This window comes from Virgibacillus aidingensis, assembly GCF_010994035.1.
Taxonomy (GTDB): domain Bacteria; phylum Bacillota; class Bacilli; order Bacillales; family Amphibacillaceae; genus Virgibacillus_N.
Window position 1 is genome coordinate 1 of record NZ_WIXN01000018.1, and the last position, 57,671, is coordinate 57,671.

Genomic DNA, 57,671 nt, shown 5'->3' on the forward strand with positions numbered 1-57,671 from the left:
TGCAACAAATTGCACCTTGATAACTAAATACTTATTTAATTTTTAATTGACATACTACCGCAGGTCTTCTGCAAGGTAAAACAATCCGCCATTTATTACCTCATAGGAAACCTTCGGGTGATACCTCTCAGTAATCTCCTTTTTTTCTTTCTCCATTTGCTGGCGTTCTTCCTCTGTTTCCGTTTCATAAAAATGTTCCAGAAGGGCAAGTTCTTCATCCAGGAGTTTAAATGATTCTTTTGCCCATTCATGGGTTTGATTTTCAATATATTGATCAATGACAGCTTCAATTCTTTTATATCCGCTTTTTAATCTTATTAAAGGGGAAATGGTGTAGCAATAATCGGGTATGACCGGCCGCAAAGTAAATTTTTTCAAAATGTCCATCATTTCCACCTTCATCATACCATTTACCAGATGCAGCCCGATTGAAAAAAGTTCATCCCGCTTATGCTGGCCCTGATAGCTTATTTTTAAATTAACTACAAGCCAGGGATATAAAGCAGTATTTGCAGAAGTATGAACGGTTTGGAATAATTTCGTATATTTTTCATTCGTACGCAAATGATCTATGATTTGCTGCAGTCTTGGACTGCCAAAGTGAATCCATTCGGCTTTTTGTTCATTTTGAGCAGGATTGGTATTTAAAGTTAATTGAATCGGTTCTCCTACCTGTCCCATTTTCTTAATATAATGCCAGTAAAATGGCCGGTTCATCAAAGCCTTATCCATCTCTTCCGTTAACTTGATTTTGAGCACTCCGCTGCTATTTGAGATAACTTCACAATGATGGGCGGCAAAATAGTTGTGTAAAAAAGTATTTAAATCATTAATTGCCATATTGTTCATGCTCCTTTGCCCCATCGTAGTGATGCTGAATAATAGAGGAGAGATTATCCAATTTGATCCTCGCTTCCCCAACAGATACAGAATCGTCAAAAATTGTTTGGATTTCCTTTTCCATATCGTCGATTTCCAGTTCAGCCAAAATATCATCCAGCTGGCCGATCACTTGTTCAAATAAATTTATTTTCTCATACAACAGGGACATAATATGTTCTTCTACTGTGCCTTTAATAGCGAAATTATAAATTTGAACATCTTTTTCCTGGCCGTACCTGTGAATGCGTCCAATTCTTTGCTCCAATCTCATCGGATTCCACGGGAGATCATAGTTGATCATATGGTTGCAAAATTGCAGGTTTATTCCTTCACCGCCTGCTTCTGTGGCAATAAGCACCTGGGCATGATTTTGAAACAGTTGTCTCATCCAGTCTTTTTTGCCTTTTTTAAAGCCGCCTCTGAATGGCACGGATGAAATACCATGCTGCTGCAGATACCATTGCAAGTAGAGCTGTGTGGCTCTGTATTCCGTAAAAATGATTACTTTTTCATCACCAATATTTTTGATCAATTCTACTGTTTTTTCAGCCTTGGTGTGATGGGGGAGCTGCTCAATCTGGTTTGTAATGGCAGTGAGATGATCGTTTTCTCCTGACTGTTCAGCTGATTTTTTTAATGATAAGTAACAGGCTTCCCTTGATGAGCATAATTCTCTTAAATAAGTGATCTTTGAAAAAGCGGAAAAGGATTGTATATTGTTTTCCAATTGTGAGTATACTTTTTTTTCTTCATCGGAAAAATCCATCCAGACAGTTTCAATATTTCGTTTTATGTCACTGAAATTAGTATCTTTACGGGTATTTCGAACCATTACCTTTTGAACAAGCTGTTTTAAATAGGCATCTTCCTTTATTTTATTCCGATGGTTCCCATATTTTTGGATAAAAGAATCGTAGTTTCCCAAGTGTCCGGGCTTTAAAATGGAAACCAGGTTAAATATTTCAATCAGTTTATTTTGCACTGGTGTAGCCGTAAGCAGCAGGCAATACTTTTTCTTGAGGGAACGGACAAATTGATAATTTTTTGTTTTGTGGTTCTTCAATTTATGTGCTTCATCGATAATTATAAAATCATAGTCAATATCTAAAATCTTTTCCCTGTGCGGAGAACGTTTTGCCGTGTCAATGGAAGAGATCATAATATCGACTTGTTCCCACGCATAATTTTTGCGGTGCGCAATAGCTGGAATGAAAAATTTTTCATTTAATTCCTTTTCCCATTGATTTACCAGGGACGCCGGCACGAGAATCAGTATTTTTTTTGCGAGACCGCGTACCATGTATTCCTTTAATATTAACCCGGCCTCAATGGTTTTTCCGAGTCCCACCTCATCTGCAAGTATGGCCCGGCCGTTCATCTGGTCAATGACCTGGTTTGCACAGTTTAACTGATGTTCCATAATATCCAGGTGAGGCAAATAATCAAGCGAGCGCAATCCGTTAAATTTGCTGCTCATTGTTGTTAATTCAGCTTCGTAGGACATGTGGAACAGCTCCCAAGGAGAAAGTTTCCCGCCTTTATCCAGATGAAACTGCAGCTGCTCAATAAAATCCGTATCCTTGTGAAGATGAATAGAATGCATAGTCAACTTCCTTTTTTAAGTAATATATATCTCTACTTTCCGTTTCTTTTCTGTGGTATAATAGCCGTAATAAAACGGATCTTTCACGATAACGGTTATTAGTATGACCATTTAGCGCATTTTTATTAATAAAAGCGAATGATTGCAAGGGGAGAGATTACTGTATTATTCAGCAGTAACGCCGAAGGAGCAAGCAGAAATGTGAATCTCTCAGGCAAAAAGACTCTTGCGGGACGCACCTCTGGAGAGTGTTTACATAAGTAAACCACCCACGAAGCAAATACCCTGGGAAAATTCAATTTTGGGACGGGTATGAAACTTTCTGGTTTAAGGACAGAGATTTCATTGTAATAGTGAAATTTCTGTTTTTTTTATGGCAGTGAAGATAGTGTAAAACTTTATTCACTGCATAAGTGCAACTAAGGTTGCTTCCGGGAGGCTTGGTGACAACCAGGTTTTCCGAGACTGATATTTAAATTGGAAAGGAGCTTAAAAAGATGAGTGATTTAAAGCGTACCCCCATATTTCCGGAATATGAAAAATTAGGTGGCAAGACCATTGATTTCGGAGGCTGGGAGTTGCCTGTTCAATTTTCCGGGATTAAAGAAGAACATCATGCGACAAGAAATCAAGCAGGTCTTTTTGATGTTTCCCATATGGGGGAAATCACAGTGAAAGGCCCCAAAAGTCTTGAGTTCCTGCAGAAGATGGTAACCCAGGATGTTTCAAAATCAACACCGAATCGTGCACAATACACCTTTATGTGCTATGAAAATGGGGGAACGGTGGATGACTTTCTGATTTACATGATGGGCGAGAACGATTATTTATTAGTGGTCAATGCTGCAAACACGGAAAAGGATTATGAATGGCTTCTCCGGCATAATGACTACAAAGCAGATGAGGTAGAAATTAAAAACGTTTCGGCAGACTATGCTCAGCTTGCACTTCAGGGACCAAAAGCAGAAGAAATTTTGCAAACGTTAACAGAGACGGATTTAAGCAGCATCCGGTTTTTCCGTTTTGATCAGGAAGTTTTTCTTGGTGCATTAAAAGTGCCTGCTTTGGTTTCCCGTACAGGCTATACCGGTGAAGACGGATTTGAAATTTATATAGAGAAAGAATTTGGCAGAGAGCTTTGGCAAATGATCCTGGAAGCAGGAAAGAGCAGAGAATTAAAACCAGTAGGCTTAGGTGCCCGTGATACACTGCGTTTTGAAGCCAACCTGCCATTATACGGCCAAGAGATTTCAGAAGACATTTCCCCCGTGGAAGCCGGAATGGCTTTTGCCGTGAAAGTGAAAAAAGATGAAAATTTTATTGGTAAAAAAGTCTTGAAAAAACAAATGGATAACGGTCCGGATAGAAAATTGGCAGGTATTGAAATGATTGATAAAGGGATTCCGAGAACCGGCTATGAAATACGGGATGGGGATAAGCAAATTGGTTTTGTTACTTCAGGAACACAATCACCGACACTGGAAAAAAATATTGGACTCATACTTGTAGATGCAGCCTACGCTGTACCGGGAACAGAATTGACTGTAAATGTAAGGAAAAGAAATCTAAAGGCAAAAGTTATTGAAACACCATTTCTAAAAAATAAATAACAGGGGATCCGGGAGGTATTAAAATGGAATTTCGTTATTTGCCGATGACTGAAACCGATAAAAAAGAAATGCTGGACAAAATCGGTGTATCATCTTCAGACGAACTATTTTCTGATATTCCGAAAGAAGTAAGATTGGAAAGGGAATTAAACCTTAAAAAACCAGCCAGTGAATACGAATTGAAAAAAGAACTGACGGAAATGGCGGGCAAAAATGCAAATTCAACAGAATATCGTTCATTTTTGGGTGCAGGGGTGTATGATCATTATATTCCATCAGTCGTTGACCATGTCATTTCCAGACAGGAATTCTATACTGCGTACACACCTTATCAGCCGGAAATTACACAAGGTGAACTCCAGGCTATGTTTGAATTCCAGACCATGATTTCCGAGTTAACTGCAATGCCTATAGTCAATTCATCTTTATATGATGGCGGAACAGCTGTAGTGGAAGCTGTATACTTGAGTGCCGCCCAGACAAAACGAAAAAAAGTGCTTGTTTCAGCTGCTTTGCACCCTGAATACCGCCAGCTTGTTAAAACGGCCGCAAACGGCAAGAAGCTGGAAATCGTAGAGATTGGTTACAAAGATGGTGTTACGGATATAGAGCACCTGGAAAAAGAACTGGACGAAGATACAGCTGCCGTTTTAGTTCAATATCCTAACTTCTTCGGTCAGATTGAGCCGCTGGAAAAAATTAATAAGCTGATTAAGCAGCAAAAGAAAACAATGTTTATTGCTTCCAGCAACCCGCTTTCACTTGGTTATTTAACGCCTCCGGGTGAATTTGGGGCTGATATTGTTGTTGGCGACACACAAGTATTTGGTATTCCGGCACAATTTGGCGGACCGCATTGCGGTTACTTTGCAACGACACAAAAGTTAATGCGTAAAGTACCGGGACGTTTTGTTGGTCAGACAGTGGATAAAGATGGCCAGCGGGGCTTCGTATTGGCATTGCAGACAAGAGAACAGCATATCAGACGTGAAAAAGCAACATCGAATATCACATCAAACCAGGCGTTAAACGCCGTGGCAAGTTCAGCTGCAATGAGTGCGCTCGGCAGGAATGGTGTGAAAGAAATGGCTAAATTAAATATGCAAAAGGCTAGATACACAAAGCTAAAGTTAGAAGAAGCAAACTTGCCGGCTGTATTTAATGGCCCTTTTTTCAATGAATTTGTCATTAAACTTTCCAGGCCTGCAGATGTTGTAAATGAAGCGTTATTCGAAAAAGGCTTTATCGGTGGGTTTGATCTCGGTAAAGTATATCCGGAATTAGAAAACCATATGCTGATAGCTACAACTGAAATCCGCTCCAAAGAAGAAATCGATGCTTTCGCAAAAGAAATGGGGGATATCAATGGCTAAAGAAAACTTTCCATTAATTTTTGAACGAAGCAAAGAAGGCAGATCGAGCTATAACCTGCCAGCACTTGATGTTCCTGAAGTCAATCTTGAAGAAGAAATTGAGGACGCATATATACGTAAAGTAGATGCAGCCCTTCCTGAGGTGGATGAATTAGAATTAATGCGTCATTATACAGGATTATCCAACCGTAACTTCGGAATACTTTCCGGATTTTATCCACTTGGTTCCTGTACGATGAAATATAATCCGGTCATAAATGAAGATATTGCAAGACTGCCCGGTTTTAGCCATATACATCCATATCAGGATCCGAAAACAGTTCAGGGTGCGCTTGAGTTAATGTATGATTTGCAGGTACATCTTGAAGAAATTACAGGGATGCACGAAATTACATTACAGCCGGCTGCCGGCTCACAAGGTGAGTGGACTTCACTCATGATGATTAAAGCATTCCACGAAGCAAATGGCGACCACCACCGGGACGAAGTAATTGTGCCTGATTCCGCACACGGTACAAATCCGGCATCAGCAGCCGTCGCAGGATTTAAGGTTGTTGAAGTAAAGTCAAATGAAAAAGGTTTAGTAGATGTGGAGGATTTAAAACGCGTAGTAAATGAAAATACTGCAGCACTGATGTTAACAAATCCAAACACATTAGGTTTATTTGAAACGGAAATCGTCGAAATGGCAGAGATTGTTCATGGTGTGGGCGGTAAATTATTCTATGACGGGGCCAACTTAAACGCTATTATGGGCTATAGCCGACCGGGAGATATGGGTTTTGATGCAGTACACCTGAACCTTCATAAAACATTTACCGGTCCGCACGGCGGCGGAGGTCCAGGCTCCGGTCCAATCGGAGTATCAAAAGAGCTAGCACCATTTCTGCCAAAACCGGTTGTACGGAAAAATGATGGTGAGTATGATTTTGACTATGATCTTCCACAATCCATTGGTATGGTGAAAGGTTACTACGGAAACTTTGGAATTAATGTGCGGGCATATACGTACATTCGTACAATGGGTGCGGAAGGATTGAAAAAGGTTAGTGAATATGCAGTACTAAATGCAAATTATATGATGCGCAGCCTTGAAAACGAATATGAACTTCCATTTACACAACATTGCAAGCATGAGTTTGTTCTATCTGGCAATAAACAAAAGAAACTTGGTGTGAAGACACTTAATATTGCTAAACGTTTATTGGATTTGGGAATTCATCCGCCGACTGTTTATTTTCCATTAATTGTGGAAGAGGCAATGATGGTCGAGCCTACGGAAACAGAATCGAAAGAAACACTGGACCATTTCATTGATGCCATGCTTCAAATTGCCGATGAAGCGAAGAACAATCCGGAAATTGTTCAGGAAGCTCCACATCACACAGCTGTAAAACGCCTGGACGAAGCTACTGCATCCCGCAAGCCGGTTTTACGCGCTCAAAAAGTAGAATAACCTGAACAAATTCAATGAAAACATGAAAAAACTCCTGAGCTATGAAGCCCAGGAGTTTTTTAAAAGCTATTTTTTTTAACTTTAATTTTCCCTGTCCATCCTTTAAATCCGCCTTTCAAGGTGCTTATATCTTCATAGCCCTTTTTGCGCAGGAGCTGTGCTGCTCTGGCGGATCTGGAGCCTCTTTGGCAGTATAAAAAGACCGGCTTGTCTTTCCTCAATTCAACCAGACGCTGTTTCATCTGTGTTACAGGAATATTCCTTGCCCCAAGAATATGCCCTTTATCGAATTCCTGCGGCTCGCGGACATCAATTAATTGCGCCTTCCTGTATCCTTCCCGAAACTGATCCTCTGTTAAAACCTTTAAATAATTCTTTTGTCTATAATAGCGAAACACCATAAATGCTATAAAAATAACAAGTGCTAATACAATAATTTCCATACATTTCCCCCATTTATTAAACAGCCTACATTTCCATTATAGGATGAAGCCTATTATTTTTCAAAACTTTTATCTATGTGCTACAATTATTCTCTGCGTGTCCCATATTTTTCGCGGAAAAATTAAAATACATTAAGATGCAATTAGTTAATAAATGGATTTGTCCACCATCCATATTCTTGAAAAAAATCTTTTTTATAATTAAAAAAGTTCCTTAGCTTTATTTATCATCGTTTTACATACAATATCTTAAAATTTCTTTTTTGACAGAGACAACAAAATTTGCTTTAAACACCATATATTGTGTTCGTTATAAAAAATAATTCAATATATTGTTTTAAAGTGTGCTATTGTGGTAATGTATTACTAAACAATTAAAACAATAATTAAAGACAAATAACCAATAAAGGAGAGTGCATATGTCGACGATTGTTGAAACGAACAAGCGTATTAATGTACAAGCATTGAATCAGGATATTGCGCAGTTTCCCCAGGTATATCCGATAACCGATGATATGAAACTGAGCCACAGCGGTGTATCCCGTCTTGTCATGCTTGATCGGTATGCCTTTAAGGATACGGAGAAGAAAACGCTCAAAGAAGGGGACTTTGTTGTATTAACTGTGAAAGCAGACCCGAAATTCCCCGCCAGAGGGCTCGGCTACGTAAAGTCAATTGACTGGTTTAATAAAGAAGCGGAAATACTGGTGGACAGTGAATATACATCCGTTTTGGATCAGGATGAGGAAGTTAAAACAGGGATTGTAAAGCGCAAACTTGATGTCATTGACAAACCGCTTGAAATTTATTATGAGCAAATTGCAAAAAGAAATGCACATGGGCTCTCCGCTGTAGAAACCACAAAAGAAAAACAGCAGAAATGGTTCAGGAAATTCAATGACGAACTCAGCAATATGAACTTTATCCCGGCCGGCCGGGTGCTGTACGGTGCCGGGGCCGATACGGAAGTGACCTATTTTAATTGTTACGTCATGCCTTATATCAAGGATTCCCGCGAGGGTATTTCCGATCACAGGAAAAAAGTAATGGAAATTATGTCAAGAGGCGGGGGAGTCGGAACAAATGGATCTACACTTCGGCCCCGGAATACACTGGCCAGAGGGGTAAACGGCAAATCTTCAGGGTCAGTCTCATGGCTTGATGATATTGCAAAGCTCACGCATTTGGTGGAGCAGGGCGGATCAAGACGCGGGGCACAGATGATCATGCTGGTCGATTCTCACCCGGATATCATTGAGTTCATCATTTCAAAAATGCAAAACCCGAGAATTCTGCGGTTTTTGATTGAGAACACGGAAGATGAACAAATAAAACAACTGGCAAAAGAAAAACTGAAATTTACGCCACTAACGGATACAGAAGCCGATCTTTATCAGGGTGTTGTCAATTACAGAAATATGCCCGGCACCGGCGGTTTTACAAACGCAGCCTTACAAGAGGCTGAAAACAAATTGCGAACAGGCGGTACCTATTCCGTAAATAACCCGGAGTTTCTGACAGGAGCAAATATCTCCGTCTGTTTAACAAAGGAATTTATGGAAGCAGTGGAGAATGATGATTACTACGATCTTCGGTTCCCCGATGTAGAGAATTATACGGAAGAAGAAATGGAAGCATATAATGAAAAATGGCATGAAGTTGGCGATGTGAGAAAATGGGAGGAAATGGGTTACGGTGTACGTGTATACCGCCGTATAAAAGCAAAAGACCTGTGGAATCTGATTAATATTTGTGCAACATACTCCGCAGAGCCTGGTATTTTCTTTATTGATAATGCTAACGACATGACAAATGCCAAAGCTTATGGGGATCAGGTGGTAGCAACTAATCCGTGTGGTAGAGCAGCATAGTTTGCCTCACGTTAAAAATTGCGGGATAAAGCGGGAAGGCTGAAATGCTAATCCGAACCGAAGGCTGGACGTAAAAATCCAGTCAGGGGCAACGCATAGATGGTGAACCTCTTAAAGAGAATATAATCCATCCACGAGACCGCAACATTACACATTAAATTGAAAATTGGCCCAGTCATTTTTGAAATAGAATTAATGAATAGAGGGTCTAAAAAGGAATTAATAAAGAAGCTCCCTTGAATATGTGTATGCTCAATACAAAAGTAATTTTGTTTAAGATTGCGGAAGAAAAGAATGATTAAAAATGTGTGTAATGAAAAGATATGCTGAACTTGCACGAATAACAAGTGTAAGAACTAAAGGATAAAAAGCCTTTAGGATAACAAAATTGGAACAGCCTCTGGCACCATATTCCGTCTGTAATTTGGCTGCAGTAAACCTGGCTGAGATGGCAGATAAAAAGACAAAACAGGTGAATACAGAGAAATTAAAGCAGACAGTGAAAACCGGGGTGCGCATGCAGGATAATGTGATTGATGCTACGCCTTACTTCCTTGAAGAAAATAAAAAACAGGCACTTGGAGAAAGACGCATTGGACTTGGAGTAATGGGACTGCACGACTTATTAATCTATTGTGAAACAAAGTACGGCTCACAAGAAGGAAATAAGCTGGTTGATCAAATCTTTGAAACGATTGCAACTACTGCCTACAGGGAATCCATTGAGTTGGCAAAAGAAAAGGGAAGCTTCCCATTCCTGGTTGGCAATACAGAAGAAGAAACCAAAGAATTGCGTGAAGCATTCATTAATACCGGATATATGAAAAAAATGCCGGAAGATATCAGACAAGGTATAAGAGAATATGGAATCCGAAACTCCCATCTGTTAACTGTTGCTCCCACCGGAAGCACTGGGACAATGGTCGGAGTAAGCACAGGACTTGAACCATATTTCTCCTTTTCTTATTACAGAAGCGGCCGGCTTGGCAAATTTATTGAAGTAAAAGCAGATATTGTACAGGAATACTTGGATAATAATCCGGATGCAGACCCAAATAATCTGCCGGATTGGTTTGTGGCTGCAATGGAACTTCCGCCTGAAGCGCATGCAGATACTCAGAATGTTATTCAGCGCTGGGTGGACAGTTCGATATCCAAGACAGTAAATGCACCTAAAGGTTATTCCGTGGAACAAGTGGAAAATGTTTATCAGCGTCTCTATAAGGGGGGAGCCAAAGGCGGAACCGTTTACGTGGATGGCAGCCGTGACACACAGGTACTGACTCTGAAAGCGGAAGAAAACTCCTTCGGGGAACAAACAGAACTGTTTGAAGAATCGGAGTCACCCAAAGTTGTATTAATGGACACAATACAGGAATTGGAAAAAACAGATGTAACAATTGGCTCGGAGATTGGCGACACCTGCCCTGTCTGCAGAGAAGGAAGCATAGAAGATATTGGTGGATGCAACACCTGTACAAATTGCAATGCCCAGCTGAAATGCGGACTATAATAATCTGAAAAGAGGTTATCCCTGCTAACTTTCAACCTGAACAAATGAGGTTTGAGGTCGGGATACCTCTTTTCTTTATGAGATTAACTTTTTGATTACTGATGTGATTATTATATTTCTCTATGATGACCATCAGCGGTGAAAAGGTACAGCAATTACTTGTTTATAAGTATTTTTTGAGTTATGCTCAAAATAGAAACAATGTTGCGCTTGTTAAAAATTATTGAAATGAGGAGATGCTATGCCAACGCCAAGCATGGAAGATTACATAGAGCAAATATACAATTTAATAGAATCAAAAGGATATGCCAGAGTATCCGACATTGCAGAAGCACTTCAGGTGCATCCTTCTTCGGTAACAAAGATGGTGCAAAAGCTGGACAAGGATAACTACCTAAATTATGAAAAATACAGAGGCTTCATTCTGACTGCAAAAGGAAATAAAATAGGGAAACGGCTTGTCTTTCGGCATGATCTGCTTGAAGAATTCCTTGAAATCATTGGTGTTGAGGATGAAAATATTTATGAAGATGTGGAGGGGATAGAACACCATTTAAGCTGGAATTCCATTGACCGCATCGGAGATCTTGTAAATTATTTTAAAGAAGACAATGAAAGAGTCGAGCTTTTAAGAAAGATACAACGGGATAACGATAAATAAAAAACACTGGAAAACCCGAAAAAAATCATATTTTTTATAAAGTCTGTTCTAAATTATTCTTCTTAAGCTTACAAATAGTAAAAAGCCAACAAGGAGAGTAACAGATGAAAATTGATGGGGTTTTTTCGGGTGGAGGGGTAAAAGCATATGCTTTTATAGGATCACTGGAGAGCATTGAAAATAATAATCTGCAGTTTGCACGTGTTGCAGGTACTTCTGCAGGTGCCATTATAGCGGCTTTAATAGCAGCTGGCTATCCATCTAAAGAAATAAAAAACCTTCTTGATGATATAGATCTGCAGCAATTTGCAGATCCTCCTAAAATTACAAAGCTGCTGCCATTCAGTAAATGGTTTTTTCTATACTTTCAGCTGGGAATAAATCGGGGCAACAAACTGGAAAAATGGTTATATAATCAGCTGGCCAAAAAGAACGTATTTACGTTTAATGACTTAAAACCTGAATATTTGAAAGTGGTAGTAAGTGATCTTTCCTTAGGTAAACTGGTTATTATCCCTGACGATTTAGATCGAGTATACGGCATCAGCGGCAAATATTTTCCTGTTGCAAAAGCCGTGAGAATGAGTGCAGGTTTTCCCTATTTTTTCATGCCGAAAAAGCTGCCGGGAAAAAATACAAATAAAAAAAGCATTATTGTGGATGGGGGATTATTAAGTAACTTTCCGCTTTGGATTTTTGATAAAGGTACTTATAAAAGGGACAGACCAATTTTGGGAGTAAAATTAACCACCTCCATGGAGGGCCAGCAGCCCCAGCAAATTAAAAACGCACTTCATATGTTCCAGGCACTCTTTTCCACGATGAAAAAAGCACATGATACGAGGTATATATCCACTTCCGACAAGCAAAATATCATATTTATTCCAGTGGAGGACATCGGAACAACAGATTTTACAATTAATAAGGCAGCCAAAGATAATTTAATTGAAACAGGAATCAGTTTTACGGATTCATTTCTGAATAGCTGGCCAAAATAGATGGATTAACCGTCCATTTTTGCAGGCAAATTATATTAAAAGACCGGGCTTACAAAGATGCCCGGTCTTTTGGATTTGATTTATTTCCATCTATTACCCGAAGGTGAGAAGCACGCTTATGAAGCTTCTTTTTGGATTGCAATGGCTGTGTTTTTTTGTTTTTTGCCATAACAGAACGGCTTGGATTTTGGCTTTTATATTTTGCTTTTGATTGTTTCACCGCCTGTTTATATTTCTTTGCGTCGTTGGAAGGAGATTTTTTTCTAATAAATACGAAGTAGATAACCCCGAAAATCGCCAGACCGAAGGCGAGCATAACAAGAATATTTGTCAGAAAGCCTATTGTATTCGTGAATAGCTGTGAAACTAAACCAATTGCAGCTAAACCAATAATGACATAAACCAAAGTAGCTATTTTATTGCTGGACATGAAAAAACCCCTCCTTTCTTTTATAACATCATTGCGGAATTTTCATGTAAACTCATCTTTTTATAAAGTAAAACCAGGCGTCTCAGCATCTATATTTTATATTCCACTTGTTATGATTTTTATACCCAGTTTTTATAAACTCAGACGCCTTTTCTCTTATATTAATGATTCCCATTTTCATATTAAAATATGCAGGTAACAACTATTTTATATATAGTATCAAATAATATTTAGTTTAGAAAACTTCCAGCTCATGAATATTATAAATATTATAGCATAGGAAATGACTTTGCGGCTGATTGTTTTAGCAATTAATGGTCATACTATAATTTGGAGGTGACCATTTTGAAAGAAGAGAACCAACTCGAACAAAATAAGCGTGAAGAACCGCTATCATTAATAGCCAGAGCAATGATTACCGGGTTTACCGGAGGAGTCATCGCCAGTATTGCAGGCTTCGTGATGAATTATTTTAATTTTACCGAGATTTCCCCTAAATCTTTTGTACTGAAGTCATGGGTCCGTGCTTCCTGGGTTGATGGATGGCTCGGTACAGCAATATCAATATTGATCATTGGACTTTTATCATTGCTGATTGCTTTGATTTATTATATCGCGCTGAGAAAACTGTATACGATGTGGATGGGGGTTGTTTTTGGGATCATTCTCTGGGGACTTATATTTTTCGTATTACAGCCACTCTTTCCCAACATTCCGGCTTTTGTCGATCTCGAAGTAAATACTTTAGTATCCACCGCATGTCTTTTTATCTTGTATGGTACTTTTATTGGTTATTCCATCGCATACGATTATCACGATACGAAAGAAAAAGAACAGAAAGAGAAGGAACAGGGGTAATGGGAGCCATTCTGTAAATATCCTCTTCGAATACTTACTTTATCGTTATCCAAATGAAATGGTTTATGATACACTAAAATCGGCGTATTGATTTGGAAAATGGGAAGGAATGATTTAATGAAGAGATTGGATAAAGTAAGATATGCTCTGGAAGAGAACGGGCTGGATGCAATCTTAATAACGAGTTCTGTCAACAGGCGATATGTTACCGGTTTTACGGGAACAGCCGGAGCCGTCCTGATTACAAAGGGCGATGCCCGTTTTATTACAGATTTTCGTTATACAGAGCAAGCTGCCGAACAGGCAACAGAATTTCAGGTTGTGGAGCATAAACAATTAATAGAGCAGGAGATAAAAGATCAATTAAAAGACTTGAACGTAAAGCGGCTTGGCTTTGAAAAAGATCATGTAAGCTACAGCCAGTATGAAAACTACAAAAAAGTGCTCGATGTAGAGTTAGTTCCTGTCAGCGGGGTAATAGAAGAACTTCGATTAATTAAAGATGATCAGGAACTGGAATTGATGAAAATGGCTGCAAAAATTGCAGATGACGCTTTTGAGCATATTCAATCATTTATTAAACCCGGGGTAAAAGAAATAGAGATTTCAAATGAACTGGAATTTTTCATGAGAAAACAAGGAGCAACCTCTTCGAGCTTTGATATGATCATTGCTTCCGGTCTTCGTTCAGCACTTCCGCATGGTGTCGCTTCTGAGAAAGAAATTCAGCCGGGTGAACTCGTAACCATGGATTATGGAGCATTGTACCACGGATATTGTTCAGATATAACCAGAACAGTGGCGGTAGGGGAAATAGATGAAAAGCTAAAAAACATTTATGATACTGTGCTGGAAGCGCAGAGGCGCGGAGTGGACGGCATTCGTCCCGGAATCACTGGGAAAGAAGCAGATGCACTGACAAGAGATTATATCAAAGATAAAGGCTATGGCGATTATTATGGGCATTCCACCGGTCATGGTCTGGGCATGGAAGTACATGAGGGGCCTTCATTGTCTTTTCGTTCGGAAAAGAAATTGGAACCTGGCATGGTTGTAACAGTGGAGCCAGGTATATACATTCCTGATATTGGCGGCTGCAGAATTGAAGATGATGTCGTTGTTACGGAAACGGGAAATGAACGGCTTACGTTTTCATCAAAAGAACTGGTCTACGTTTAATTTTGAATAGAGAGGAGTATGCATATGATTTCAGTAAACGACTTTAAAACAGGCCTGACAATTGAAGTGGACAATGACATTTGGCAGGTCATGGAGTTTCAGCATGTCAAACCAGGTAAAGGAGCTGCCTTTGTACGCTCTAAGCTGCGCAATTTAAGAAACGGGAATATACAGGAGAAAACGTTTCGTGCCGGTGAAAAAGTTGGTAAAGCACATATTGAGAATAAAACAATGCAATATTTGTATTCATCCGGTAATTCACATGCTTTTATGGATACGAACACATACGAACAAATTGAATTGGCTACAGAACAAATTGAAAATGAACTAAATTTCATGAAGGAAAATATGGAAGTTGCCATTATTGTTTATGAAGGAGAAGTTCTGGGAGTAGATTTGCCAAAGAACGTAGAGTTAGAAGTTACAGAAACCGAGCCGGGAATTAAAGGGGATACAGCAAGCGGGGGGTCAAAACCGGCTACGCTGGAAACCGGGCTGACTGTACAGGTTCCATTTTTTATTAATAAAGGAGATATACTAGTCATCAGTACTTCGGAAGGGAAGTATGTTTCCAGAGCTTAATAATTTATATAATAAAGAGCAGTCCTTGCAGAAGGGCTGTTTTTTTATGGTATAGAAAGGAAAAATCTATAAGCAGTGGAAAAGTGAGTTGTTTTATTTATCCTCGTCCAGCTCAAGCAGATGCCAAATAATTGTGGGGGGGCAGGCATTCAGCGCAGTTTGTACACCGAAGACTGTCAATTGCACTTTTTGTTCTTACCTCTTAATACATAAGTTTAGAAAGTCATAATTTTTTTTGGACAACATACATTTACTAGTAAGTATCTATTTAAGAGAGGACAGGTTATGGAAGCAATTGTATGGTTATTCCCGGAGTCAATAAAAAATGCAATACAAGAAAAACTAAACACCGGCTGGGATCAGCTTCAGGAGATAAGAATGCGCCTCGAGCAGCCTATCGAACTTATCTATAATGACAGGAATGAGTGGCTTAATTTATTCAAACCGGATAAAAATGACTTTATCTTTATCATCAATCAATTAAGTGAACACTCCCTCTATCGGCTTGAGAATGAACTAAGGGAAGGATACATCACGATCGAAGGCGGGCATCGGGTTGGTTTAGCGGGAAAAGTGACAACAGAAAACGGGAATGTAAAAGCAGTCCAATATATTACATTTCTAAACATTCGGATCGCAAAAGAAAAGGTAGGAGCTGCGGAACCAATAATCCCTTACATATATAGCCGGGGATATGTAAACACACTTTTTATCGGCCCTCCGCAAACAGGAAAAACAACGCTTATAAGGGACATAACGAGGATAGTTTCATCAGGCCGGAAGGGAGTCCCGTCCAAAAAAGTTGGCGTTATCGATGAACGATCCGAGATAGCCGCATCCATAAAAGGGGTGCCACAGCATAATTTAGGCCCCAGAACAGATGTGCTGGATGCATGTCCGAAAGCAGAAGGGATGATGATGATGATTCGCTCCATGTCTCCCGATATGCTTGTGGTAGATGAAATAGGCGGCAAAAAAGATGTGGATGCTTTGATGGAGGCAGTAAATGCTGGTGTAACCGTGATATGTACCATACATGGCGGATCCATGGATGAGCTTAAAAAGCGCCCGGCATTACGGCAGGTATTTGAGCAAAGAATTTTTAAAAGGTTTATTTTATTGAATAGAACCCGGAAACCGGGGAGTATTCATCGTATTTACGATGAGAATGAAAAAATATTGAGATCGGGGTGCTTGCCTGATGCAGTGGATTGGCGCACTTCTTTTCATAGGGACAACCACTTGGATAGGATTTGAATGGAGTCATCGTTTGACGACGAGACCGAAACATATTAGACAATTAAAAAATGCGTTGCAAATATTGGAGGCTGAAATTGTTTACAGTCATTTGCCTTTGCAGGATGCTTTTCTCAACATAAGCAATCAAATCCCGGAACCGCTCAAGTCTTTTTTTAAATCGCTTTTTATTACCATGAAAAAAGAGCGAATCAGCCTGCATGAAATATGGGATAAACAAGTTGTCCAGCTAATGGGGAATTCTTCTTTGGGCGATAATGAAGCAGAAATACTGAAACAATTTGGACGAACACTGGGCCAGCATGATGTGCATCAGCAGCAGAAACATATTCAGCTGGCTGTGCATCATCTGGACAGGGAGCTGGAAAATGCCAGAGATAACCAGTTTAAGTACAGCAAAATGGCAAAAAGTTTAGGAATATTGTGTGGATTATTTATTGTTCTATTGCTTATCTAATCAAGTTAAAAAAATATAGAAATTTTCATCACTGGTATATGTGCAAGGGTCTTGGATTCATTATGGAACAAGTCTTTCGCCATAAACTTGGATGTCAGCCTTAAGGGCATCCAAGAAGGCAATTTACGCTTTTAAGAATCCCCTTTTAGCGACAAGCCAGGTTTTCTTACAGGAAAGGAGCTTACCCTACATGTTTAACGATGCTTCTATATTATTTCAGATCGCTGGTATCGGAATTATCGTGGCGCTCATTCATACGATATTAAAACAAATGGGAAAAGAGGAAATTGCCCAGTTTGCAACATTAATTGGATTTATTATTGTGCTTGTCGTCGTGATTAATAGCCTTTCTGATTTATTCCAGCAGATTAGATCTGTTTTTCTATTCCAAGGGTAATGCACATGGAAATCTTACAAATTGTTACTTTGGGAATCATAGCCAGTATCCTGTATATCGTTACGAAAGCGTTAAATAGCTCTTTTGCATTTTATATCATCATTATCATGGCAGTTATCATATTTTTATCCATTATCCAGCAGATAGGTGCTATTTTTCAACTGATTGAGACGTTGGGTCAAAGAGCAAATGTGGAAGGCATGTACATGAAAACAATCTTACAGATCATCGGCATTGCTTATATTGCAGACCTGGGATCAAGCATTGTAAAAGATGCCGGATTGTCCTCGGTTGCTGCGAAAATAGAACTGGCAGGTAAAATACTTATTTTAGTTCTGGCTGTGCCGATTATTACTGCGGTCATTGAGGCAATTCTCAGTTTTCTGCCGGCATAAATTTCTATTCATAGAGCGGAGATATGTGAATAACAGAAAGGGGAAATTACGGTGAATGAAATTTAAAGGTTTAAGATTAATTGTTTTATTCATTTTTCTAATATCTCTTTTTGGACAAACACATATTGTCTTCGCTGAAGAAAATTCCATTGATGGGAGCGATTTGGAAGAAGAATTATTGGAAGAAATTCATTTGGATGATGTACAGCATTATTGGCAGGAACTAGTCAGTGAATACGGGGGATACCTTCCTGAAATTGAAAGAGACAGCGTGTATGAGCTGATTAAATCAAACGGCAGCTTTTCTTTGGAAAATATGGTTCTAGGTTTATTGGAATTTATTTTTCATGAATTGATCTTAAACGGAAAATTGCTTGGCACTTTGTTAATGCTGACTTTATTTTCCGTTGTCCTGCAAACGATGCACCATGCTTTGGAAAGAAGCGCAGTTAGCAAGATTGCTTATTTCGTTGTATATATTGTCCTGATTTTTATCGCGTTAAACAGCTTTTATTTAGCTGCAAGCTATGCAAGGGAAGCGATCGAGACAATGAGTAGTTTTATGATCGCCCTTTTACCGCTCATACTTGGTCTTATGGCATCTTTTGGAACTGCCGTTTCCGTCTCTTTTTTTCATCCCATTATTATTTTTTTAGTAAATATGAGCGGAATTCTGGTATCAACGATTATATTGCCATTGCTGTTTATCTCGGCTTTGATGCTGATTGTCAGCAGTCTCAGTGAAAATTATAAAATCACGCAGCTGGCAGACTTATTTAAATCCGTGAGCCTGGCGGTGCTCGGGGTATTTCTGACTATTTTCCTTGGTGTCACATCTGTTCAGGGAGCAGCGAGCGCGGTACAGGATGGAATCGCAATGAAAACAGCCAAGTTTATTACCGGGAATTTTATTCCCGTTGTAGGGCGTACACTTACAGACGCTGCAGATACCATTTTAAGTGCATCATTATTGCTAAAAAATGCAGTAGGGATAGTCGGCTTAATCATCATCCTTTTCTTTGCTGTTTTTCCGGCTCTTAAAATTTTTGTCATTGCGATTATTTATAAAATCGCTGCTGCTGTATTACAGCCGATTGGAGGCGGACCGGTGATAACTACGCTTAATACAATCAGTACTTATATTTTATATATCCTGGCTTCATTATTGGCGGTTTCATTTATGTTTTTCTTATCTATAGTAATTATTGTTGCAGCAAGTAATATTACCGTGCTTTTACGTTAGGATGATGGAAATGGATTTTATAATGGAATGGATTACACAAATTATTATTTTTGTGTTATTGGCGACAATTATAGATTTGCTGATACCAACCGGCTCCATGAAAAAATATATTAAATTGGTAGTCGGACTGATTTTATTATTAATCTTATTAAAACCCGTATTTTATATATTTCAAATAGATATACAACAAGAGTTGGAAGCCGCTTTTTCGGCAATTGACACAACGGATAGCGAACATTCAATGGAAAGTTTAGTTGATTTTCAAAAAAAAGAAATAGAAACAAGACAAGATGCATATATTTTAGAACAAATGGCTGTCCAACTGATAGAAATTGCAAAGGAACCATTATACGAAGAATATCAGCTGGAAATAAACAACATAGACTTCCGGTTTTCCGAAGAAGCAGTTTCTCAGGAATTAAATTTTGAATTGCTGGATGAAGTCATTGTATATATGGAACAAGCAAAAGACGGGGAGGGTGCTGTAAATGCAGTTGAGGATGTGGTAATTGATACGGAAGATCCTTTAAAAAAGGAAGAAATGGAGGATTCTGAAGGGGTAGAAATGCTGCTTAGGGAAGTGTGGGAACTGGACAGCAAAGAATTAATTATTGTTGAGGAGGGAGGGCCATCTTGAAGCGATTTTTCGAAAAATTTTTTTCATCGGATAAAACTGATCCGAAACAAAAAAATACATCCAAAAAAGCAGGATATATTCTTGTTCTTGCTTTAACAGGATTATTACTCATCATTCTAGGCAATATATTTTCTTCATCTTCCTCTGATTCAAATAATGAAATGGAACTTCAGCCGCAAATAGATAATGATGATATGGAGCAGCAAAGTGCACAGGCAGGTTCGGAGGAGGCCGATGTAACCTCGGATATGCAAGAGCTGGAGGGAATCTATAAAAAGGAATTGGAAGAGATGCTTAATAAAGTACAGGGGGTATCAGAAGCGGAAGTGATGGTTAATCTCGATTCAACCAATGTGAAAGTATATGAAAAAAACCTGATTAAAGGCCAGCAGACAACAGATGAATCTGATCAGAATGGGGGGACAAGAAAGGTTGAAGATCATACGGAGGAAGCACAGACAGTACTTGTCAGGCAGGGGGATAGAGAAGTGCCATTATTGGTCGAAACAAAGAAGCCTGAGGTAAGAGGTGTTTTCGTTGTAGCTAATGGAGCAGATCATGCGTCTGTGAGAAGCTGGATCGTGGAAGCTGTCTCACGCGTCCTTGACGTTCCGACACATAGGGTGTCCGTAATGCCAAAGAATTAAGGGGGAAATAAAATGTTGAAAAAACAAACCATTTGGTTACTAACCATGCTAAGTTTAATGATTGTATTGAGTGTTTATTATATGACATCTCCGGAAAATGACGACCTGGCATACATTAATAATGGGCAGGAAGAGGTGGATGGTGCAGCAGACACGGAAGAGGATATACAAGCAGCGGATGGAGAAGCGGAAGTAGATGATTTTGAGAACGTTGGGCAGGATGAATTATTTACAACGATTAGAATGGAACTTCAGGACGAAAGAAGCATGAAGAAAGACCGTTTAACGGATATTGTAGCCTCAAGTGAAACCACCTCTGAAGAAAAGGACGAGGCGTTAAGAGATATTGATGAACTGGATAATCTGTCTTCCAAGGAAAGTATTTTGGAGGAAACAATCATCGCTTCCAATACTTACGAGGATGTGCTGGTGAGAACGGACGACGAAAAGGTTCATGTTCATGTGAAGGTGGATGAAATATCAGATGCTGAAGTAGTTAATATTATGCAGATGGTAAGAGATGAGATGGGAGAAATGACTGTCGATGTTATATTTCAGCCAACAGATGGAGAAGGCTAGTATCCAGTGAAACAAATCAGGCCTTCGCAGCAAATTAATATACAGATATAAGGGATCCGGACCTTCTATTGGTCTGGATTTTTTATCGCCGGATATGCTTCCACTATTGGAAAATCAGTAGTGAGGTTGGTAACATTCGCATTGCCGGGTATTAGTTGATATAATAATTATATTAAGATAAGGTGCAATAGGTCATACATTTACCTTTATAAAATAGAGTAAAAAAGATTATCTTCCATTCTGTGACTGTTTTTGAATTTTTCTTGAAGTTTTATGCAGGATTAGCGTAAAATATTAAGAGAAAGTGATGAATACATAATGAGTATAAACGAAGGGGTGCAAGCATGTTGAAAATACAGGAAATACGGGAAATCATTAAGTTAATTGATCAATCATCGATAAACGAATTTACTTATGAATCAGATGGCACCACAGTGACCTTAAAGAAATCAGACGAAAGTTCATCTGTTATGCAGGAAGCAGTGGTAAAACAGGCTGAAACACTCCAGAAGCAGCCTAAAAAAGAATCAGTACCGGCAATTGAGGAAAACAAAAAGGAGCCGCCTGAAGAAGTTCAGGAAATAAATAAGCATGATGACAGCAATAATGATGACGATAACAATACCTTTGAAATTGTCTCCCCGATGGTTGGAACCTTTTATGCCGCACCGTCACCGGAAAGCGATCCTTATGTGACTAAAGGAAGCAAAGTGGACAACGCTACCGTAGTGTGCATTGTTGAAGCAATGAAATTGTTTAATGAAATTGAAGCAGAAGTTTCCGGTGAAATTACGGAAGTGCTGGCAGAAGATGGGGAACTGGTTGAATACGGCCAGCCGCTATTCAGAGTAAACAGAAACTAGGGGGACGTTCTTCATGATAAAGAGACTGTTAGTTGCCAACAGAGGAGAAATCGCGGTACGGATCATTCGCGCCTGCAAAGAAATGGACATTGAAACTGTGGCCGTTTATTCTGAAGCAGACAAGGAAGCACTACATGTGCAATTAGCAGATGAAGCGTATTGTATTGGACCGACTGCAAGTAAAGACAGCTATTTAAATTTCACAAACATTATGAGCGCAGCGACTTTAACAGAAGTGGATGCTATACACCCCGGGTATGGATTTTTAGCCGAAAATGCCGACTTTGCGGAAATATGTAAAGCCTGTAATGTTATTTTTATTGGACCAACGGCTGAATCCATTCAAAAAATGGGGATAAAAGATGTTGCAAGGGAAACGATGAAACAGGCAAATGTGCCGATTGTGCCCGGATCAGACGGCATCATTGAAAGTGAAGAAGAAGCAAAAGAAGTTGCAGAAAAGATCGGTTATCCGGTAATTATTAAAGCTACAGCAGGCGGGGGAGGAAAGGGAATCCGCGTCGCCAGAACTGAAGAAGATTTAGTAAAGGGTATCCGTGTAACCCAGAAAGAAGCGGAAACTGCGTTTGGAAATCCGGGTGTTTATCTGGAGAAATTTATTGAAGATTTCCGCCATGTGGAAATACAAGTTCTTGCTGACCATCATGGCAATGTGGTTCATCTTGGAGAAAGGGATTGTACAATTCAGCGCCGGCTGCAAAAGCTGATCGAAGAAACACCTTCACCAGCGATCACAACTGATATAAGAAAAAAAATGGGGGAAGCTTCGGTTAAGGCAGCAAAAGCAGTGGATTATCGGGGAGCAGGTACAATTGAATATATTTTTGACAGAAAAACGAATGACTTCTATTTTATGGAAATGAATACCCGGATTCAGGTAGAACATCCGGTAACGGAAATGGTAACAGGGATTGATTTGATTAAAGAACAAATTAAAATTGCCGGCGGCGAAAAACTTTCATTTTCACAAGATGAGGTACAAATGGAGGGGGCTGCCATTGAATGCAGAATAAATGCAGAAAACCCGTTTAAAAATTTTATGCCTTCAGCCGGCGATATTGAAATGTACCTTCCTCCAGGAGGTTTAGGAGTAAGAATTGATTCGCAAGCTTATACCGGTTACCGTATTCCGCCTTATTATGATTCCATGATTGCCAAATTGATTACGTATGGTGCCACAAGGGAAGAAGCCATTAAAAAAATGAAACGTGCGCTGGATGAATTTATTATTGAGGGTGTCCATACAACCATACCCTTTCACCGTTTAATTATGGAGCATGATGTTTTTGTCGAAGGAGATTTTAATACGAATTTCCTTGAGGATTATCCTATTGCGGAAAAGTGAGCATAACTGGTTTTAACGATTAATAAAGGAGTGAAGATATGAATGAACAACCTTTGTTAAATGTAGATGGTGACACCAGTTTAGGAAAGGTGGAAATTGCACCGGAAGTCATTGAAGTAATTGCAGGCATTGCTGCCGCAGAAGTGGATGGTTTATTTGCCATGCGGGGAAATTTCGCTTCCGGGGTTGCAGAACGCTTTGGCAGGGCAACACATAGTAAAGGTGTTAAAGTGGAATTAACGGAAAATGGCATTTTAATCGATTTATTCGTTATTTTGTACTATGGTGTTACTATCCCAAAAGTAGCCCAGGAACTGCAGTCCAGTATAAGGCAAACAATTAAAAATATGACTGCATTGGAAATCGATGAAATTAATGTCCACGTTGTTGGAATCCAAATGGATAATGTGGATGGAGAAACAGATGATTAAAGACCGCTTCTGCTTATAAAGATAAGGGCTGTCCTTTCCCGGATGGGGATTATTTCGGGGACAGCCCTTTATATCACGACTAATTGTATTGGTATTGCTCCCTTGCCATCACAGGGATTATTGATTGTACCGAATAATTTACAGAAGGATTTTACCGTCAATCATCAGCACCCATTTTCATTGTGGCACTTCCAAATTAATCATGTTATTATCTGTAAGGAGCAGCCCCGCTCTTATTTGCAAAAAGGAGATTTTAATGAATGAACAGACATACAGCTAGAAAAAAAGCATTTCAGATACTTTTCCAATTGGATATCAATGATAATGATCCCGATCAGGCAATACATGATTTCCTGGAAGATGGAGTTTCGGATCCATATTTAACAATGATTGTAAAAGGTGTAGCAGATAATAAAACTAAACTGGATAAGGTCATAGCAGATCATCTGGAAAATTGGTCTATCCAGCGAATTGCTTCTGTCGAAAAAAATATTTTGCGCATTGCCGTTTATGAAATACTATATTCAGATGATATCCCGGTAAATGTCTCCATCAATGAAGCTGTTGAACTCGGTCATATATTTGGTGATGAAAAATCGGGGAAATTTATTAATGGCGTGCTGTCAAAAATAAAAAAATAAGTAAAGGAGAGATTGCGCCTATGCCAGCTGAAATAATTAGCGGGAAAGATTTGGCTGCCGAATTAAAGGGACAAATGAAAGCGGAAGTTTCCAAGTTAAATGATAATGGGATTTCTCCGCAGTTAACTGTCATCCTGGTCGGAAATAACCCAGCCTCCAAGTCCTATGTGAAAGGCAAAAAGAAGGCCTGCAATGAAACCGGTATTGATTCCGAGGTTATAGAGCTGTCCAGTTCTATTACGGAAAACGAACTTCTTCAAAAAATAGAAGCATTAAACCAAAATGATTCTGTCCACGGTATACTTGTACAATTGCCTCTTCCCGAGCACATTCGTGAACAAAAAGTAATTGATGCCATCAGTCCGGATAAAGATGTGGATGGCTTTCATCCAGTTAACATCGGCCGAATGATGACAGGTACTGATACATTTCTTCCATGTACACCATACGGCATCATCACGATGCTGAAATCAAAGAATATCCCATTAAAAGGAAAACACGCTGTTATTATAGGCAGAAGCAATATTGTAGGAAAACCTGTTGGCCAACTATTGCTTAATGAAGATGCAACAGTGACTTATTGCCACTCAAAAACGGAAAATTTAAAGAAATATACACAACAGGCAGATATTTTGATTGCTGCTGCAGGAAAAGCTCATTTCGTTAATGAGGGACATATTAAAGAGGGAGCAGCTGTAATCGATGTGGGAATCAATCGCATGGAAAACGGAAAATTAACAGGCGATGTTGATTTTGAAAAAGTAAAGGAAAAAGCTTCTTACATTACCCCTGTACCTGGAGGCGTTGGACCTATGACTATTGCCATGTTATTAAAAAACACCATTAAATCTGCAAAAGGATTGGATCCCCTTGAAGGATAAATATTTAACTGTCACGGCACTTACGAAATATATAAAAAGAAAAATGGATTCAGATCCACATTTAAGAAACGTCTGGTTAAAAGGAGAAATATCAAATTTTAAACATCATAGCAGGGGCCATATGTATTTAACCATTAAGGATGATCAGTCACGGTTGCAGGCAGTAATGTTTGCAGGCAATAACCGCTCATTGAAATTCAAACCGGAGAATGGAATGAATGTGCTGGTAAGGGGTGAAATAAGTGTATTTGAGTCTTTTGGCCAGTATCAGCTGTATATTCAGCAAATGGAACCGGATGGCATAGGAGCCCTGTCCCTGGCATATGAACAGCTAAAAGAAAAACTACATAAAAAAGGATATTTTGATGCTAAAAATAAAAAGCCAATTCCAATGTACCCTAAACACATCGGGATTATTACTTCTCCCACCGGAGCTGCAGTAAGGGACATCATCACAACGATCAAACGAAGATATCCCATCGTGCAAATGACAGTTATCCCTGTATTGGTACAAGGTCCTACTGCTGCTTATTCCATTAAAAGAGGAATCGAAAGGGCGAACAGCTCAGGTTTATTTGATTTATTGATCGTCGGCCGGGGCGGCGGCTCCATCGAGGAACTTTGGGCATTTAATGAAGAAGTGGTAGCAGAAGCAATATTTTATTCCACTATTCCTGTTATTTCGGCAGTCGGGCATGAAACAGATATTACCATCAGCGATTATGTAGCAGATTTACGTGCTCCGACACCAACAGGAGCTGCAGAGCTTTCTGTACAGTCACAGCAGGAATTAAAAGAAAACCTGGCAAAAATGAAAAAGGCGCTGTTCAGGGAATTGAATAACAAAATTTCTTCCCGCCGACAGCACCTGAGAAGAATAAAACAATCCTATGCATTTCGTTACCCCGAACAGCTGCTGAAGCAGAAGGAACAGGAATTGGATAAATATGTTGATGACATGCAAAAATCGTTACATTATCATATCTTAAATAAAAGCAAAGAAAATGAAAATCTCGCGAACAGGCTAATAAGACAGCACCCAAAAAAACAGGTGGTTCAACTTAAAAAACAATTAAATGAACTGACCCACAGACAAAATACGTATGTGAACCAGGCAATTGAGAGAAAAAAACGGTATTTATTGAACAATATAGATAAATTAACACTGCTTAATCCCCTGGAGGTTATGAAACGCGGATTCGCCATACCGTACGCTGCTGAAGGGCAAATAATTAAATCCGCAGGGGAAGTTAAAAAGCTGGATTCCATCACCGTTCATTTATCTGATGGAAGATTAAATTGTAGTGTACTGGATGTGGAGGAGAATAGATCATGAAAACAGATGAAATTTCTTTTGAAGAAGCAATGGAAAAACTGGAAGAGATCGTGTCAAAACTCGAAGAAGGTGAAATACCGCTGGAAAAAGCAATTAATTATTATCAGGAAGGCATGCAGCTATCCAAAATTTGCAATGATAAACTGGAAAATGCCCAGGAAAAAATGACACAAATAATGAGTGAAGAAGGCAAAATTGATGTTTTTCACACACAGGAGGAAGAATGATTTGCAAGTAAACCTGAATGAATATATTGACAAATATAAAGAGATTGTTCATCAAGAGCTGATCCGGCATTTAAAACAGCTGGATATTCCAGAAAGCCTAAAATCTTCCATGTTATATTCTGTTGAAGCCGGCGGCAAAAGGCTGCGCCCGATTCTTTTAATTGCTAGCTATGAAAATTATGGCAGCAATATTAAAAAGGCAATGGCCCCAGCCATTGCTCTTGAATTAGTTCATACATATTCACTCATTCATGACGATTTACCGGCAATGGATAATGATGATTTTCGGAGGGGAAAACCTACAAACCACAAAATATTTGATGAAGCAACTGCTATTTTGGCCGGTGATGCATTATTGACCTACAGCTTTGAAATTATTGCAGATGACCAGCATCTGGAGGATTTTGAAAAAGTGGAGTTAATGAAAATGCTGTCCAAAGCAGCAGGTCCCGGCGGTATGGTAGCTGGACAGATTATGGATATGGAAGCGGAAAATAAACCAATTAATCTTCAGCAGCTTGAAACGATACATGAACTTAAAACCGGGGAGCTTTTAACATTTTCCGTATATGCAGGGGCTTTTCTCGGCCGGGCTTCAGATGAAGAAATCCGCTGTTTAAAAGAATTTGCATATTATTTGGGTCTGATTTTTCAGGTGCAGGATGACATTCTGGATGTAACAGGAGACCCGGAGAAACTTGGTAAATCTACAGGCAGTGATGAAGACAACAAAAAAAGTACTTATCCCAATCTACTGGGTCTGGATGGAGCGAAAAAACACAAAGAAATGTATGTACAAAAAGCAAAGAAAGCTTTGACAAAAGCAAAGGCGGAAAACTCGTATCTTATGGCTTTAACTGAACATTTCAGCCAAAGGGACCACTAATTCCCAGGGTGCTGAAACCGAAAGGACTTCGCCATTTAATTGAAAGCATTCTTGATTTATAGTTCCCTGTACACTGATGAATTTATAGAAATTTACAGTCAAACATGATATAATTAATACAAATGGGAATGGTGCAGTATTCTAGTCAGTCTACCGTTTCTGAAGGCGGGCCTAAAAATCCGCCAAAGGGCACATCGATGAAGTTTCTTGTGTTGGCTTGAGGCGCCCAGCCTTGGGTTGATGCTGGAAGTTAAGGTTTTCGGGCGATCCACAAAGGCATGTGGGCGTTGACCCGATTACCGTGGAGGCCCATCTCTGTAATGGCTGCTAAGCCTAGGAGCCGTTATGGAATGGGGTATGAACCTGCATGAAGTGTATGGGATACATGGCGTGCAGCGTAGCCTGCCTTGAGTGGTGAATGAGGGGATTAGAGTTTTAGAATAATAAAACGGGTGGCCACCGGATTATTATTTTTACCTCTATGAAATCATCACTGCAAAAGAGGCTAGGAAGCGGTTAAAGACTGTTGAGGAAATCTCCTAGACTGTTCACTGACATTTAAAAGGGATTATAGTGCGGACTAAGTGGTAATCCAGTCCGGCTCTTGGCAACAAAGCCGAGATGAATTTAAAGGGGAACCGCCTTGCATGGCAACATGGGGTATTCATCTGGGAAAACCTACTGGACCTAAGCCGCAGTCTTAACCTTTTAAATGACCATTCCTTATACATAGTATTTGTAAGGAAGCATGAAATTATTAATGAAAATTGAGGTATAAAATGAAATCGCAAATAAGACGCTCTATGAGGTTTAGTATTGTAATTGCCGTTATCACTTTTGTGTTAGCGGCTATTTTTTCAATTATATCATCCTCTCTCTTAAGTGGAGTTATATGGACGATTGGTTTAATCATTGTACTCGTCATTGTATTAATTGGCGTTGTATTTGATATGCTCGGCATAGCTTCTACTGCTGCGCAAGAAGCACCATTTCATGCCATGGCAGCCGAAAAGGTAACAGGAGCAAAAGAAGCTGTAGCCATCATCAGGAATGCAGACAAATTTGCCAGCTTCTGCAATGATGTAATAGGTGATATATCGGGAATTGTCAGTGGTACGGCTACCGCGATTGTGGTACTTCAAATAGCTGCTATATCAGGACATGGAGAAGGTTCACCCTATCAGATATTTTTATCTGTTTTATTGACAAGCCTCGTTGCTGCTCTCACCGTTGGAGGAAAAGCAGTTGGCAAGTATTTTGCAATTAACGCTTCCACCAAGATTATATTTTTTGCGGGAAAAGTCATTGCCATCATTCAAAACAAATTTAAAATAAAAGTGCTGCCGGCAAGTAAAAATCAGTAAAGGATATTTGATATGGGAAAAAAGCGTTTGGATGTATTATTAGTGGAAAGAAATTTGATTGAGACCAGGGAAAAAGCAAAGCGTGTCATTATGGCCGGACTCGTTTTTTCCAATGAAGTCAGACTGGATAAACCCGGAATGAAAGTCGATGAGAAAGCTCCTTTAAAAATCAAGGAAAAATTACGCTATGTAGGACGCGGCGGATTGAAATTAGAGAAAGCCTTACAGCACTTCCACATTTCTTTACAAGATAAAATAATGGTGGATGTAGGTTCATCTACTGGCGGCTTTACCGATTGCGCCCTGCAAAATGGCGTTAAACTCAGTTATGCCGTCGATGTCGGCTATAATCAGCTTGACTGGAAACTGAGAAGCGATCCAAGGGTAATTGCCATGGAAAGAACTAATTTCAGGTATGTAAGCGTGGAAAACTTTCAGAAGGGAACCCCGAATTTTGCTGCCATCGATGTTTCATTTATTTCCTTAAAACTTATCTTACCGGTATTAAAAAAAATCATTGCAGAAAATAGTGACATCATTGCCTTAATTAAACCACAGTTTGAAGCCGGCAGGGATCAGGTTGGCAAAAAGGGCATTGTAAGAGAAAAAAAAGTGCACGGGCAGGTAGTAAAAAATATCGTTCATTTTGCAAAAAAAGAGGGTTATGATTTATGCGGAATTACATTTTCACCCATCACAGGGGGAGACGGCAATATTGAATTTCTTGCCCATTTCGGCTGGAAAAAAGAAGTTGATAGTATCAATTTGACGGATGAGGATACAGAAAGACTGGTTAGCCAGGCTCAGGAAAAACTCCATCCTTCCACCTAATATTTAATTAAAGTGAGGTGCAAAATGAGCAAAATCCAGCGTCATATTAAAATAAGGGAACTTATCACAGAAAATGAAATCGAAACACAGGACGACCTTGTAGACCGATTAAAAAGCATGGGCTACAATGTGACACAGGCAACAGTATCACGGGATATTAAAGAACTCCGTCTCGTAAAAGTGCCGGCAACAAGTGGAACATATAAATATAGCCTGCCTGCAGACCAGAAATTTAACCCGTTAAATAAATTAAAGCGTTTAATCATGGATGCATTTGTCAAAATAGACCATGCCAGTCATTTTATTGTTCTGAAAACATTACCGGGAAATGCCCATGCGATTGGGGTTCTCATCGATAATCTGGATTGGGAGGAAATAATGGGTACCATTTGCGGGGATGACACATGCTTAATTATTTGCAGGACACATACAGATGCAGAAACAATTAAGGAACGTTTTATCGAAATGCTATAACATGGTGGTGAGTCCAGGTTGCTTACAGAGTTATCTATAAAAAACTTTGCAATTATTGATAAAATATCCATCACATTTAACGATGGCCTGACTGTGCTAACCGGTGAAACGGGTGCAGGCAAATCCATTATTATTGATGCTGTACAGTTATTGGCGGGAGGCAGAGGATCTGTTGAGTTTGTAAGACATGGAAGTGAGAAAGCCGAAATACAGGGATTATTTACAATAGAGAACGATCAACACCGTGTTTTTGAGATTGGAAAAACCTATGGGATAGAAATATCAGATCAGCAGGTTATCCTGCAGAGAGTAATTACAGCAGGCGGAAAGAGTATATGCAGAATTAATGGTAAGCTGGTTACTCTGGCCATCTTAAGGGAATTTGGAAGAACGCTGATTGATATCCATAGCCAGCATGAGACACAGTCACTAATGAACCCGGAAAATCATATCGATTTATTGGACCTATACGATCCTGATAGCATAAGAAAGGAAAAAGAGACATATCTTGATTTGTTTGAAAGTCTGCAATCATTAAAAAAACGCTTTAAGAAATTAAATGAAAATGAACAGGAGAATGCGCATCGTCTTGATCTGCTCGAATTTCAAAAACAAGAGCTTGAAGATGCCGAATTAATACCTGATGAGGACGTCGAACTGGAACAGAAAAGAAACAAGCTTGCGAATTTTGAAAGGATATACAATTCGATACAAGATGCTTATAACGCATTATATGGTGAACAAAAAGGGCTGGAATGGGTAAATAAAGCCCAAACTTCTTTACTCGATAACAGCAAATATGATCCATTTATTGCTGAAAAAGGGGAAGAAATAGCAGATCATTATTTTGCCCTCGAAGAATTATCCTTTGAATTGGGAAGCTACATGAATGAGCAGCAATATGATCCGGATCAATTAAATGAAATAGAAGCCCGTCTTGATGAGCTAGACAGACTTAAGAAAAAATACGGTTCAACTGTAAACGAAATGATCAAATATGCTGCCAAAATAGAAGAAGAAATTGATCAGCTTAAAAATAAAGAATACCATCTTGCAAATTTACAGGAAGAAATAATTGAAAAAGAAAAAGACGCATATTTGGAAGCAAAGCAATTGCATGACAGCAGGAAAAATGCAGCAAAAGCACTTACTGCAGAGATGTATAAAGAATTTAAAGATTTGTATTTGGAAAAAGCTTCATTTAAAATCGAATTCAACTCAGATACTGAGACTAAAGGAGAGCCGAAACTGCATCAAAATGGTTTTGACCATGTACACTTTTTAATTTCTACCAACCCGGGAGAACCATTAAAGCTATTGCATAAAATTGCTTCCGGGGGAGAGCTCTCAAGAATCATGCTTGCCTTAAAAAGAATCTTTGCCAGACATCAGGGTATTACCAGTGTTATTTTTGATGAAGTCGACACAGGAGTAAGCGGCAGAGTAGCTCAAGCTATCGCAGAAAAGATTTATCAGATTTCTGCCGGATCACAAGTATTGTGCATTACACATTTGCCACAGGTTGCTTCCATGGCAGACACACATAAATTAATTGAAAAAAGTGTAATTAATAACCGAACAACGACAATTATTTCCCAACTAATTCCGAATGAACAAATTGATGAATTGAGCAGAATGATTACAGGTACGGAATTGACAGAAACGGCAAAAGAGCATGCCAGGGAAATGCTTGATCTGGCTGAAAAATTTAAGAATAAACTGATTAAAAAAGCCGGAAACTAATACAGCCGGCTTTTTTATTATTTCTCCACGGGAAAAATTTTATCCTCACTTTCAAATAAATGACATGGAATTGAATCCTTCCGTGCATCGTTACTGAATTATGCATGGATGCCTCTATTTCAAATAGGAAATTATACACAGCATTCTTATGTTTCACCAGTTTAAAACAGAGGGAGAAAGGTCAAATTAGAAATACAGATAAAAACATGGTATGGGTTTGGAATAAGGAGGGTGAAGTAATTGAAATGGATAAACACGGATCAAATAAGAAAGATAATTGGTGCGCTTCTCCTTATATTTGTATTGACAATTCCTTTTTCCGCCCCAATTCAACAATATCTTTCCATCCCAGATGAAATTGTTACCTTTAACGATCAGACTCCAATACAACTTCCGGAACTGGGTGAAAATGTATCGATCAGCACTTCAGAAGAAAGTGTTCAAGCGATTGACTCCTCCAATTTTTATGCAGAGGAAGCCGGGAACAGTGAGTTGACATATGAGGTTGCCGGCTTTCCGATAAAAAAGGTTAATCTTTCCGTTTTAGATGATATTAACGTCATTCCTGGAGGCCAATCAATCGGCGTTCAGCTTCACACTCAAGGAGTACTTGTTGTCGGCCATCACCTGGTAAAAGTGGATGATACAGCTTTATCACCGGGGGAAGAAGCAGACATTCAAGTGGGAGACATTATTTTGAATATAAACGGTGATCCCATAGAAGAAATGAAAGATGTAAAACCATTTGTTGAATCAGCCGGAGAAGATGGCGATTCGCTAACCGTAAAAATAAAAAGAGGCAAGCAAACAATGGAAACGGAGTTAAAGCCACAATTAGATACAGATGATAAGGAGTACAAAATTGGCTTGTATATCCGTGATGCGGCCGCAGGGATTGGAACCATGACATTTTATGATCCCGATTCGCAAAAATATGGTGCACTCGGACATGTGATATCTGACATGGATACGCAAAAGCCAATTGAAATTCATAACGGTACTATTGTTAGGTCATCTGTCAATTCAATTGAAAAGGGCAATAATGGAATACCAGGTGAAAAACAGGCAAGATTTTCCAGTGATAGTGATCAATTAGGCTCAATAACCAAAAATAGTCCGTTCGGCATTTTCGGCAAGCTGGATGAAACGATAAAAAATGGTTCCTATGATGAACCAATGCCTGTAGCATTATCCCATGAGGTAGAAGAAGGACCTGCAGAAATTCTGACAGTAGTTGAAGGTGAAAAAGTGGAAGCGTTCGATATTGAAATTGTAAGCTCTGTTCCTCAGAAATTTCCGGCTACCAAAGGAATGGTGGTTCAAATTACTGATCCTGAATTACTAAAGCATACAGGCGGGATCGTTCAGGGAATGAGCGGCAGCCCAATTATACAAAATGGAAAGATTGTTGGTGCAGTGACACATGTATTTGTAAATGACCCCACTTCAGGATACGGCGTTCATATAGAATGGATGCTCAATGATGCAGGAATCAGTGTTAGAAAAAAATCAGAAGAAAAAGCTGGTTAAAAAGACTTGTGGATGAATTCATCCACAAGTTTTTTTAATCAAAAAGCAAAGAAATTTATTATATTTTTCTTCTTTATAGATATTTCAGATAAATTTATGGTATAATAAAATAAATATTTTTCGACAAGACTTGTCGATATTAATCAAATTATATCGCAAACAGCAGAAAATCGAAGTAAACTAAAGAAATTCTAAAAAAATCCAAAGTTTTTTCGAAATAAAAAAGGATATTTATAATATATGTAGAATAAGTAAGTAAGTGAAGGCGAATGAATTACATAAAGGGAGGAAATTTGCAGTGGATAAAATTTCAGTGGTATTAGTGGATGATAACAAAGAGCTTGTGCAATTAATGGAGGACTACTTTGATGAACAGGAGGATATTGAAGTCATTGGAACGGCTTACAACGGAAAAGATTGTTTAAGTTTACTGGAAGAAACTAAGCCGGATGTGCTTCTGCTTGATATCATTATGCCGCATGTAGATGGTCTTAATGTATTAAATTCAATTAAAGATGACCCTGATAAACCTCATGTTATTATGCTTACAGCATTTGGACAGGAAGAAGTAATGAAAAAAGCCGTCGATTACGGGGCGTCCTATTTTATATTAAAACCATTTGATCTGGATAATTTGTCTGATCAAATCAGGCAGGTACAGGGAAACAGTGCCTCGCTGCCTTCAAGCTCCAGAAAAGGAATTAAGAGGGAAAAGAAAAAGCAGGATCTGGAAGCAAGTATAACGAATATTATTCATGAGATTGGTGTACCAGCTCATATCAAAGGATACATGTATTTACGGGAAGCAATTACAATGGTATATAATGATATTGAATTGCTTGGTTCCATTACAAAAGTACTTTACCCTGATATCGCGAAAAAATATAATACAACTTCCTCACGGGTTGAACGGGCAATTCGCCATGCGATAGAAGTAGCATGGAGCAGGGGAAATATTGATTCCATTTCAGCCTTGTTTGGCTATACTATAAGCATTACCAAAGCAAAACCGACCAATTCGGAGTTTATCGCCATGGTCGCTGATCGTCTGCGTCTGGAGCACAGGGCAAGTTAAGGTCAAAAAATATGCTGATGCATGGATAGGACAATGCCAATTTACACACAAAAGGTAAAATGGCTTGCCCTGTTTCAGGGGAAATAATGAAAATTCGTTTAATAAAAACACCGATGGGATTATCTATCCCATCGGTATTTTTATTATTTTTATACAGTTGCTTTTTCTTTTGATTCGACTTCTTCGAAATAAGCATTATATAAAGATCTTACTGCTTTATCCAGATTTTCCGATTTAATGCCAAACATCATGGAAACTTCCGAAGAACCCTGGTTGATCATTTCAATATTTACATTGGCATTGGAAATAGCTGCAGTTGCTTTACTCGCAATACCAATTGTGCTCACTAAACCTTCACCAACGACCATAACAATCGCAAGGCCGCGCTCCATCTTGATTGTGTCAGGATCAAGTTCTTCCTCTATTCGTTTCAGAATATAAGCTTCTTTTTCCTTCGATAATTTACTGTCCCGTATAATAATCGTCATATCATCAATACCAGATGGGGCATGTTCAAAGGATACGCCGGCATCTTCAAGAATTCCAAATAGTTTTCTGCCAAAACCAACTTCCTGATTCATTAAGTACTTGCTGATGTACAAGCTTGAAAATCCGGTATCACTGGCAATTCCGGCAACACATTTCTGGTTTTGTTTTTTCTCCGCAATGATCATTGTGCCCGGAAGTTCAGGTTTATTGGTATTTTTTATACAAACAGGAATTTTTTTATCAAATGCAGGCCTTAAAGCTTCATCGTGAAAAACAGAAAAACCGGCATAGGACAGTTCCCGCATTTCTTTATAGGTTAATGTATTAATTTTCTTAGGGTTTTTAACAATTTTTGGGTTAACTGCATATACAGAATCCACGTCTGTAAAATTTTCATACAGGGATGCTTTTACACCTGCAGCTATAATTGAACCGCTTATATCTGAACCACCTCTGGAAAAGGTGACAAGCTGACCATCTTCTGTATATCCGAAAAACCCGGGAATCACCAATATGCCGTCCAAATTACGTAATTGATGTATTTTTTCATAGCTTTCCGGCAGGATTTTAGAATTGCCGTTTTTATAGCTGACAATAATTCCGGCATCTTTCGGATTTACATATGATGCTTTAATGCCGATTGTTTTCAAGTATTCGCTCAATATTTTTGCTGAGCTGTCTTCACCGATTGCTTTCAAAGCATTTAGTTTTCTTGTGTTGGAAGAGGGCATTTGAAGAACTTGTTTGATTTTGTCATTGATCTCTCCCAACAGAGACTCGGGAAGATTCAGCTCCTCCACGATTTCTCTGAATCGTTCCATAACAATTTCTTCACAGTTTTCAAAAGGTTCATTGTTAAGGTAACAATTCCCAAGCTGAATTAACATGTCTGTTACTTTAAAATCCTCTTCAGATCTTTTTCCGGGTGCTGATACTACAATAAACTTCCTTTCAGGGTCACTTGTAACAATATTTGCTACTTTTTTAATCTGTGCTGCATTTGCTACAGAAGTTCCCCCGAATTTTGAAACCTTCATGTTTCTATCATACCTCCATGTTTTTAATCTATTTTACATAATAACATATCTGAACAGGATTGAAAGTGTTTATTAAAAGAAGCTGGAGTGAATAATGGCTGCATAACAGAACCGCTGTCCACTCATGAAAATTAAATAATTAATTTTCCTTGTTTTGATTTTCCTGTTTCCTTACCCTTTGCCGCTTTCGATCCCGATGCACGATAAAACCGCCTATAAAAGCGATGCCGCCTATAAATAAAATTAACCCGATAATAAATTGAATGCTGGTATGAAAAAATACGGCTGCGAGTTCATTAAATATGGCATCTCTCATCAGTTTAATTCCGTATGCTGCAAGCACACCCGGGATTACAAGCAGAAGCACTGCAATAAATCTGTACATCACACTTCCCCTTAGTTGATAAATAATGAATACCATTAACAGTATAACAAATAATGAATAAAAATAGGAATCAAAGATGTTTGCCAAACATTGCATAGTATTGTATGCTGAAAACATGCAAAACAATGCAGGGCGGGATGTTTATGAAATCTGTACTAATTGTTGGTGCCGGTAAAGGCGGGACAGCTTTACTGAATATATTTTATGCAACTGAAAAGTTAAAAATAGCCGGGGTGGTTGATAAAAACCTTGATGCCCCAGGGATAAAGCTGGCAGAGAAATATAACATTCCAACCTATTCTGATTGGAAAAAACAGCTGAACAAAAAAATAGATATTATTGTAGAAGCAACAGGCGACGACAGCGTGCTTGAAGAATTAATAAGGAAGAGAAGCGGGAAAACCGTCGTAATTCCAGGTACGGTAGCATACATCATTTCTGAATTATTCAATGAAAAAGAGGCCTTATTAAACAGGATTAAATTACAAATGAATAACCAAAATCTGATCCTTGATAATATAAGAGATGGTATGATTGTTGTTGATCATGAGGGTATAGTTCAGTTTGTAAACCACAGCGCAGTAAAAATTATTGGCAGTACGAAGCAAGAGTTTGAAGGAAAATATATTCGAAATGTCATTTCCAATTCAAGGCTGCCGGATGTACTGCGGGATAAAAAGAAAGAAGTAAATCAAAAGCTTGTATTAAAAAACGGCAAGAAAATTATTACAACACGCATCCCGATTATCAATAATGAAGATAGCCTTGTTGGCGCATTTGCTGTGTTTAAGGATATTACTGAAGTAATGAATTTGGCGGAAGAAAATACAGACCTGAATGAAATAAAGACCATGCTGGAAGCAATCATCCAATCGTCCGATGAAGCAATAAGCGTAGTTGATGAAAAAGGCATCGGTTTAATGATCAATCCTGCCTATTTACGTATTACCGGCATGAAAGAGTCCGATATTATTGGAGAGCCGGCAACTGCAGATATTTCCGAAGGGGAGAGCATGCATATGAAGGTGCTGAAAACCCGCCGGCCGGTACGCGGGGCAAGGATGAAGGTCGGTCCAAAAAAGAAGGACGTATATGTTAATGTAGCACCTATTATCGTCGATGGAATCATAAAAGGAAGTGTCGGTGTTTTACATGATGTAACGGAAATTCAGTCACTAACAAGTGAATTAAAGCGGGCTAGACAGATCATCCGGAATCTGGAAGCAAAATACACCTTTGATGACATTATCGGGAATTCACCTGAAATGAAGCTGGCTTTGGAACAGGCAAAGGTAGGAGCAAGAACGCCGGCCACTGTTTTATTGCGCGGTAATTCGGGTACAGGCAAAGAGCTGTTTGCCCATGCGATACATAATGAAAGTGACAGGAAGCATAAGAAATTTATCCGGGTTAATTGTGCAGCCATTTCAGAAAGCATATTGGAAAGTGAACTTTTCGGGTATGAAGAAGGAGCCTTTTCAGGAGCAAAACACGGAGGTAAAAAAGGGTTGTTTGAAGAGGCAAATCATGGAAGCATCTTTCTGGATGAAATAGGGGAACTTTCATTAAACATGCAAGCCAAACTGCTGCGGGTTTTACAGGAAAACGAAATTGTCCGTGTTGGGGGGACCGATCCCATTTCCATAGATGTACGGGTAATAACTGCTACAAATGTTAATTTGGAAAAGGCAATTATGAATAAAACATTTCGTGAAGATCTGTATTACAGATTAACCCGCCTTCCCATCTATATTCCCTCATTACAGGAAAGAATTGAGGATTTACCGGAGCTAACCGAAAATATTATTCTAAAATTAAATCAGGATTATGGCAGAAAAATAAAGCATATTTCAAAAGAAGCACTTATAAAATTAACCAGCTATCATTGGCCGGGTAATATACGGGAGCTGGAAAATGTCATTGGCCGGGCAATGATTTATATGGATATAAATGAGGAAACGATAAAAAAACATCATTTGCCGGAGCTTAATGTTTCCGGTGACGCAATAAACCATTCCGATAAAAAAGAAAATATTTCGATAGAGAAACCACTACAGCAAGCGTTAAATCAATTTGAAAAAGAATATATTTATGAAGCTTATAAACAAAATCAATACAATAAAACTAAAACCGCTAAAATGTTAAATATTTCCTTAAGGAATTTATACTATAAAATGGACAAGTATCAGCTTGAAAGAAAAAGCATGCAGTAAATTGCAAGAAATGCAGATTTTTGCATATATACTTTTCCGTAAATGAAGCGCTTACAAGTGATTTGGGATTGGCATGATTCTTGCAATATAAAATATGGAGGATGTTAGGAGGATAAGATGAAAACATTAGCTGCCATTAAAGAAAAGGTAAAGCAGGAAAGACACCGAGTTGCAGCTGTAGCAAATGCGGCGGAAAAACAAATTTTACAGGCAGTTAAAACGGCCATGGAGGAGGATTTATGCGGTTTTTTACTGTTTGGAAATCAATATGAAATTACAGACTTGGCAAATAAGATTAATTTGGATATAACAAGCCCAAAGATTCGTATTGAGCATACGGAGTCAGTGGAGGAGAGTGCCATAGGTGCAGTAAAAGCCGTACACAGCAATCAGGCAGAAATTTTGATGAAAGGAAATCTGTCTACAAAAGAATTAATGAAACCTGTATTAAATCAGCAATACGGTTTGCGGACAGGAAAAGTCCTGTCACATGTAGCACTTTTTGAAATACCAAATCAACACAAGCTTTATTTTCTCACCGATGCCGCGATGAATATTTCACCAACCATGGAGGAGAAAGCAGCGATCATTAAAAATGCGGTAAAAACAGCTCACAGCATCGGGATAGACGTTCCAAAAGTCGCTGTTATTGCTGCAGTGGAATCGGTAAATACGAAGATGGAAGCCACTGTAGATGCAGCCGCTTTAACGCAAATGCAGAAAAGAGGGCAATTAAGCAGGTGTCTTGTAGATGGGCCGCTGGCTTTTGATATTGCCATCTCAAAGAAAGCGGCTGATCATAAAGGAATTCATTCCGATGTAGCCGGTTCTGCCGACATATTGCTGGTTCCTTCCATTGAAACCGGAAATGCTTTATACAAGTCTTTTGTCTATTTTGCAAGAGCAAAAGTAGCAGGAATAATCAGTGGAGCAAAAGCCCCAATTATTGTAACTTCCAGGGCCGACGCCGCTGAAGATAAATTATACTCATTAACATTGGCGTTAATTTCCGCAAGAAAATATTAGGAGGATGAATATACGATGGAAATATTTACTTACATGGAAAAATACGATTATGAACAGCTTGTATTTTGTCAGGATGAAAATTCAGGTTTAAAAGCAATTATAGCCATTCATGATACAACGTTAGGGCCTGCGCTGGGCGGCACTAGAATGTGGACATATGACTCCGAAGAAGCGGCAATTGAAGACGCTTTAAGACTGGCAAAAGGAATGACATACAAAAATGCAGCTGCCGGCTTAAATTTAGGCGGAGGGAAAACTGTGATTATCGGCGACCCAAGAAAAGATAAAAACCCTGAAATGTTTCGTGCTTTTGGCCGGTACATCCAAAGTTTAAACGGGCGCTATATTACAGCAGAAGATGTGGGAACAACAGAAGAGGATATGGACCTGATCCATATGGAAACAGACTTTGTCACCGGGATTTCAGCAGAATCACAAGGATCCTCAGGCAATCCGTCACCTGTTACTGGGTACGGAATTTATAAAGGAATGAAAGCCGCTGCAAAGGAAGTTTTCGGAAATGAGTCTTTAGAAGGTAAAACTATAGCCGTACAGGGTGTTGGTAATGTAGCTTATGCCCTATGTGAGCACCTCCATGAAGAAGGCGCAAACATAATTGTAACTGACATAAATAAAGAGGCGGTAAATAGGGCTGTGGAAGCCTTCCACGCTGAGGCCGTTGACCCGGATGATATTTATGATGTAGATTGTGACATTTATGCCCCTTGTGCATTGGGAGCAACAATCAATGACGAAACGATTCCCAAATTAAAAGCTAAAATTATTGCCGGTTCGGCAAATAATCAATTAAAAGAATCAAAACATGGGGATATTATCCACGAAAAGGGAATTTTATATGTGCCTGATTATGTAATAAATGCCGGCGGGGTGATAAATGTTGCAGATGAGTTAAACGGTTATAATCAGGCAAGAGCAATGAAAAAGGTGGAAACCATTTACGACAATTTAACGAAAGTATTTGAAATAGCAAGACGGGATCATATTCCTACACATGCAGCTGCTGACAGAATGGCAGAAGAAAGAATAACATCAATGAAAAAATCAAGAAACCAGTTTCTGTTGAACAATCATCATATTTTAAGCAGAAGGTAATGCCGCTTGATATAACGGAGGTCTGCACTTTGCAATCAAAATATCGAGTTCTTGTCATTAATCCCGGCTCTACATCGACGAAAATAGGTGTGTTTGATAATGACATTTGCATTTTCGAAAAATCAATACGCCATAAACCGGAAGATTTAAAAGAGTTTATGTTTATTATCGATCAATATGATTACCGGAAAAACATTATTCTTGAGGAATTGGATTATGAAGGAATTAATATTTCCAAATTACATGCGGTTTGTGGAAGGGGCGGCTTATTGCGGCCAATTGAAGGAGGGACCTATGAAGTAAACGAAGCCATGATTCATGACCTCCGGACTGGATATAACGGAGAACATGCATCCAACCTGGGCGGAATCATAGCACAGGAAATAGCGTCGGGTCTTAATATCCCTGCTTATATTGTAGACCCTGTCGTCGTTGATGAACTGGAGGAAGTGGCGCGTTTTTCAGGCGTACCGGACATACCCAGAAAAAGCATTTTTCATGCTTTAAATCAAAAAGCCGTAGCCAGAAGGGCAGCATATGATTTACATAGAAGCTATGACGAAATCAGTTTGATTGTAACGCATATGGGCGGCGGTATAACAGTGGGCGGCCATAAGCACGGCAAAGTCATCGATGTGAATAATGGACTGCATGGTGACGGTCCTTTTTCCCCGGAAAGGGCAGGGACGGTGCCTGCCGGAGATTTGGTTTCACTATGTTTTTCGGGACAATATTACCGTGATGAAATTATGAAAAAGCTGGTTGGGCAAGGCGGCTTAATGGCATATTTGCAGACGAATGATGCCTTGGAGGTAGAAAAGCGCATTTCCTCCGGTGACCAAAGTGCAAAACAGGTTTACGAAGCAATGGCCTATCAAATTGCCAAGGAAATCGGTTCCATGAGTGCGGTGCTTCAAGGGAAGGTAGATGCCATAGTATTAACCGGGGGGCTTGCATATGGAAAGAAATTTGTGGAAATGATTACAGAACGGGTCAACTGGATTGCAGATACGGTCGTTTACCCGGGGGAAAATGAATTGCAGGCTTTAAATGAAGGGGTATTACGTGTATTAAGACAGGAAGAAAAACCTAAAGTATATCCAAACAACATTTAGGGAGTGAAACAGTATGGCAGAAGATTACGATCTCGTGATACTTGGAGGTGGCACCGGCGGCTATGTAGCTGCAATTCGTGCATCGCAGTTGGGAATGAAGGTTGCCATTGTGGAGAAAGGAGAGCTTGGCGGCACATGCCTTCACAGGGGATGCATTCCGTCAAAGGCATTGCTCCGCAGTGCTGAAGTATTCAGACAGACAAAAGAAGCAGAGCAATTTGGTATAGTTACAAAGGAACCTGCTATTAATTTTTCAAAAGTCCAGGAGAGAAAAGAAAATATTATCCAAAAACTGCATCAAGGTGTCCAAGGATTAATGAAAAAAGGTAAAATAAAAGTTTATCATGGGTTTGGCCGAATACTGGGCCCGAGTATTTTTTCTCCAATGCCCGGAACCATTTCTGTCGAGTATGAGAACGGAGAGGAAAACACGATGATTGTTCCAAACAATGTACTCATCGCCACCGGATCTAAACCAAAATCATTGCCAGGATTGGAAATGGACGGGGATTTTGTAATGAGTTCCGATGATGCGCTCCAAATGGAATCCCTGCCTAAGTCGATATTAATTGTTGGCGGCGGTGTAATTGGCATAGAATGGGCTTCCATGCTTGCAGACTTTGGTGTAGCAGTTACTGTCATTGAATATGGCAGCCGAATATTGCCGACAGAAGATGATGCCATTTCAATAGAGTCTGAAAAACTATTGAAAAAGAGAGGCATCAAATTTGTAAAAAATGCGAAAACACTCCCGGAAACACTTTCCATTGTGGATGGGGTTTCTGTAGATGCTGAAGTAAATGGAAAGACGGAAAGTTTTCACGCTGAAAAAATGCTTATTTCCGTTGGCAGAGAGGCCAATACAACAAACATTGGCCTGGAAAACACCGATATTGCCGTTGAAAATGGGGTTATAAAGACAAATGAATTTTACCAGACTAAAGAATCCCATATATACGCCATTGGAGATGTTATAGGCGGAATGCAGCTGGCACATGTGGCGTCACACGAGGGAATCACTGCAGTAGAACATATGGCCAACCAAAATCCGTATCCTATTGACTATAATAATGTTCCTTCCTGTATTTACTCTTCCCCGGAAGTTGCCAGCGTAGGGATGACAGAAAAACAGGCGGAAGAAAAAGGATTTGATATTAAAACAGGAAAATTCCCATTTCAGGCTATCGGTAAGGCACTTGTTCACGGTGAATCTGACGGATTTGTGAAAATCATTTCAGATAAAGTGACAGAAGATATTATAGGGGTTCATATGATTGGCCCTCATGTAACGGACATGATTTCAGAAGCAGGGCTTGCAAAAGTGCTTGATGCTACTCCTTGGGAAATAGCTCAATCAATGCACCCGCACCCGACATTATCTGAAGTGATGGGAGAGGCCGCACTTGCAGTGGAGGGAAATCAAATTCATGGATAAAAATAAATCCAGAAGCACCTGGTTACCGATGTGCTGACTAAGCCTCGAACCATCTGGTATGGTTTTTCTGCCATGAAAAATCCGGGATAAAGACAAATGCTCGTCACAGCGTAAAAATTGCTATTGCTGGGAGATGAACCGGAAAGAATGAAATTTTGCATATCAGCTATTAATTTTATAATTTCTTAAGTTACAAAAGGAGGGGACAAACATGTCAAAAAATCGTCATAAAGCATTAAACTTAACAGATGATAAAGTACTTGAAATGTATAAAACCATGCTATTGGCCCGAAAGCTTGATGAAAGAATGTGGCTTTTAAACCGTGCGGGGAAAATACCGTTTGTTATTTCCTGTCAGGGGCAGGAAGCAGCACAGGTAGGGGCCTCCTTTGCACTGGACAGGGAAAAGGATTATGCAGCTCCGTATTATCGGGACATGGGGGTTGTACTGGCATTTGGCATGACTGCAAAAGAATTAATGTTATCCGGTTTTGCTAAAGCAGAAGACCCCAACTCCGGAGGAAGGCAGATGCCGGGGCATTTCGGACAGAAAAAGAACAGAATTTTAACAGGATCTTCACCCGTAACTACACAACTGCCTCACGCAGTTGGTGTAGCGCTTGCAGCAAAAATGGAGAAAGAAAGTTTTGTATCTTTTGTGACATTGGGAGAGGGTTCTTCCAATCAGGGAGATTTCCATGAGGGACTGAATTTTGCCGGTGTACATAAATTACCGGTTATCACCATGGTCGAAAATAATAAATATGCCATATCCGTTCCTATTGAAAAACAACTTGCGAGCGAGACGGTGGCTGAACGCGGACAGAGCTATGGAATGCCGGGTGTTACTGTAGATGGAAATGATCCGTTAGCAGTATACGAAGCAGTAAAGACAGCAAGGGAACGAGCGGTAAATGGAGAAGGACCTTCGTTAATAGAAGCGATAACGTATCGTTTGACTGCACATTCAAGTGACGATGATGACCGGTTATACCGGGAAAGTAATGAAGTGGAAGAAGCAAGGAAAAACGATTCAATTATCACATTTGCAGCCTATTTGAAAGATAACGGAATACTTACGGATGAATCGGAAAAGGAGTTGAATGATGACATCGCCAATTTGGTGAATGAAGCTACCGATTATGCGGAAAATGCGCCATATGCTGAACCTGAGGATGCGTTAAAATTTGTTTACGAGGAGTAATGAGGGGGATAAACAATGCCAGTAATGTCATATATACAAGCTGTAACAACTGCATTAAAAGAAGAAATGGTGCGGGATGAAAAAGTTTTTATTTTGGGTGAAGATGTAGGGAAAAAAGGCGGTGTTTTTCGCGCCACTGATGGATTATTTGAAGAGTTTGGCGAATACCGGGTGCTGGATACGCCGCTCGCTGAATCCGCTATTGCAGGGGTTGGGATAGGTGCTGCCATGTACGGGATGCGCCCGGTAGCTGAAATGCAGTTTGCCGATTTTATTATGCCTGCAGTCAATCAGATTATATCCGAAGCTGCAAAAATTCGCTACCGCTCAAATAATGACTGGAATGCACCAATTACCATTCGGGCTCCATATGGGGGCGGCGTTCATGGTGCACTATATCATTCCCAGTCTGTGGAAGCTGTTTTTGCCAATCAGCCCGGACTGAAAATTGTCATGCCTTCCACACCATATGATGCCAAAGGTTTATTGAAAGCTTCCATTCGTGATAATGACCCGGTGCTGTTCTTCGAGCATAAACGGGCATACCGTCTGCTGAAAGGGGAAGTGCCTGAAGATGACTATGTACTCCCGATTGGAAAGGCTGATGTAAAGCGGGAAGGATCGGATATAACAATCATTACTTATGGTTTATGTGTTCATTTCGCACTTCAGGCTGCCGAAAAATTGGCTGAGGAAGGAATAGATGCACACATTTTGGATTTAAGAACGGTTTATCCCCTTGATCAGGAAGCGATCATTGAGGCTGCGAAAAAGACAGGAAAAGTGTTGTTAATTACGGAAGATAACAAAGAAGGAAGTATTATTGGTGAAGTAGCAGCCATCATTGCAGAAAATTGCCTGTTTGATCTGGACGCACCTGTTCAGCGTCTCGCCGGCCCAGACGTACCAGCCATGCCATATGCCCCGACAATGGAAAAATATTTTATGGTGAATCCGGACAAGGTGGAAAAAGCGATGCGGGAGCTTGCGGAATTCTAAATGAAGGAAGGTGTTTAAAATATGGCCAAAGAAAAGATAAACATGCCCCAATTAGGTGAAAGTGTAACAGAGGGAACAATTAGTTCCTGGCTTGTAAGTGAAGGGGATAAAGTGAACAAATATGACCCTATAGCTGAGGTAATGACAGATAAAGTAAATGCGGAAGTTCCCTCCTCATTTACCGGCACGATTAATGAACTTGTAGCACAGGAAGGAGATACGATTGCTGTAGGCGACTTAATGTGCTACATAGATACAGAAGGAGATTCAAGCGGTTCGGCCTCTGTAAATGAAAAAAGTTCTGCAGAATCAGACGGAAAACCATCTGCACCTGAAGATAAAAAGACTGTTCAGCAGGTAAATAAAGACCAATCAATGAAAAAACGGTACTCTCCGGCTGTGTTAAGAATGGCGCAGGAAAATGATATTGACCTTGAGCAGGTGAATGGCACCGGCCGTGGAGGCAGAATTACAAGGAAAGATATTGAAAAAATAATAGAAACCGGAAAAATTCCAAAAGCAGAGGAGCCGAAAACCGCGCCGGCAGCTGGACCGAAGGCTGCAAACGAATCAACTCAGACACCTTCTACAGCACCAAAACAGAAGGCGCAAAACGGCGATGTGGAAATACCGGTAACTGGTGTACGGAAAATGATAGCCCAAAATATGGTGCGATCCAAACAGGAAATTCCGCATGCCTGGATGACAGTGGAAGTGGATGTAACAGATCTTGTCACTTATAGAAATGCCATCAAAAATGACTTCAAGCAGAAAGAGGGATATGGTTTAACTTTCTTCGCCTTCTTTGTAAAAGCAGTAGCACAGGCACTGAAAGAGTATCCGGAGCTAAACAGCACATGGGCGGAAGATAAAATTATACAAAGGAAAGATATTAACCTGTCCATTGCAGTAGCAAAGGATAATGAATTATTTGTACCAGTCATCAAACATGCTGATGAAAAAAGCATTAAAGGAATTGCCCGCGATATTAATGATCTGGCAGCAAAAGCAAGAACAGGGAAATTGACTGCAGATGATATGCAAGGCGGTACATTTACTGTAAACAATACAGGTTCATTTGGATCCGTACAATCCATGGGGGTAATCAACCATCCGCAGGCGGCAATTTTACAGGTGGAATCTATTGTAAAACGGCCTGTTATATTGAATGATATGTTTGCAGCAAGGGATATGGTGAATTTATGTTTATCACTTGATCACCGTATTTTGGACGGTCTTGTTTGCGGCCAATTTTTAAGAAGGCTAAAAGAAATTCTTGAAAATATGAATAAGGATAATACGAATATCTATTAAAATGCCGCGGCGGCTAAAATAGTTAACTTGTGTATTCCAGCAGTCTAAAAAGAAATTCATGTCAATAAATTGAAAAATGCAATAAGAATTGATATGCTTGTTGAGAGTTTAACTATACTTAAGTCTATAAGGGGATGAAATATACATGGATTTCAACTTATTCATGAAAGACGTAGTTGATGCAGCCCGTAAGGATATTACAGAAGCAGGTTATCAGGAGCTTACAACACCGGAGGAAGTGGATGAAGTCTTAACTCAAGATGGAACGACACTGGTAATGGTTAACTCCACTTGCGGCTGTGCCGGTGGCATTGCCCGCCCTGCCGCGGCCAATGCTATCCATTATGATAAAAGACCGGATCATTTAGTAACAGTATTTGCAGGGCAGGATCGTGAAGCCACAGAAAAAGCACGTGAATATTTCGAAGGGTATCCTCCTTCTTCACCATCATTTGCCTTTATGAAAGACGGAAAAATTGTAACCATGCTGGAACGCCATGATATTGAAGGATTTAGTGCCATGGATGTAATGGATAAACTTCAGCAGGTCTTTGAAGAACATTGTGAAGAAGTTTAAAATACTTTGAGGCTGGCTCTATAATATAGGTCAGCCTCCTTTTCGTCAATACACGTACACATATATTACATAAAAAATAGAATTAAATGGAGATGGATCAGTAAAACAGTAGATATGAAGGCCGGAATATATCAAAATTAATACAGATTTTTCAAGACACAGCCAATAAAACATATTATACTGGTAATAAATTAAGGTTTTTGCCGTTTAGACCTGCGCAGTACATTGTTTCATTAGTATAGAAAATATAAAAGACTGGCAATGATCCAGTCTTTGTTGCTTGCCTTTACTATATGAACATGGCCAAACCGGCAGTCAGGGATGATAGTAACATTGCAATAATCATAATATAAATAATTATTCTCGTTCTTCGTTCGCGTTTTGATTTTTTGCGTGTTGCCACAATTAGTCCTCCTTTAATACAGCTTACTACTTGTATTTTAGCGTGAAAATGATAGATGAACAAGTGGTAATAGAGAAATAGGATAAATTTATGCAAATAAATAAACATATGGGGGTAGCAGATAAATGAGTGAAAACGAAAATAATCAGAGAAAGGCCTGGGAAAATTCCGTTGAATCGGTAATAAAACGATTTCCAGAGAGAAAAGAAAAATTTACGACTTCTTCGGATATTGAGGTGGAACGGTTATACACCGAAAGAAAAAAAGATGATACAGCTGAATACCCGGGGCTATACCCATACACAAGAGGCATACAGCCTACAATGTACCGCGGAAGATTCTGGACCATGCGACAATACGCCGGATTTGGATCAGCCACGGAAACTAATAAGCGTTTCCGTTATTTATTGGAGCAGGGGCAGACAGGTCTTTCCGTAGCCTTTGATTTGCCTACCCAAATCGGTTATGACTCCGATGACATTATGGCTGAAGGAGAGGTAGGGAAAGTTGGCGTTGCTATCGATTCTCTGGAAGATATGGAAAAACTGCTGGACCGGATACCATTGGATAAAGTGAGTACTTCCATGACCATTAATGCACCGGCATCCGTACTTCTGTGCATGTATATTGCTGTAGGAGAAAAGCAAGGGGTTCCTTTGGAGAAACTAACCGGGACCATACAGAATGATATACTAAAGGAGTATATTGCCCGAGGAACTTATATTTACCCGCCAAAGCCTTCCATGAGGCTGATCACCAATATTTTTGAATACTGTCAAAAACATGTTCCGAAGTTTAATACGATCAGCATTTCCGGTTACCATATCCGGGAAGCCGGTTCTAACGCTGTACAGGAAGCAGCATTCACCATTGCAAACGGCATGGCTTATGTGGATGCGGCACTGGAGTCGGGACTTGATATAGACTCGTTTGCACCAAGGCTGGCCTTTTTCTTTAATGCCCATAATAATTTTTTTGAAGAAGTTGCCAAATTTCGTGCTGCCAGAAGAATTTGGGCCAAATTAATGAAGGAGCATTATAAAGCAAAGGATCCAAAAAGCTGGAAAATGCGATTTCATACGCAAACCGGAGGTTCTACATTAACTGCCCAGCAGCCTGACAATAATATTGTACGGGTCACCCTGCAAGCGCTTGCTGCTGTGATGGGCGGAACACAAAGCCTGCATACAAATTCAAGGGATGAAGCTTTATCCCTGCCAACAGAAGATTCTGCAAGAATTGCCCTCCGGACCCAGCAGATTATTGCCCATGAAAGCGGTGTGGCCGATACGATCGATCCACTGGGCGGATCCTATTATGTTGAACAGTTAACGGACAAAATGGAAGCGGAAATTAATGCCTATTTGGATCGAATTAAGGAAATTGGCGGAGCGGTTCAGGCTGTGGAGGAAGGGTATATGCAGCGGGAAATTCATCAAAATGCCTATGAAACGCAAAAAAATATTGAAAAAGAAGAAGAAATTATAGTCGGGTTAAATAAATTTACTTTGGAAGAAGAAATTGATCCTGACCTGCTAAAAGTGGATGAAACTTTGGAAAAAGCACAAATTGATGCCATCAGCAACATTCGCAACAGCAGAGACCAGGCCAAGGTGGATAAGGCACTGAGCGTACTTAGGGAAAATGCCAAAAAGACTGACAGCAACTTAATTCCGTATATTTTGGATGCGGTTAAGACATATGCTACCATCGGTGAAATTTGCAACGTACTGCGTGATGAATTTGGCGAATACGCAGGCATATAAGACGAGGGGGATAATGATGGGAAAGATTCGAGTATTAGTAGCCAAACCTGGACTGGATGGCCACGACCGGGGAGCTTTAGTTATTTCACAGGCACTCAGGGATCGCGGTATGGAAGTCATTTATACAGGATTACGTCAATCACCGGCACAAATTGCACAGGCAGCGGTACAGGAGGATGTGGATGTAATTGGTTTATCTTCTTTGTCGGGGGCCCATAAGTCACTGTTCCCTAAAGTAATCGGGGAGTTAGCCAAGAGAAATGCCAGTGATATTCCCGTTATTGGCGGAGGTGTGATACCAAGTGAGGATATTTCCTTTTTGCTGGAAAACGGAATTAAAAAGATTTTTACAAGCGGTGCTTCCACAGAAGCGATGGCAAACTATATTGAAGAATTAATCGATCCGAAAAAAGAGTCGCCTAAACCTCCGGAAAAGATCGCCCATATCGGGATCGCGGTGAAGCAAATCGATGCCGTTCTTCCTTTTTACACGGATACATTAGGACTTACACTCGAAGGCGTAGAAAAAGTGGATTCAGAGGGGGTCAAAGTTGCCTTTTTAAAAATTGGCGAGACCAGATTTGAATTATTGGAACCTGTAAATGAAAATTCACCGATTCAGGAATTTTTATCCAAAAAGGGAGAAGGCATCCATCATATCGCCTTAGAAGTGGACAATCTTCATGAACGGCTGCAAAGGTTGAAAACAGAAGGCATAAGCATGATTAATGATGAACCAAAGAACGGAGCACATGACAGCAAGATAGCATTTATTCATCCTAAGGCCGCAAACGGCGTTCTGTTTGAATTATGTGAGCATAATAGCAGGGGTGAGGCATAGTGGATATATTTGATAAAATCAATGAACTGTACGATAAGCGGAGGGAAGTAGAGCTTGGCGGCGGGGACGAAAGAATAGACAAGCAGCATGAAAAAGGTAAAATGACTGCACGGGAACGCATTGATTATCTGTTGGATGACGGTTCATTTGTTGAATTAAATCCTTTTATTGAACACCGTGCCTCCGACTTTGGCATGGATAACAAAACAGCAAAAGGAGAAGGTGTGGTAACCGGATACGGAAAGATCAACGGAAAGCCAATTTATTTGTTTGCCCAGGATTTCACTGTCTACGGTGGTGCTTTGGGAGAAATGCACGGTAAAAAAATTGCCGCTGTCATGGATTTGGCAGCAAAAAACAATGTGCCATTTATAGGATTAAACGATTCAGGGGGTGCCCGTATCCAGGAAGGAGTTTCTTCGTTGGATGGATATGGACATGTCTTTTACCGTAACTCCGTTTATTCCGGAGTCATTCCGCAAATTTCCGTCATCATGGGACCAAGTGCCGGCGGTGCCGTCTATTCACCGGCTATTACCGATTTTGTAATAATGGTGGAGAAAACATCACAAATGTTTATTACCGGTCCAAAAGTGATCGAGACGGTGACAGGAGAAAAAATAACATCAGAGGATCTGGGCGGGGCTGCCATTCATAATGCCAAAAGCGGAAATGCCCATATTAAAGCTGCCAGCGAAGAAGAAGCACTGGATGCCGTTCGGAACCTGCTATCCTATTTACCTGCCAACTACAAGGAAAAGCCTGAGATTCGAGATTGGCAGGATGAGAACGCGGAACGACCTGCATTAACGGAGATTGTTCCCTTTAATGCAAGAAGTCCTTATGATGTAAAAAAAGTAATCCATGAAGTAGTGGATCCGGACAGTTTTTTTGAAATACATGAACATTTTGCAAAAAACATTGTCGTCGGCTTTGCCAGAATAAAAGGGGAGACGGTCGGACTTGTCTGCAATCAGCCTAAATACCTGGCCGGCGGTCTTGATATTGATTCCAGTGATAAAGCTGCCAGATTTATACGTTTCTGTGATGCCTTTAATATCCCGCTCATTACATTTGAGGATGTAACCGGATTTTTTCCAGGGGTAAAACAGGAGCATGGCGGGATTATCAGACACGGTGCCAAGATTCTGTATGCTTACTCTGAAGCTACTGTGCCTAAAATAACGGTGATAACGAGAAAGGCTTATGGCGGAGCTTATGTTGCCTTAAACAGCAAGTCCATCGGTGCAGATCTCGTTTATGCATGGCCAAATGCGGAAATTGCGGTCATGGGACCGGACGGTGCAGCAAATATTATATTTGCCAAGGAGATCGCGGAAAGTGAAAATCCCGAAGAGACCCGGCAGCAAAAAATTGATACATACCGTCAAAAATTTGCCAATCCATATGTAGCTGCAGGACTTGGCATGGTCGATGATGTGATTGATCCGAGGGAAACACGGATTAAGCTTATTCAGGCTTTGGAAATGCTGTTTAATAAGCAGGAGGACAGACCAAATAAGAAACATGGCAATATTCCATTATAGGAGTGTCATATGTTTTTGATTATGAAACGGAGGTTCAGTTAATGACAGATGTCAATCAGGAAAGACTAATTAATGAATTCATAGAGCTTGTGCAAATAGATTCAGAAACAAAACATGAAGCAGAGATTGCCAAGGTTCTGACGAATAAATTTACACAGCTGGGCCTTGATGTGGTGGAAGATGACAGCAAAGAAAGGACCGGGCATGGTGCCGGAAATTTAATTTGCACCATGAAAGGCAATAATCAGGATGCAGATCCAATTTATTTCACTTCCCACATGGATACAGTAGTTCCCGGAAAAGGGATCAAGCCCATTATAGAGGATGGCTATATTACATCAGATGGCTCCACCATTCTCGGGGCAGATGATAAAGCTGGGATTGCAGCAATGCTTGAGACAATCCGCGTTCTTAAAGAAAATAATATAGACCATGGCGATATTCAATTTATAATAACAGTCGGAGAAGAGTCAGGACTGGTGGGAGCAAAAGAACTGGATGCCTCCCTTATCAACGCAAAATACGGCTATGCGTTGGACAGCAACGGAAAAGTCGGTGAGATAGTAGTTGCAGCTCCAACACAGGCTAAACTGTGGACCATCATGAAAGGCAAAACAGCCCACGCCGGGGTGGCACCGGAAAAAGGAGTTTCTGCCATCACACTTGCAGCAAAAGCAATTGCTAAAATGCCGCTGGGCAGAATTGACGAGGAAACGACTGCAAACATCGGCCGTTTTGAAGGCGGAAAGCAAACAAATATTGTAGCTGATCATGTCGAAATATTGGCAGAGGCACGTTCATTGGACCCCGGTAAAATGGACAGACAGGTACAGAAAATGAAAGATGCTTTTGAACAAACAGCTGAAAACTTTGGAGGTTCTGCAGAAGTTACGGTAAAATTAATGTACCCGGGTTATAAACAAGAATCAGGCGATCATCTGGTGAAAGTAGCCATAAATGCGGTCAAAGCGATAGGCCGAGAAAGCAAACTCGTGAAAAGCGGCGGCGGCAGTGATGCGAATATTATTGCCGGTCATGGTATTCCTACTGTAAACTTAGCGGTAGGCTACGAAGAGATTCATACAACCAGTGAAAGAATGCCTTTGGAAGAGCTGGTAAAAATAACAGAATTAGTCACTGAAATTATAAAAGAAGTCAGTGGAAATTAACTTCATTATCATCCCTTTGTTCATTTTTATGACAAAGGGATTTCCTCTATTTATGATATAATAGAACTATCAATATAATGGAAAAGGGCGTCTTACCATTGATCCAGCTGAAAACAAAAGGACCCAGAGTTATTTTTCATGTGGATATGAATTCTTTTTATGCTTCCGTGGAAATGGCCTATAACCCCCGGTTAAAAGGGAAACCTCTGGCAATAGCAGGGAATCCCGAGGAGAGAAAGGGGATTATCGTTACAAGCAGCTACGAAGCAAGATCCAAGGGAATTAAAACAACGATGAATTTGTGGGAAGCAAGAAAATTATGTCCTGAATTAATTGTTATGCGGCCCAATTTTGACCGCTATCGGGCTGCATCCAGGGAAATGTTTAAAATGCTTTCTGACATCACTCCTTTTGTACAGCCTGTATCTATTGATGAAGGCTATATGGATGTAACGGACAGTCTAATAGACGGAAACCCGTTGCAAATTGCCCATGAATTGCAGCAAAGAATTTCAGAAGAATTGGATCTTCCATGCAGTATTGGAATTGCCCCCAACAAATTCCTTGCCAAAATGGCTTCGGATATGAAAAAACCGATGGGCATTACTGTACTTAGGAAAAGAGAGATACAAAAAATACTCTGGCCGCTGCCGATAGAGGAGATGTATGGTGTTGGAGAAAAAACTGCAATCAAATTAAAAAAAGTTGGCGTAGAAACTATTGGCGATTTGGCAAAAAAAGATGTATACGAGCTGAAGCAAATACTCGGCATAAATGGAGAACGGTTGCAGAATAGAGCAAACGGAGTAGACCCCAGGCCGGTCGACCCGGATGCCATTTATGAATTTAAGAGTATTGGCAGTTCCCAGACACTCCCCTATGACACGACAAATGAGAAAGAGATTCAACAATTAATGGAATCGCTTTGTAATAATGTCGAGCGCCGCCTGAACAGGAAAGAGGCAGCAGGCAAAAGTGTCCAATTAATGATTCGGTTCCATGACCGGAAAACAATAACTAGAAGTAAAAAGCTGATGAATTATATTGAATCGAAAGAAGAGATTCTTCAAGTTGCCAATGAACTGCTGCAATTGCATTGGAATGGCGAACCTATTCGATTAATTGGCGTTACTGTACAGGATATTAATGAGAAACAGCATATCGGAAAGCAATTGAATTTATTTACTTATGAAAAAGAGCAGGATAGAGAGAAATTGTATAGTACTATTGAGGATTTATCAAAAAAATACGGAAAAAACCCGTTTAAACAATGGAAAAAAGAAGACGATCAAGAGGACCAGCCCAGGACAAGCTTTCAAAAAGACTTTTTAGATGATTATAAACGTTGACACAGAGGCTGAGGGACATGGAAGTAAATCCAACTGCAAACAGCTTACCGGCTCCGGGAATATATGGAGACTCGGAACCTCGCTAATGCCCGCCTCACCGGAAAGAGCAGCAGGCAGAAATGGTATAGATAAGACTTCCCGAGTCCCGGCACACCCGAGGAAACTTATTAGTCGCCTGCTGCAAAAATGATTACCGTGAAAATGCATTCCTATTTTACTATCAATTTACTTTTTTATTTCATGATCTTTTTAACAAGCGATTGCGACAGTTTTCCTCCGGGATAGCGAAACGGCAAATCAAATTTAGTCGTCTGCTTTAAAATGCTCTTGCTATGGGAAAAGGTGTCGAAACTGTATTTACCGTGATAGGCACCCATACCGCTGTTTCCAACGCCGCCAAATGGCAGATGCGGGTTTGCAAGATGATAGAGTGTATCATTGATGCTGCCGCCGCCAAAGGACAGGTATTGTATCACCTGCTGCTGTGTCTTGCCATTTTCTCCAAAGTAATAGAGTGCCAATGGTTTTTCTTGGGGCTTAAGCCTTTCTACAGCCTCTTCTATGTCATGAAAAGTGAACACAGGCAAAATCGGGCCAAATATTTCTTCCTGCATCATTTCATCCTCCCATGACACCTTATCTAAAATAGTAGGTTCAATCATCAGGTATTCACTGTCCACGTTGCCCCCGTGCAGAATGGAACCGTTATGAAGATAATTTTTCAGGCGGTCGAAATGTTTTTGATTTATAATCCTGATATAGTCCTTATTTTTTAAAGGTGCTTTTCCATAAAAAGATTTTATTTGCTTTTTCATCTCTTTCAGCAGTTTAAATTTCACTTTATCATGAACATAAAGAAAATCCGGTGCTACACAAGTCTGCCCGGCATTCGTAAATTTTCCCCAGACAATTCGTTTGGCTGCAAGCTGGATTGATGCATCTTTATCAACGATAGCCGGACTTTTTCCTCCCAGTTCCAATGTAACAGGGGTAAGATGTTTGCTGGCTTCCTTCATAATAATTCTCCCAACAGCGGTGCTCCCTGTGAAAAAGATATAATCAAAACGCTGCTGTAACAGCTTTTCACTAATTTCTTTATCTCCCTGAACTACCTTTACAAAAGAGGGGTCAAATGTATCCTTAATCATTTCCTCCAAAATAATGGAGGTTGCTTTTGCATACTCTGAAGGCTTAATGATTGCGCAGTTTCCCGCTGCAATAGCTCCTATTAACGGTGCCAGTGCCAATTGCAGCGGATAATTCCATGGTGATATAATCAGGCAGACACCATAAGGCTCTTTAAAAATAAAATTTTTCGTTCCTTTATGTGTCATTGGAGCGTTAACTTTTTCAGGCGCCATCCATTCCTGAAGATGCTTTATAGCAAAATCTATCTCTGTATATAGAATTCCCAGCTCAGTCGTTAATGTTTCATGCTCTGATTTATTTAAGTCTATTTTTAGCGCATCATAAATATCTGTTTCATATTTTTTGAGCATTTGTTTCAGCAATTGCAATTTTTCTTTTCGAATGGAATATTCGATCGTGTTGCCATTCATGAAAAAAGATCTCTGGTTATTTACTAACGTTTCCATTTCCTCCATGTTAATCTCTCCTCTTGTCTCTGATGCAACCTTTAGCTTTTGCCGGCACTCATTAAAGATGTGATGACAGGTTTATATTTTCAGCTGCAAAAAATCGTGAGCAAGCGCTGTGTTGGGAAAAACCTGTTGTGCTTCCAGTAAAAGAGCTGCAGTTTCTTTATTTTGATAACGAGATGAAACATGAGTCAGGATCAGCCGGCTGCACTGGCTCTTTTTTGCAAGTTCCGCTGCTTCCACAGCAGTGGAATGAAAATATTTATATGCTAAATCCCTGTTTTCATGATTAAAGGTTGATTCATGCACGAGTATGTCTGAACCATGCACAAATTCACTGAATGTTTGAGCAGCACGTGTATCCCCCAAAATGGTAATAACTTTCCCCGGTTTTTCAGGTCCTACCACATCGTTACGGTAAATAACCGTACCATTCTCCAGCGCTACTTGTTCATTTTCCTTTATTTGCTGATAAACGGGGCCCGGCTCGATCCCCATATTTTTAAGTTTATCAGCCAGTAATGTTCCTGGCTTATTTTTTTCCACAATACGAAAACCAAAGGAGGGTATTCTATGATCCAGTTCTTTAGCATATACGGTAAAGCTATCATTTTCAAACACAAATCCTTCAGAAATTTCCTCTATAATTAATGGATATGTTAAACTTGTGCGGCTTAATCTGAGAGCTGTCTCTGTATATTCTTTAATTCCTTTAGGACCATATATCGTTAATGATTCTTCACCGCCTTGAAAAGACCGGCTGCTTAAAACTCCCGGCAAACCGAAAATATGATCACCATGCATGTGGGTAATAAAAATCTTACTAATTTTACCCGGTTTGATGGATGTGTGCAGAATCTGGTGCTGGGTTGCTTCACCGCAGTCGAACAGCCATATACTATTAAGCTCTTGCAATAATTTTAATGCGATGGATGATACATTTCTCTCCTTTGAAGGGATTCCTGCACCAGTGCCCAGAAATAAAAGTTCCATATTAAGTCCTCCAGCTTTCTTACTTCCATCCTCGTACATACTGTTTTGGAGCTTCGAGGCTAAAATTTAATTCATCCGCAGCTGCTTTTGGCCAGTAAGGATTATTCAGTAATGCTCTGCCAATAAATATGAGGTCGGCACGCTCATTCTGAATTATCTCTTCAGCTTGAATACCTGTAGTAATTAATCCGACGGCAGCCGTTGCAGTATTTACAGCCTGTCTTATTCTTTCACCACGCTTTACCTGATAGCCCGGATAAGCTGAAATATTGGCTGGCACCACACCCCCGGAGCTGCAGTCAATTAAGTCTATTCCCTGTTCTTTCATTTTAGATGCATAATAAAAAATATCTTCCAAAGAATTTCCGTTTTCATCGTA

General features: G+C 39.8%; 54 protein-coding genes, 2 pseudogenes and 2 riboswitches (1 of these 58 running past the window's edge). Of the genes and pseudogenes, 46 read left to right on the plus strand and 10 right to left on the minus strand.

The window, feature by feature from the left end:
* Window positions 1-54: 54 nt before the first annotated feature.
* Both GHD25_RS14360 and GHD25_RS14365 read right to left on the minus strand, forming a co-directional pair.
* On the minus strand, window positions 55-840 hold the full coding sequence (locus tag GHD25_RS14360; RefSeq protein WP_164218032.1) for a YqhG family protein: 786 nt from the start codon (window positions 838-840) through the stop codon (window positions 55-57).
* Entirely contained in the window at window positions 830-2,485 is a 1,656-nt protein-coding gene (locus GHD25_RS14365) for a DEAD/DEAH box helicase (protein ID WP_164218034.1), read from the minus strand. Before GHD25_RS14365 ends, GHD25_RS14360 begins: the two co-directional genes overlap by 11 nt.
* 138 nt (window positions 2,486-2,623) lie before the next feature.
* Window positions 2,624-2,721, plus strand: a riboswitch (glycine riboswitch).
* Between the two features lie 3 nt (window positions 2,722-2,724).
* A riboswitch (glycine riboswitch) is annotated at window positions 2,725-2,824 on the plus strand.
* A 158-nt stretch (window positions 2,825-2,982) separates the two neighbouring features.
* On the opposite strand from GHD25_RS14365, the gene gcvT reads away from it, so the two are divergent.
* The 3 genes from gcvT to gcvPB are packed head-to-tail and all read left to right on the plus strand — an operon-like array spanning window position 2,983 to window position 6,924.
* Window positions 2,983-4,095, plus strand: a complete 1,113-nt coding sequence (gene gcvT / locus GHD25_RS14370; RefSeq protein ID WP_164218036.1) for a glycine cleavage system aminomethyltransferase GcvT — start codon at window positions 2,983-2,985, stop codon at window positions 4,093-4,095.
* Between the two features lie 23 nt (window positions 4,096-4,118).
* Complete coding sequence (gcvPA, locus tag GHD25_RS14375) at window positions 4,119-5,468, plus strand: aminomethyl-transferring glycine dehydrogenase subunit GcvPA (protein WP_164218038.1); 1,350 nt, start codon at window positions 4,119-4,121, stop codon at window positions 5,466-5,468.
* Window positions 5,461-6,924, plus strand: coding sequence for an aminomethyl-transferring glycine dehydrogenase subunit GcvPB (gene gcvPB, locus GHD25_RS14380; RefSeq protein ID WP_164218040.1), 1,464 nt, complete (start codon window positions 5,461-5,463; stop codon window positions 6,922-6,924). Before gcvPA ends, gcvPB begins: the two co-directional genes overlap by 8 nt.
* 59 nt (window positions 6,925-6,983) lie before the next feature.
* Here the strand turns inward: gcvPB and GHD25_RS14385 are convergent, their stop codons facing one another.
* On the minus strand, window positions 6,984-7,367 hold the full coding sequence (locus GHD25_RS14385; RefSeq protein WP_164218042.1) for a rhodanese-like domain-containing protein: 384 nt from the start codon (window positions 7,365-7,367) through the stop codon (window positions 6,984-6,986).
* 419 nt (window positions 7,368-7,786) lie between these two features.
* Here GHD25_RS14385 and GHD25_RS14390 point away from each other — a divergent pair.
* From GHD25_RS14390 to GHD25_RS14405, 4 genes and pseudogenes are all read left to right on the plus strand, one after another.
* Window positions 7,787-9,226 (plus strand): annotated as a pseudogene (locus GHD25_RS14390) (vitamin B12-dependent ribonucleotide reductase); the annotation flags it as partial.
* A gap of 403 nt (window positions 9,227-9,629) precedes the next feature.
* A pseudogene (locus GHD25_RS14395) lies at window positions 9,630-10,751 on the plus strand (vitamin B12-dependent ribonucleotide reductase); the annotation flags it as partial.
* Window positions 10,752-10,992: 241 nt separating this feature from the next.
* Window positions 10,993-11,412: a transcriptional regulator MntR gene (gene mntR / locus GHD25_RS14400; RefSeq protein WP_164218048.1), complete on the plus strand. Its 420-nt coding sequence runs from the start codon at window positions 10,993-10,995 to the stop codon at window positions 11,410-11,412.
* A gap of 104 nt (window positions 11,413-11,516) precedes the next feature.
* Entirely contained in the window at window positions 11,517-12,410 is an 894-nt protein-coding gene (locus GHD25_RS14405) for a patatin-like phospholipase family protein (protein WP_164218050.1), read from the plus strand.
* Between the two features lie 49 nt (window positions 12,411-12,459).
* Here the strand turns inward: GHD25_RS14405 and GHD25_RS14410 are convergent, their stop codons facing one another.
* A complete protein-coding gene (locus tag GHD25_RS14410) occupies window positions 12,460-12,840 on the minus strand; it encodes a DUF2254 domain-containing protein (protein ID WP_164218052.1) in 381 nt (126 codons plus the stop codon).
* 336 nt (window positions 12,841-13,176) lie between these two features.
* Between GHD25_RS14410 and GHD25_RS14415 the strand changes: the two genes are divergently transcribed.
* The 25 genes from GHD25_RS14415 to spo0A all read left to right on the plus strand — a co-directional run bounded on the left by GHD25_RS14415 (window position 13,177) and on the right by spo0A (window position 34,719).
* Complete coding sequence (locus GHD25_RS14415) at window positions 13,177-13,698, plus strand: YqhR family membrane protein (protein ID WP_346426794.1); 522 nt, start codon at window positions 13,177-13,179, stop codon at window positions 13,696-13,698.
* Window positions 13,699-13,815: 117 nt separating this feature from the next.
* Complete coding sequence (locus tag GHD25_RS14420; RefSeq protein ID WP_164218054.1) at window positions 13,816-14,877, plus strand: M24 family metallopeptidase; 1,062 nt, start codon at window positions 13,816-13,818, stop codon at window positions 14,875-14,877.
* Between the two features lie 24 nt (window positions 14,878-14,901).
* On the plus strand, window positions 14,902-15,459 hold the full coding sequence (efp, locus tag GHD25_RS14425) for an elongation factor P (protein WP_164218056.1): 558 nt from the start codon (window positions 14,902-14,904) through the stop codon (window positions 15,457-15,459).
* A gap of 285 nt (window positions 15,460-15,744) precedes the next feature.
* On the plus strand, window positions 15,745-16,716 hold the full coding sequence (spoIIIAA, locus tag GHD25_RS14430) for a stage III sporulation protein AA (protein ID WP_164218057.1): 972 nt from the start codon (window positions 15,745-15,747) through the stop codon (window positions 16,714-16,716).
* Window positions 16,661-17,173, plus strand: a complete 513-nt coding sequence (spoIIIAB, locus tag GHD25_RS14435; RefSeq protein WP_164218059.1) for a stage III sporulation protein SpoIIIAB — start codon at window positions 16,661-16,663, stop codon at window positions 17,171-17,173. The genes spoIIIAA and spoIIIAB overlap by 56 nt, the downstream gene beginning before the upstream one ends.
* 190 nt (window positions 17,174-17,363) lie before the next feature.
* Window positions 17,364-17,570 (plus strand): stage III sporulation protein AC, encoded by a 207-nt coding sequence (spoIIIAC, locus tag GHD25_RS14440; RefSeq protein WP_164218061.1) that lies wholly within the window; start codon window positions 17,364-17,366, stop codon window positions 17,568-17,570.
* A 5-nt stretch (window positions 17,571-17,575) separates the two neighbouring features.
* The gene (gene spoIIIAD, locus GHD25_RS14445) at window positions 17,576-17,965 is read left to right on the plus strand and encodes a stage III sporulation protein AD (RefSeq protein ID WP_164218063.1); all 390 of its coding nucleotides are present in this window, start codon (window positions 17,576-17,578) and stop codon (window positions 17,963-17,965) included.
* Window positions 17,966-18,020: 55 nt separating this feature from the next.
* Window positions 18,021-19,208 (plus strand): stage III sporulation protein AE, encoded by a 1,188-nt coding sequence (gene spoIIIAE / locus GHD25_RS14450; protein ID WP_164218065.1) that lies wholly within the window; start codon window positions 18,021-18,023, stop codon window positions 19,206-19,208.
* A gap of 10 nt (window positions 19,209-19,218) precedes the next feature.
* Window positions 19,219-19,845, plus strand: a complete 627-nt coding sequence (spoIIIAF, locus tag GHD25_RS14455) for a stage III sporulation protein AF (RefSeq protein WP_164218067.1) — start codon at window positions 19,219-19,221, stop codon at window positions 19,843-19,845.
* Entirely contained in the window at window positions 19,842-20,492 is a 651-nt protein-coding gene (gene spoIIIAG, locus GHD25_RS14460; RefSeq protein WP_164218069.1) for a stage III sporulation protein AG, read from the plus strand. Before spoIIIAF ends, spoIIIAG begins: the two co-directional genes overlap by 4 nt.
* Window positions 20,493-20,504: 12 nt before the next feature.
* Window positions 20,505-21,071, plus strand: a complete 567-nt coding sequence (locus tag GHD25_RS14465) for a SpoIIIAH-like family protein (protein WP_164218071.1) — start codon at window positions 20,505-20,507, stop codon at window positions 21,069-21,071.
* 344 nt (window positions 21,072-21,415) lie between these two features.
* Window positions 21,416-21,934: an acetyl-CoA carboxylase biotin carboxyl carrier protein gene (gene accB, locus GHD25_RS14470; protein WP_164218073.1), complete on the plus strand. Its 519-nt coding sequence runs from the start codon at window positions 21,416-21,418 to the stop codon at window positions 21,932-21,934.
* A 13-nt stretch (window positions 21,935-21,947) separates the two neighbouring features.
* Window positions 21,948-23,300 carry an acetyl-CoA carboxylase biotin carboxylase subunit gene (accC, locus tag GHD25_RS14475; RefSeq protein ID WP_164218075.1) on the plus strand — a complete coding sequence of 451 codons (1,353 nt, stop codon included), beginning with the start codon at window positions 21,948-21,950 and terminating at the stop codon, window positions 23,298-23,300.
* Window positions 23,301-23,338: 38 nt separating this feature from the next.
* On the plus strand, window positions 23,339-23,731 hold the full coding sequence (locus GHD25_RS14480) for an Asp23/Gls24 family envelope stress response protein (RefSeq protein WP_164218077.1): 393 nt from the start codon (window positions 23,339-23,341) through the stop codon (window positions 23,729-23,731).
* Between the two features lie 260 nt (window positions 23,732-23,991).
* Complete coding sequence (gene nusB, locus GHD25_RS14485; RefSeq protein WP_164218079.1) at window positions 23,992-24,372, plus strand: transcription antitermination factor NusB; 381 nt, start codon at window positions 23,992-23,994, stop codon at window positions 24,370-24,372.
* A 20-nt stretch (window positions 24,373-24,392) separates the two neighbouring features.
* Window positions 24,393-25,253, plus strand: a complete 861-nt coding sequence (gene folD / locus GHD25_RS14490) for a bifunctional methylenetetrahydrofolate dehydrogenase/methenyltetrahydrofolate cyclohydrolase FolD (RefSeq protein WP_164218080.1) — start codon at window positions 24,393-24,395, stop codon at window positions 25,251-25,253.
* Complete coding sequence (gene xseA / locus GHD25_RS14495; RefSeq protein WP_164218082.1) at window positions 25,243-26,589, plus strand: exodeoxyribonuclease VII large subunit; 1,347 nt, start codon at window positions 25,243-25,245, stop codon at window positions 26,587-26,589. Before folD ends, xseA begins: the two co-directional genes overlap by 11 nt.
* On the plus strand, window positions 26,586-26,816 hold the full coding sequence (gene xseB, locus GHD25_RS14500; RefSeq protein ID WP_164218084.1) for an exodeoxyribonuclease VII small subunit: 231 nt from the start codon (window positions 26,586-26,588) through the stop codon (window positions 26,814-26,816). Before xseA ends, xseB begins: the two co-directional genes overlap by 4 nt.
* 1 nt (window position 26,817) lies before the next feature.
* Complete coding sequence (locus GHD25_RS14505) at window positions 26,818-27,702, plus strand: polyprenyl synthetase family protein (RefSeq protein ID WP_164218086.1); 885 nt, start codon at window positions 26,818-26,820, stop codon at window positions 27,700-27,702.
* 779 nt (window positions 27,703-28,481) lie between these two features.
* Window positions 28,482-29,066 (plus strand): hypothetical protein, encoded by a 585-nt coding sequence (locus GHD25_RS14510; RefSeq protein WP_164218088.1) that lies wholly within the window; start codon window positions 28,482-28,484, stop codon window positions 29,064-29,066.
* Window positions 29,067-29,078: 12 nt separating this feature from the next.
* Entirely contained in the window at window positions 29,079-29,897 is an 819-nt protein-coding gene (locus GHD25_RS14515; RefSeq protein ID WP_164218090.1) for a TlyA family RNA methyltransferase, read from the plus strand.
* A gap of 24 nt (window positions 29,898-29,921) precedes the next feature.
* Entirely contained in the window at window positions 29,922-30,371 is a 450-nt protein-coding gene (gene ahrC, locus GHD25_RS14520) for a transcriptional regulator AhrC/ArgR (protein ID WP_164218092.1), read from the plus strand.
* Window positions 30,372-30,389: 18 nt separating this feature from the next.
* Window positions 30,390-32,114 carry a DNA repair protein RecN gene (gene recN, locus GHD25_RS14525; RefSeq protein WP_164218093.1) on the plus strand — a complete coding sequence of 575 codons (1,725 nt, stop codon included), beginning with the start codon at window positions 30,390-30,392 and terminating at the stop codon, window positions 32,112-32,114.
* A gap of 249 nt (window positions 32,115-32,363) precedes the next feature.
* Complete coding sequence (spoIVB, locus tag GHD25_RS14530; RefSeq protein ID WP_164218208.1) at window positions 32,364-33,644, plus strand: SpoIVB peptidase; 1,281 nt, start codon at window positions 32,364-32,366, stop codon at window positions 33,642-33,644.
* A 298-nt stretch (window positions 33,645-33,942) separates the two neighbouring features.
* Window positions 33,943-34,719, plus strand: coding sequence for a sporulation transcription factor Spo0A (gene spo0A, locus GHD25_RS14535; protein WP_164218095.1), 777 nt, complete (start codon window positions 33,943-33,945; stop codon window positions 34,717-34,719).
* A gap of 149 nt (window positions 34,720-34,868) precedes the next feature.
* On the opposite strand, the gene GHD25_RS14540 is transcribed toward spo0A, so the two are convergent.
* A complete protein-coding gene (locus tag GHD25_RS14540) occupies window positions 34,869-36,245 on the minus strand; it encodes an aspartate kinase (RefSeq protein WP_164218098.1) in 1,377 nt (458 codons plus the stop codon).
* A gap of 139 nt (window positions 36,246-36,384) precedes the next feature.
* Window positions 36,385-36,630: a DUF2627 domain-containing protein gene (locus tag GHD25_RS14545; RefSeq protein ID WP_164218100.1), complete on the minus strand. Its 246-nt coding sequence runs from the start codon at window positions 36,628-36,630 to the stop codon at window positions 36,385-36,387.
* A gap of 143 nt (window positions 36,631-36,773) precedes the next feature.
* Between GHD25_RS14545 and GHD25_RS14550 the strand changes: the two genes are divergently transcribed.
* The 9 genes from GHD25_RS14550 to GHD25_RS14590 all read left to right on the plus strand — a co-directional run bounded on the left by GHD25_RS14550 (window position 36,774) and on the right by GHD25_RS14590 (window position 47,626).
* Window positions 36,774-38,843: a sigma 54-interacting transcriptional regulator gene (locus GHD25_RS14550; protein WP_164218102.1), complete on the plus strand. Its 2,070-nt coding sequence runs from the start codon at window positions 36,774-36,776 to the stop codon at window positions 38,841-38,843.
* Window positions 38,844-38,960: 117 nt separating this feature from the next.
* Window positions 38,961-39,869: a phosphate butyryltransferase gene (gene yqiS / locus GHD25_RS14555; RefSeq protein WP_164218104.1), complete on the plus strand. Its 909-nt coding sequence runs from the start codon at window positions 38,961-38,963 to the stop codon at window positions 39,867-39,869.
* A 15-nt stretch (window positions 39,870-39,884) separates the two neighbouring features.
* On the plus strand, window positions 39,885-40,982 hold the full coding sequence (gene bcd / locus GHD25_RS14560; protein WP_164218106.1) for a branched-chain amino acid dehydrogenase: 1,098 nt from the start codon (window positions 39,885-39,887) through the stop codon (window positions 40,980-40,982).
* Window positions 40,982-42,097, plus strand: a complete 1,116-nt coding sequence (gene buk, locus GHD25_RS14565) for a butyrate kinase (protein ID WP_164218108.1) — start codon at window positions 40,982-40,984, stop codon at window positions 42,095-42,097. Before bcd ends, buk begins: the two co-directional genes overlap by 1 nt.
* Before the next feature lie 13 nt (window positions 42,098-42,110).
* Window positions 42,111-43,532, plus strand: coding sequence for a dihydrolipoyl dehydrogenase (gene lpdA / locus GHD25_RS14570; protein WP_164218110.1), 1,422 nt, complete (start codon window positions 42,111-42,113; stop codon window positions 43,530-43,532).
* Window positions 43,533-43,743: 211 nt separating this feature from the next.
* Window positions 43,744-44,736 carry a thiamine pyrophosphate-dependent dehydrogenase E1 component subunit alpha gene (locus GHD25_RS14575; protein WP_164218112.1) on the plus strand — a complete coding sequence of 331 codons (993 nt, stop codon included), beginning with the start codon at window positions 43,744-43,746 and terminating at the stop codon, window positions 44,734-44,736.
* A 15-nt stretch (window positions 44,737-44,751) separates the two neighbouring features.
* Window positions 44,752-45,735, plus strand: a complete 984-nt coding sequence (locus tag GHD25_RS14580) for an alpha-ketoacid dehydrogenase subunit beta (protein ID WP_164218114.1) — start codon at window positions 44,752-44,754, stop codon at window positions 45,733-45,735.
* A 21-nt stretch (window positions 45,736-45,756) separates the two neighbouring features.
* Window positions 45,757-47,049, plus strand: a complete 1,293-nt coding sequence (locus GHD25_RS14585) for a dihydrolipoamide acetyltransferase family protein (RefSeq protein WP_164218116.1) — start codon at window positions 45,757-45,759, stop codon at window positions 47,047-47,049.
* A gap of 145 nt (window positions 47,050-47,194) precedes the next feature.
* Window positions 47,195-47,626 carry a BrxA/BrxB family bacilliredoxin gene (locus GHD25_RS14590; RefSeq protein ID WP_164218118.1) on the plus strand — a complete coding sequence of 144 codons (432 nt, stop codon included), beginning with the start codon at window positions 47,195-47,197 and terminating at the stop codon, window positions 47,624-47,626.
* Between the two features lie 289 nt (window positions 47,627-47,915).
* Here GHD25_RS14590 and prli42 read toward each other — a convergent pair whose 3' ends face one another.
* Entirely contained in the window at window positions 47,916-48,029 is a 114-nt protein-coding gene (gene prli42 / locus GHD25_RS20025) for a stressosome-associated protein Prli42 (RefSeq protein WP_240452374.1), read from the minus strand.
* A 125-nt stretch (window positions 48,030-48,154) separates the two neighbouring features.
* Between prli42 and GHD25_RS14600 the strand changes: the two genes are divergently transcribed.
* The 5 genes from GHD25_RS14600 (at window position 48,155) to GHD25_RS14620 (ending at window position 54,701) form a co-directional block, all read left to right on the plus strand.
* On the plus strand, window positions 48,155-49,795 hold the full coding sequence (locus GHD25_RS14600; protein WP_164218122.1) for an acyl-CoA mutase large subunit family protein: 1,641 nt from the start codon (window positions 48,155-48,157) through the stop codon (window positions 49,793-49,795).
* Between the two features lie 16 nt (window positions 49,796-49,811).
* Window positions 49,812-50,636: a methylmalonyl-CoA epimerase gene (gene mce / locus GHD25_RS14605; RefSeq protein ID WP_164218124.1), complete on the plus strand. Its 825-nt coding sequence runs from the start codon at window positions 49,812-49,814 to the stop codon at window positions 50,634-50,636.
* On the plus strand, window positions 50,636-52,183 hold the full coding sequence (locus GHD25_RS14610; protein ID WP_205601369.1) for an acyl-CoA carboxylase subunit beta: 1,548 nt from the start codon (window positions 50,636-50,638) through the stop codon (window positions 52,181-52,183). The genes mce and GHD25_RS14610 overlap by 1 nt, the downstream gene beginning before the upstream one ends.
* A gap of 41 nt (window positions 52,184-52,224) precedes the next feature.
* On the plus strand, window positions 52,225-53,352 hold the full coding sequence (locus tag GHD25_RS14615; RefSeq protein ID WP_164218126.1) for a M20/M25/M40 family metallo-hydrolase: 1,128 nt from the start codon (window positions 52,225-52,227) through the stop codon (window positions 53,350-53,352).
* Between the two features lie 98 nt (window positions 53,353-53,450).
* Entirely contained in the window at window positions 53,451-54,701 is a 1,251-nt protein-coding gene (locus GHD25_RS14620; protein WP_276207835.1) for a DNA polymerase IV, read from the plus strand.
* Between the two features lie 233 nt (window positions 54,702-54,934).
* On the opposite strand, the gene GHD25_RS14625 is transcribed toward GHD25_RS14620, so the two are convergent.
* The 3 genes from GHD25_RS14625 to namA all read right to left on the minus strand — a co-directional run.
* Window positions 54,935-56,305 carry an aldehyde dehydrogenase gene (locus GHD25_RS14625; protein WP_164218130.1) on the minus strand — a complete coding sequence of 457 codons (1,371 nt, stop codon included), beginning with the start codon at window positions 56,303-56,305 and terminating at the stop codon, window positions 54,935-54,937.
* 72 nt (window positions 56,306-56,377) lie between these two features.
* Entirely contained in the window at window positions 56,378-57,292 is a 915-nt protein-coding gene (gene rnz / locus GHD25_RS14630) for a ribonuclease Z (RefSeq protein ID WP_164218132.1), read from the minus strand.
* A gap of 19 nt (window positions 57,293-57,311) precedes the next feature.
* Window positions 57,312-57,671, minus strand: partial view of an NADPH dehydrogenase NamA gene (gene namA, locus GHD25_RS14635; RefSeq protein ID WP_164218134.1) — the 3' end only. It continues 657 nt past the right edge of the window; only the last 360 of its 1,017 coding nucleotides appear in the window; its start codon lies off the right edge, out of view; the stop codon is at window positions 57,312-57,314.

What these genes read in the sequence shown, in the direction of transcription:
- GHD25_RS14360 (WP_164218032.1), bottom strand. Translation starts at nt 840, where the DNA reads ATGGCAATTAATGATTTAAATACTTTTTTACACAACTATTTTGCCGCC.
- GHD25_RS14365 (WP_164218034.1), bottom strand. Translation starts at nt 2,485, where the DNA reads ATGCATTCTATTCATCTTCACAAGGATACGGATTTTATTGAGCAGCTG.
- gcvT (WP_164218036.1), top strand. Translation starts at nt 2,983, where the DNA reads ATGAGTGATTTAAAGCGTACCCCCATATTTCCGGAATATGAAAAATTA.
- gcvPA (WP_164218038.1), top strand. Translation starts at nt 4,119, where the DNA reads ATGGAATTTCGTTATTTGCCGATGACTGAAACCGATAAAAAAGAAATG.
- gcvPB (WP_164218040.1), top strand. Translation starts at nt 5,461, where the DNA reads ATGGCTAAAGAAAACTTTCCATTAATTTTTGAACGAAGCAAAGAAGGC.
- GHD25_RS14385 (WP_164218042.1), bottom strand. Translation starts at nt 7,367, where the DNA reads ATGGAAATTATTGTATTAGCACTTGTTATTTTTATAGCATTTATGGTG.
- mntR (WP_164218048.1), top strand. Translation starts at nt 10,993, where the DNA reads ATGCCAACGCCAAGCATGGAAGATTACATAGAGCAAATATACAATTTA.
- GHD25_RS14405 (WP_164218050.1), top strand. Translation starts at nt 11,517, where the DNA reads ATGAAAATTGATGGGGTTTTTTCGGGTGGAGGGGTAAAAGCATATGCT.
- GHD25_RS14410 (WP_164218052.1), bottom strand. Translation starts at nt 12,840, where the DNA reads ATGTCCAGCAATAAAATAGCTACTTTGGTTTATGTCATTATTGGTTTA.
- GHD25_RS14420 (WP_164218054.1), top strand. Translation starts at nt 13,816, where the DNA reads ATGAAGAGATTGGATAAAGTAAGATATGCTCTGGAAGAGAACGGGCTG.
- efp (WP_164218056.1), top strand. Translation starts at nt 14,902, where the DNA reads ATGATTTCAGTAAACGACTTTAAAACAGGCCTGACAATTGAAGTGGAC.
- spoIIIAA (WP_164218057.1), top strand. Translation starts at nt 15,745, where the DNA reads ATGGAAGCAATTGTATGGTTATTCCCGGAGTCAATAAAAAATGCAATA.
- spoIIIAB (WP_164218059.1), top strand. Translation starts at nt 16,661, where the DNA reads ATGCAGTGGATTGGCGCACTTCTTTTCATAGGGACAACCACTTGGATA.
- spoIIIAC (WP_164218061.1), top strand. Translation starts at nt 17,364, where the DNA reads ATGTTTAACGATGCTTCTATATTATTTCAGATCGCTGGTATCGGAATT.
- spoIIIAD (WP_164218063.1), top strand. Translation starts at nt 17,576, where the DNA reads ATGGAAATCTTACAAATTGTTACTTTGGGAATCATAGCCAGTATCCTG.
- spoIIIAE (WP_164218065.1), top strand. Translation starts at nt 18,021, where the DNA reads ATGAAATTTAAAGGTTTAAGATTAATTGTTTTATTCATTTTTCTAATA.
- spoIIIAF (WP_164218067.1), top strand. Translation starts at nt 19,219, where the DNA reads ATGGATTTTATAATGGAATGGATTACACAAATTATTATTTTTGTGTTA.
- GHD25_RS14465 (WP_164218071.1), top strand. Translation starts at nt 20,505, where the DNA reads ATGTTGAAAAAACAAACCATTTGGTTACTAACCATGCTAAGTTTAATG.
- accB (WP_164218073.1), top strand. Translation starts at nt 21,416, where the DNA reads ATGTTGAAAATACAGGAAATACGGGAAATCATTAAGTTAATTGATCAA.
- accC (WP_164218075.1), top strand. Translation starts at nt 21,948, where the DNA reads ATGATAAAGAGACTGTTAGTTGCCAACAGAGGAGAAATCGCGGTACGG.
- GHD25_RS14480 (WP_164218077.1), top strand. Translation starts at nt 23,339, where the DNA reads ATGAATGAACAACCTTTGTTAAATGTAGATGGTGACACCAGTTTAGGA.
- nusB (WP_164218079.1), top strand. Translation starts at nt 23,992, where the DNA reads ATGAACAGACATACAGCTAGAAAAAAAGCATTTCAGATACTTTTCCAA.
- folD (WP_164218080.1), top strand. Translation starts at nt 24,393, where the DNA reads ATGCCAGCTGAAATAATTAGCGGGAAAGATTTGGCTGCCGAATTAAAG.
- xseB (WP_164218084.1), top strand. Translation starts at nt 26,586, where the DNA reads ATGAAAACAGATGAAATTTCTTTTGAAGAAGCAATGGAAAAACTGGAA.
- GHD25_RS14510 (WP_164218088.1), top strand. Translation starts at nt 28,482, where the DNA reads ATGAAATCGCAAATAAGACGCTCTATGAGGTTTAGTATTGTAATTGCC.
- GHD25_RS14515 (WP_164218090.1), top strand. Translation starts at nt 29,079, where the DNA reads ATGGGAAAAAAGCGTTTGGATGTATTATTAGTGGAAAGAAATTTGATT.
- ahrC (WP_164218092.1), top strand. Translation starts at nt 29,922, where the DNA reads ATGAGCAAAATCCAGCGTCATATTAAAATAAGGGAACTTATCACAGAA.
- GHD25_RS14540 (WP_164218098.1), bottom strand. Translation starts at nt 36,245, where the DNA reads ATGAAGGTTTCAAAATTCGGGGGAACTTCTGTAGCAAATGCAGCACAG.
- GHD25_RS14545 (WP_164218100.1), bottom strand. Translation starts at nt 36,630, where the DNA reads ATGTACAGATTTATTGCAGTGCTTCTGCTTGTAATCCCGGGTGTGCTT.
- GHD25_RS14550 (WP_164218102.1), top strand. Translation starts at nt 36,774, where the DNA reads ATGAAATCTGTACTAATTGTTGGTGCCGGTAAAGGCGGGACAGCTTTA.
- yqiS (WP_164218104.1), top strand. Translation starts at nt 38,961, where the DNA reads ATGAAAACATTAGCTGCCATTAAAGAAAAGGTAAAGCAGGAAAGACAC.
- bcd (WP_164218106.1), top strand. Translation starts at nt 39,885, where the DNA reads ATGGAAATATTTACTTACATGGAAAAATACGATTATGAACAGCTTGTA.
- buk (WP_164218108.1), top strand. Translation starts at nt 40,982, where the DNA reads ATGCCGCTTGATATAACGGAGGTCTGCACTTTGCAATCAAAATATCGA.
- lpdA (WP_164218110.1), top strand. Translation starts at nt 42,111, where the DNA reads ATGGCAGAAGATTACGATCTCGTGATACTTGGAGGTGGCACCGGCGGC.
- GHD25_RS14575 (WP_164218112.1), top strand. Translation starts at nt 43,744, where the DNA reads ATGTCAAAAAATCGTCATAAAGCATTAAACTTAACAGATGATAAAGTA.
- GHD25_RS14580 (WP_164218114.1), top strand. Translation starts at nt 44,752, where the DNA reads ATGCCAGTAATGTCATATATACAAGCTGTAACAACTGCATTAAAAGAA.
- GHD25_RS14585 (WP_164218116.1), top strand. Translation starts at nt 45,757, where the DNA reads ATGGCCAAAGAAAAGATAAACATGCCCCAATTAGGTGAAAGTGTAACA.
- GHD25_RS14590 (WP_164218118.1), top strand. Translation starts at nt 47,195, where the DNA reads ATGGATTTCAACTTATTCATGAAAGACGTAGTTGATGCAGCCCGTAAG.
- GHD25_RS14600 (WP_164218122.1), top strand. Translation starts at nt 48,155, where the DNA reads ATGAGTGAAAACGAAAATAATCAGAGAAAGGCCTGGGAAAATTCCGTT.
- mce (WP_164218124.1), top strand. Translation starts at nt 49,812, where the DNA reads ATGGGAAAGATTCGAGTATTAGTAGCCAAACCTGGACTGGATGGCCAC.
- GHD25_RS14615 (WP_164218126.1), top strand. Translation starts at nt 52,225, where the DNA reads ATGACAGATGTCAATCAGGAAAGACTAATTAATGAATTCATAGAGCTT.
- GHD25_RS14625 (WP_164218130.1), bottom strand. Translation starts at nt 56,305, where the DNA reads ATGGAGGAAATGGAAACGTTAGTAAATAACCAGAGATCTTTTTTCATG.
- rnz (WP_164218132.1), bottom strand. Translation starts at nt 57,292, where the DNA reads ATGGAACTTTTATTTCTGGGCACTGGTGCAGGAATCCCTTCAAAGGAG.